The following is a 55,773-nucleotide window of genomic DNA, read 5'->3' on the forward strand; positions in this document are numbered from 1 at the left end:
CCAGCAGCGCGGCCACATCCCCCGGCGCATGCCCCAGGCGGGTGGCGGGGCCCCACGCCTTGGCGTATACGGCGCGGCTGCCCTCCAGCGCCTCCTGCTGATCATGGGTATAGGTGACGCTGCCGCCGGTGGCCTTGGCGTAGGCCTCGGCCTCGGCGCGCACCTGGGGGTGCAGCTCGAAGCCCGGCGGGTGCGCCACCCGCACCTCGCAGCCCGCGGCCGCCGCGGTGAGCAGGAACGAGTTGGGCACCGCCTTGGGCAGCGGCTTGATGTGCGGCGCCCACGTCAGCGTCACCGGCAGCTTCTTCGTGGAGCCGAAGCTCTCCCGGAGCGTGAGCACGTCCGCCAGGCCCTGGCAGGGGTGCTCGCGCGCGGACTCCATGCTCACCAGCGGCACGGTGGTGTGGCGCCGGAAGGCGTTGATGACCGAGTCCTGCTCGTCCTCCTCGTCACCCCCGCCGCCCGAGAACGCGCGCACCCCGAGCATGTCCACGAAGCGCGACAGCACCGGCGCCGCCTCCTTGATGTGCTCGGCCCGGTCGCCGTTCATCACCGCGCCCACGCGGTCCTCGAGCTTCCACACGCCGTTGCCCACATCCAGGACGATGGCGTGCCCGCCCGAGCGCAGCATGACGGCCTCGAACGAGGTGCGCGTGCGCAGCGACGGGTTGAAGAAGACCATGCCGAGCAGCCGGTTCTGGAAGACAGGGCCGGGGGACTGGCGTTTCCAGGCGGCTGCCTGCGCGAGGATCGTCTCCACGCCTTGGGGGCCGAGATCCTGGATGCGGGTGAGATGCCTCATGGGTGTGGGGACCTCGCGGGACGAAAGAGCAGGGCCATCGGGGGAGTGCATATCCATGAATAGATATGCATGGCCCTGCAGAGGCGGCGCATAATATTCATTTCGACACGCAGCGCAAGACCCCAGGTCCGATTGAATTTTGCGGGATTTTCAGCCCACACGGGGAGTGCTATTGCATGCATATGCACGCGTCGTGCATGGTATTCGCATGGGCGTGGAGCAGGAGCTGGACGAGGCCATCCGCCGTCTGTTGGAGGCGAACGAGATCACCGATCAGGCGGTGCTGCAGAAGCTGCTGGCGGCGGAGGGCCATAAGCCCAGCCAGTCCACGCTCTCGCGGCACCTCAAGCGCCTGTCGATCCAGAAGGTGAACGGGCGCTACCAGCGCGTCGAGCCCGGGGCGCCCGAGCCCACGCAGGCCGTGCAGGTGCTGGTGGCGCCTCCGAACATGCTCGTGCTGAAGACGGCGCCGGGCTACGCGCAGGTGGTGGGGGTGATGGTGGATCGCTCGCCGGAGATCTCGGGCGTGGCGGGCACCGTGGCGGGAGATGACACGCTGTTCATCGCGGTGAGGGATCCGTCGCTGCTGGCGCAGGTGCGCAGCCAGGTGGAGCGCGTGCTGCGGATGGTGCCCTGAGAGGCGCTCATCAACCCCCCGGTTCGGCTCGCGGGGCCGCCGTTGCCGGTCAGGCCTCCTCGTCGGGCAGGAGCGTGAGCAGCAACTCGTCGTCGGGCCCGAGCGGGCGCCAGCCGGGCGGTGGCGGACTGGCGAGGAGCACATCGCCGGCCCTCCTGACACGCTCTTTATGGGTTGTTGGGGTGTAGGCAGTCCACGTGCCGAGCGCCATGGCAACTTCTCCACGGTTTGCATCATCCAGCACGGTTGGCCAGCCGTTGGGGAGACTCTCGGATAGCTCGCGCACAAGCACGTCGCGCACAAAGCGCGTGACTTGTTTACGCTGCTCGGCCTCAGCGAGCAACCCGCTCAATACCTGCACGGCGGCAACGTCGTCCTTGCCGAGTTCCTCGGCCAGCAAATACAAGGGGACGGTAGGGCGCGCCTCAGCGAAGGCGGTGAGCGAAGCGTAGCCACGCTCGCGCGCCCGCTCATACAGGCGCGCCTTTATGTTGCCCTGCCAAGCACGCCCGTCGCTCATGTTCCTCTCCACGGGATGAACTTCATCGGGATCTGATAGTCCCTCATACGCTTCGCGACGTTCTTCAGGATCTCGTTCCGCGTCAGCATACGGCCGGCCTTGGACTCGGCGTCCTGCAGCGCCTCCATGATCATCCGGTTCCATTCCCCCGGCCATGTGCGCCCCAGCTTCCAGTCGCCGCCGCCATGAATCGCCTCGTGGCTCGCTCGTTCCATCCGGACGCAGAACTGGTCGATGTCCATGTCGCCCGTGAAGCCGCGCTTCTCGAACCACTCGCGGAACTCGCGCGGCAGGACGTGATGCTGTGGTGGCTCGCTCATGCCCGCTCCCGCTCTACCGGTTTCGTGCATGCCGCGCACCTCGGGCCCATTGCCCAGCGCCTCGCGCACGCCCTTGGGCAGGTCTCCGTTCGCCTGCGCCATCATCACCCCGGCGTGAATTCGGACAGCGGCGCTGACGGCTGAGACGGAGAGGACGCCTGCCTGCACGAGTCGGCGCATCATCTCCACCCACTCAGCCGAAACGACAAGCTGCGAGCCCATCATCACGCCGTTGGAGTTGACGACAAGCCCCACGCCGAGCATGGCGGGAGCGGCCGGAGGCAGTCGTGGCAGCGTCAGCTTCATCGCCGATACCATGGTGAGCATCTCGACGAGCTGCGCTACCGCCATGGCTTGACCGGCGCGCTCCATGGCTACGCGCGCTCCCTCACGAATGGACTGGAACTCGCGGGTGAGCTGGCCCATCAACTCGGGAAGTGCGATGGCCGCTGCCTCCACCCTCTCGGGGTCCGCCGAGGCGAGTGCTTCCATGGAAGGCTCCACCATCCCCTGCACGCGGTGCATGTCCACCATGAGCTTCTCGACGCTATAGGCGGGGCACTGTCGGAGCACGACATCGGAGAGATCGAGGAAGTCGACCCAGACGGCGAGCAGCTGGGCGCCGGACATGGCCGCCTGGAGTCGGGGGCCGCTCATGCGCAGCAGAGCCAGCTCCATGCCGGAGTCATCAACTTCCGAGGCCGCCTCCGTCAGAGTGTTGGTGCTACCAAGCGCGCCGAGAAGCCATGGCAACTGGTTGAAGCCATAGCCAAGGTAACCGGTGAACGCGCCGTTGATGCCGCTCAAGCCCCGATTGCCCAGGCCCGGTGGACGGGTCGCGAGCTTGGAGAGCGCGTCGGCCAGAGCGCCCGTGGAGTTCTTCACGTCTTTCATGGCACCCAGAACCGCTTGACGTGTCCCGGTGGTGCTCTGCCGCTCATCCGCCGAGACGTCACGGGCGACTGTTCCCCCAACATCTTCCACCGTGCGCCCAGGGCTCACCCGCGTCACGGTCTCACGGAGGCGCCTGCGACGGTGCAGCCGCTGCGGCCCTTCGGGCTCTAGCCGCTGCGCCAACGCGGGTGCGTCAGCCACAGGCGGCGTGTAGCTCGGGTTCATCCCCCGACCAGGCGGTGGCGTCAGCGACACGCAGCCCGTCGCCAGCAGGCAGCAGGCCAGCAGCCCCTTCCATCGAGGCAGCGGGGAGTCAGCGCGCATCGTCCACCCCCAGGCCGAAGGAGGCGAACGCCCCCGGGCGCAGCGTCCCGTCCACCTCCGGGTAGAGCAACGTACCGCCTGTGCTCAGCGCGTACAGCCTTCCCGCGAGGAAGTGCCAACGCACCTCGGCGACACCTAGGTACCGCGCCCCAGGCAGCCGCAGGCCCACCGCCAACCCTTTCAAGGCCACCTCGACGTTGCGATGCAGAAGCTGCACCGCCACGCTCCCGTCCACGTCGAAGCGGCCCCAGGTGAAGGCCTCAGCGCTTAGCGAGAGTTGCAGGTGCCGCTGCAGCCCGACGTCCCGCACGGCATCCCAGCCCATCACCACCTCGCCGTAGACGGAGAAGCCATCCGGGAAGGGCGCGTCCGCCAGCGGCACGTCATCAGGTCCCGCCACTCGGAGACGTGCCAGCTCGTAGTCTGGGCCAACGAAGCCCTGGCGGAAGCCCCCGTGCTGCCGCCGCACCTCCAGCCGCAGCATCATATCCAGCGTGGGCGTCACCGCATCGGCGCCCGCGCCCACCACCGCGCCCCAAGCGCCGCTCTCTCCCGGGCGTCCTCCCCCGCCGGCCACCAAGTGCATCTCGAAGTCCGGGCGCACCACCAGCACCGCCGTGGTGTCCAGGTGCGCCAGCGTCAGCATGGGGGCCCTTCCCCCGGCTCGGCCCCAGTCATGCACAGCGGAGAGCGCCAGCGTATAGCTCCCGCGTTGCTGGGGTCGGCCGAAGAGGACGTGCTGCACGTCTAGCGCCACTTCCGCTCCCACGAGGCGCGCACCCAACACGTCCGAGGTGAACATCTCCGTGTAAAGGGGGCCCAGCGTGCCGGTGAGGAAGGCGCCTGCCGGATGGTAGTCCGGGTTGAAGCGGTTGGAGTAGCCCCGCACGAGGTGCCCGGAGAGCAGGCTGTAGCCCTCCAGGGCGCCCAACCACACGCCCACGGGTGAGTCGTCAGAGCCCAACTTGAGCCCGCGCACAAGCTGGCCCCAATCCGAGAGGCTGTCCCAGTCCTCCCGCCGCACGAGTCCCGTTCCGGGCTCTCCACCCCACAGCCGCAGCCGCACCGGCGCGCCCACGTTGAGGCCGAACTCCTCACCGCAATCCACGACGAGCGTAGGCTCCACCTGCACGAAGCCTTCTTGAGTGCCGAGGCCACCTCGGGGCAGCAGGGCCAGCGTGGTAGCTTCTCCGCGCGTCAGGGAGTGACACCTCGCGGCTGAGAAACGAGCGGGCTCAGCCTGGGATGGCACGCCCGAACCTTCGGCCTGTGCCAGCAGCAGCAGCAGCAGCGCGGGCGTCATGGGACCTCCGGAACTAGGAGCCTCCCGTCTATAGCCCTCCACCCTGACAGGCCCTGAAACGCCAGAACACCTGACTGATATTCGTAGCTCGCGAAACGAAAAAGCCCCACCCCTCGGAGGAGGGATGGGGCGCTGTGACTTCTCGATGAGCCGGCGGGCCTACGCCGTCTTCCGAGCCTTGTCGGCGCGGGTGTTGTCCACCACCACCTTGCCGAAGGTGAGCCCATCCGGACCGGCGTCCGCCTGGATGGTGTCGCCCGGCAGGAAGTCGCCGTTGAGCACCTTCAGCGCCAGCGGGTCCATCAGGTACTTCTGGATGGACCGCTTCAGCGGACGAGCGCCGTACGTCGGGTCGTACCCGCGATCCGCCAGGAAGTCCCGGGCCTTGTCCGTGAGCTCCAGCGAGAGCCGCTTGTCGGTGAGCAGCTTCTGGAGCCGTCCCAGCTGGATGTCGACGATCCGGTGGATGTCGCTCTTCTTGAGCGGCTCGAAGATGACGATCTCGTCCACGCGGTTGAGGAACTCCGGCCGGAAGTGGCCGCGCAGCGCGTCCATCACCTCGCTGCGCGTGCGCTCGTCCAGCGTCTCCTTGCCCGCCATGCCCTCCTGAAGCGCCTGAGAGCCGATGTTGGAGGTGAGGATCAGCACCGTGTTCTTGAAGTCCACCGTGCGGCCCTGGCTGTCCGTGAGCCGGCCCTCGTCGAGGATCTGCAGCAGGATGTTGAAGACGTCGTGGTGAGCCTTCTCGATCTCATCGAACAGGATGACCGAGTAGGGCCGCCGCCGGACGGCCTCGGTGAGCTGACCGCCCTCGTCGTAGCCGACGTAGCCCGGAGGCGCGCCGACCAGCCGCGCCACGGAGTGCTTCTCCATGTACTCGGACATGTCGATGCGGATCATCGCGCTGTCGTCATCGAAGAGGAACTCGGCCAGCGCCTTGGCGGTCTCCGTCTTGCCCACGCCGGTGGGGCCCAGGAAGATGAACGAGCCGATGGGCCGGTTCGGATCCTGCAACCCGCTGCGCGCGCGGCGCACGGCGTTGGACACCGCCACGATGGCGTCCCGCTGGCCAATCACCCGCTGAGCCAGCCGGTCCTCCATGTGCACCAGCTTCTGGACCTCGGCCTCCATGAGCCTGGAGACGGGGATGTGGGTCCACTTGGCGACCACCTCGGCGATGTCCTCGGCGTCCACCTCCTCCTTGAGGAACTTCTGGCTCTTCTGCAGCTCGGCCAGCTTCTCGTTCTGCGCCTTGAGCTCCTTCTCCAGCGAGGGGAGGACGCCGAACTTCAGCTCCGCAGCCTTGTTCAGGTCGCCCGTGCGCTCGGCCGCGGCCTGGTCGTTCCTGGCCTTCTCGAGCTTCTCCTTCAGCCCGCGGATGCCAGTGATGGCCGCCTTCTCCGCGTCCCAGTGCGCCTTGAGCGAGGTGAAGCGCTCCTTGAGCTCGGCCAGTTCCTTCTCGATCTGGCCCAGGCGCTCCACCGAGTGCGCATCCGTCTCCTTCTTGAGGCCCTCGCGCTCGATCTCGAGCTGGGTCATCTTCCGCCGCACGTCATCAATCTCCGTGGGCATCGAGTCGATCTCGATGCGCAGGCGGCTGGAGGCCTCGTCCACCAGGTCAATCGCCTTGTCCGGCAGGAACCGGTCGGCGATGTAGCGGTGGGAGAGGGTGGCGGCGGCGACCAGGGCGTTGTCCTGGATGCGTACGCCGTGGTGCACCTCGTAGCGCTCCTTGAGGCCGCGCAGGATGCTGATGGTGTCGTGCACGGAGGGCTCGCCCACCATCACCGGCTGGAAGCGCCGCTCCAGGGCCGCGTCCTTCTCGATGTGCTTGCGGTACTCGTCCAGCGTGGTGGCGCCGATGCAGTGCAGCTCGCCGCGCGCCAGCGCCGGCTTGAGCATGTTGCCCGCGTCCATCGAGCCCTCGGCCTTGCCCGCGCCGACGACGGTGTGCAGCTCGTCGATGAACAGGATCACCTCGCCCGCGGAGTCGGACACCTCCTTGAGGACGGCCTTGAGGCGCTCCTCGAACTCGCCGCGGTACTTGGCGCCGGCCACCATGGCGCCCAGATCCAAGGTGATCAGCCGCTTGTTCTTCAGGCTCTCGGGTACGTCGCCATCGATGATGCGCCGCGCCAGGCCCTCGACGATGGCCGTCTTGCCCACGCCGGGCTCGCCGATGAGCACCGGGTTGTTCTTGGTGCGCCGGCTGAGGACCTGGATGCAGCGGCGGATCTCCTCGTCGCGGCCGATGACCGGATCCAGCTTCCCGGCCCGGGCCGCATCGGTCAGATCCCGCCCATACTTCTCCAGCGCGCGGTAGGTGTTCTCCGCGTCCTGGCTGGTGACGCGGGCCGAGCCGCGCACGTCCTTGATGCCGGACAGCACGCGGTCGCGCGTCACTCCCGAGGCCTTCATGACTTCGCCGACGGCGGCCTTGTCATGGGTGAGCGCCAGCAGCAGGTGCTCGGAGGAGACGAACTCATCCTTGAGCCCCTTGGCCTCGTCCTCGGCCTTGTCGAAGGTCTTCAGCAAGCGCTGGCTGAGCATGGCGCTCTCGCCGCCCTGCATGCGAGGAAGCTTCTGAAGGGCCTCGCCGAGCCGCCCGGCGAACAGCTTCGGATCCGCTCCGATCTTCCGGAGGATCGGCTCCACGATGCCGTCCTTCTGGTTCAGCAGCGCCGAGGCGAGGTGCTCGGGCTCGTAGTTGGGATTGTCCGCCCGACGCGCCAGGGCTTGACCCTCTTGGATCGCTTCCTGCGCCTTCACAGTGAACTTGTCGAGTCTCATACGGCTCAACGTAAGGGCCGAACCCCCCTTGGCAAGAAAGGCCGCTTACAAAATCCACGGAATACTTCGAGCCGCTAGGAATCTCTGGACTTTCTGGGTTCAGCAGTTGCCAGAAGGCAAAGGGCCAGTTATACGCCGCGCGCCTTTTCGGGGGGAAGTCCACTGGAAGCGCATGGCGGTTACCTCATACGGCTCGAGACATTTCGGGGGCTGGAGCTCGTCCGGCTGGCGCGCGAGGCGCTGGCGCAGGACGGAGTGTCCGGTCTCCTGCCGGGCTTGCACGTCTCGGTGATCCGGCGGCGGAAGGTGATCCGGCTGGCCTTCGTGGGCCCGACCCCCGCGGCGCGGCTGGCCGCGGGCTGGTACGCCGAGCACCATGCGCTGCCTCGCCTGCTCTCACGGGCGGCGAACGCCACGGTCCACGCCTACGTCTTCGATCCCGCGGAGGGCGAGCAGGTCATCGCCTACGGCAATGGCCACCGCGTGGGCGGCGACGAGGTGCTGTACGCGGACGTGGAGCTGTCCGGCGAGGAGGAACTGGACGATGCGGCCTTCACGCGGCTGCGAGCGCGCTGGCCCATGGGGCACCTGGCCTACGTGTTCGGGCTGACGCGAGAGGATCTGCTGGGGATGCCGCGAGCGGTGCCGAACATGGTGCTGCCGCTGGACGGGGCGGACGCGGAGGAGCGGCTGGACGTGCTGCTGCCCAGCCCGCAGCTCTCCCGAATCACACCGGACGCGGCCTGAGGCCCTGCAGCGGAGCGTCTTCGGTGGACTCGGCGGACCGCGTCACTCCTGGGCGGGGCCGTCCTGAGCGGTGACGACCTGGCGCACGCGCTCGCTGCGGAAGTACTGGCCGAGCAGCACGAAGGCGCCCGCGACGAACGCGGTCATCCCAATGTAGCCCGCGGCCAGCACGGCGGGGCCGAAGCGCTGGATCAGCTCGACGCTGGTGGGATCCTGCCAGTCAGGGAAGGGGCCTTTCACCAGGGCGGCGCTCATGCGATCGACCACGACCATCCACTGGGCTCCGTCGATGGTGCGCAGGATGGCGGCGAGGATGGCGGCTCCACTGAGCAGCCGGCGCATGCCCTCGCGCGGCATTCCTCCCGGGCGCAGCATCCGGGCGGCGGCCACGAAGACGACGGCGCACACCACGGCCAGCGAGCCCAGCAGCGCGGTGCGAGAGTCGCGCATGGGCTCCAGGGCGGAGAACTGGGCCAGGAGCACGTGCTCGTTGGCGTCCCGGTCTCCGAACCGGCCGGCGTTGGAGAGGACCGCCTCCTTGTACTCGGAGAACTGCGCCAAGCTGGAGGCCTCGGTCACGGAGGACATGCCCGTCAGGCCCGAGAAGATGAGGCACAGCACCGCGGCGATACGGATGCCGCGGGGCAGCCTCTGGGGTTGGGCAGCGGGGACGCTCAACGCTTGCTTGCCTCCACGTAACGCAGGCGCAGGTCCGTGAGGAGCGTGGCGAAGAGCTTCTCTTCCTCGTCGGTGAGGTTGCCGCGCGTCTTCTCGCGCAGCATCGACAGCAGATCGAGGCTCTGGCGGGCCAGCTCCAGGTTGCGCTCGGTGCGGCCCGTCTCGGGGTTGGCGGTGTCGCCCAGGTGGATGAGCGCGGTGGAGGCCAGCCCGATGATGAAGGTGTTGAAGGCGATGGGGCTCTCGCTGGTTGCGGGGCGTGCCTCACCCCGCATCACGAAGGTCTCTCCCCGCTTCTCGTCCGTCATGGGGCCTCGTTTTCCTCGGAACCCTCCTCCGCCTCCTCCTCGTCGCCCTCGGTCTCGTCCTCATCCGACTCGTAGTCTTCGTCGGCCTCCATCGCCGTCTCCACCGTGGTGGCCTTGTCAGCCACGTCCGGCAGGCCCTTGATGTGGCGCTCATACGCCTTCTCGTCGAGCTGGCCGCCGCGCAGGTAACGCTCCGCGGTGCGCTTATCGAGGTGCTTCGGGTCCACGGTATCCGCCATGTTCAAATCCTCGGAATCTCTTGTGAAAAGGGCGCGCCACCTTATAGCAGAGGCGCAGCCTGTCAACGCCGCCGGACCGCAGTCCTGGAGCCGATGAACGCCCCTGCCCGTGCCATGCTTCCCCGAGGCCCCTATCTCCTGTGTGACGATACTGTCCTCCCCTCGCTGTCGCTGGGAGAGAAGGCCCGTCGCCTGCTGGCCGGAGGGGCGCGCATCCTCCAGCTTCGGATGAAGCGCACGCCGCCTCGGGAGGCGCTCGCGGCCGCCCGCGAGGTGGTGGCCGCGTGCCGCCGCGCGGGAGCGCTCTGTCTGCTGAACGATCGGGTGGACCTGGCGCTGCTGGCGGGCGCGGACGGGGTGCATGTAGGAGACGAAGATCTGCCCCCGGAGGCGGCGCGCGAGCTGCTGGGCCCGGCTCGGCTGGTGGGCGTGACGGTGCGCGACACGGTGGGAGCGAGGGCGGCGCAGGAGGCGGGAGCCGACTACGTGGGGGTTGGGCCTGTCTTCGGGACGACGACGAAGCAGGTGCCGGCGCCGGTGCTGGGGCTGGAGGGCTTCGCGGCGGTGGTGCGAGCCAGCCCGCTGCCGGTGGTGGGGATTGGCGGGGTGGGGCTGGCCAATATCGCGAAGGTGGCGGCGGCGGGGGCGCACGGGGCGGCGGTGGTCTCGGATGCGCTGCTCGCCGAGGACATTGCCGAGCGGGTGCGTGCTCTGCTTGCCGCGTTTGACACAGGCATTCGAGGGACTACCCTCGCGGGCGCCCCATGAACTATCCCCCGAGACATCACGGTCTGCCGCCCCGTCGGCCCAACATCGGCATCTCACCGGACTGGACCGGGGTGGGGCCTGAGAACCCCTTCGCACGCTACGAGCTGAAGGTGACATACGCGGAGGCGGTGCTGCGGGCGGGCGGGCTGCCGTTCGTGCTGCCGTACACGGACGATCTCACGTGCGTGGAGGCGTATCTGGATCGCGTCTCCGGGGTGCTGATCACGGGCGGCGCGTTCGACATTCCGCCCGAGGCCTACGGCGAGACGGTGCGAGAGGGCATGGGGCCGCTGAAGGAGGGGAGGACGGCCTTCGAGACGGCGCTGATGCGAGCGGCGCTGAAGCGGAACATGCCGGTGCTGGGGGTGTGCGGAGGCATGCAGCTGTTGAACGTGGTGCTGGGCGGCACGCTGTACCAGGACATTGGCCGCGAGGTGCCGGAGGCGCGCGAGCACGAGCAGAAGCACGATCGCACCCAGCCGCAGCACCCGGTGGAGGTGAAGGACAGCACGCTGTTGGCGGAGGCGGTGGGGAAGGGCCAGTTGATGGTGAACTCCACGCACCACCAGGCGGTGAACAAGCTGGGCGCTCAGGTGGTGGCGAGCGCCACGTCGCCGGATGGAGTGGTCGAGGCGATCGAGTCCTCGGCGCACGTCTTCGCGGTGGGCGTGCAGTGGCACCCGGAGTACATGCTGAACAACCTCCCGGTGCACGGTGGCATCTACAAGGTCTTCATCCACAAGGCGCGCGACTACCGGCGGTGAGCAAGCTCCCTCGAGTCCTGCTGCTGGCGGGCCACGAGCCCACGGGGCGCGCCGGCCTGCTGGCGGACATGACGGCGGTGCGAGCCATGGGCGGTGTCCCCGTGGCCGTGCCCACGGCGCAGACGGCGCAGGGCAGCACGACATTTCTCAGTGAGGCCACGCCAGCACGGGTGCTGCGGGCCCAGGTGGCCGCGGCGCGAGAGTTGGGGCCGCTGCACGCGGTGAAGCTCGGCATGGTGCCTGATCCGGTGCGGTTGAAGGCCATCCGCGAGGCGCTGGAGGGCGTGGACGCGTGGTGGGTGGTGGACCCCGTGGTCCGGACTTCGCGAGGGCAGCCCCTCTCACGCCTCTCGGTTCGGCACTATTTGGCGCTGGCGGGCCCGCGCGTGGTCCTCACGCCCAACCTGGCCGAGGCCGCGTGGCTCCTGGGATTGCCGAGCGTGAGCACGGTAGACGAGGCGGCGGAGGCAGGCCGGGCGCTGGTAGCCCGAGGCTTCGGGGCCGTACTCGTGAAGGGCGGCCACCGGGAGCAAGGCGCCGTGGATGTGCTGTGCATGACGGGGCGGACGAGGCTGCTCACGGGCAAGCGCCTTCGCCGCTCGCCAGAGCGCAGGGGCACGGGCTGTCGGCTGGCCTCGGCACTGGCAGTGGAGCTGGGCCGCGACAGCTCGATGGAGGCTGCCGCGCGCCGGGCAAAGGTCCACGTCGCTCGCTACCTGCGCACAGGCAACGGCTAGGGCGAACCCTACTGTTACTGGAACTCGCCCCGGGCGCGGCTCTCGAAGCGCGTGAACTCCGAGAGGAACACGAGATCAATCGAGCCCACGGGGCCGTTACGCTGCTTGGCGACGATCAGCTCCACGGGGATGGCGGTGCGCGCCCGCGCGGCCTCCTCGCCGTCCGGAGAGCCCTCGTCCTGGTCCTCGCGGTGGATGAACATCACCACGTCGGCGTCCTGCTCGATGGAGCCGGACTCGCGCAAGTCGCTGAGCATCGGCTTGCCGCCCTTGCGCTCCTCCACCTTACGGTTGAGCTGGCTGAGCGCGATCACCGGCACCTCCAGCTCCTTGGCCAGCTGCTTCAGGGCGCGGGAGATCTCGCTCACCTCGAGCTGGCGGCTCTCCACCTTGCCCTTCTGGTGCATCAGCTGGAGGTAGTCGATCACGATCAGCGACAGCCGCGGGTCCTTCTGCTTGAGCCGTCGAGCCTTGGCGCGCAAGTCGAACGGAGACAGGCCGCCCGAGTCATCGATGTAGATGGGAGCGTTGTAGAGCTTGCCCGCCATCTCCTGGAACTTCTCCTCGTCGTTCTGGGTGAGCCGGCCGCCGCGCAGCTTCTTCATGTCCACGCGCGCGCTCGAGGCCAGCAGACGCATCAGCAGCTGGTCCGCGGGCATTTCCAGGCTGAAGATGGCCACGGCCTTGGGCTCCTCCTCCAGCGCCGCGTGCATCGCGATGTTCATCGCCAGCGACGTCTTGCCGATACCGGGGCGCGCCGCGAGGATGATGAGCTCACCGGCATGCAGGCCCGTGAGCTGGTTGTCCAGGTCGATGTAGCCCGTGGACAGGCCCGTCACGCCCGAGGACGAGGCCTTCATCTTGTCGAGCAGATCCAGCGTCTGCTCCATCAGCTCGCTGACGGCCCGGAGATCTCCCTCACGGCGCTTCTCGGCCAGGTTGAAGAGCTTGCGCTCGGACTCATCGAGCACCACCTCGATGTCGCCCGTCTCCTGGCTGGCCATCTCCATGATCTCGCGGCCGACGTTCGCCAGCCGCCGCCGGAGCGCCTGATCCCGGACGATCGTCGCGTACTGGACCGCGTTGTGGGTGAAGGGGACGCCCTGATCCAGCGTCATCAGGTACGAGGGGCCACCCACCGCGGCCAGGTGCCCCAGCACCTTCAGCTCCTCGGCCAGCGTCAGGTGATCCACCTGCCGCTGCGTGCCGTCCAGCTTGAGCATCGCCGCGAAGATCGCCGCGTGCTGGGGGCTGGAGAAGTCGTCCGGGTGGACCACCTCGGCCACGTTGGCGATCAGCGTGTTGTCGGCCAGCACGGCGCCGAGCACGGCGCGCTCCGCGGCAAGATCCTCGAGAACCTTCCGCCCTTCACGACCATCGAGCACGTTGGACATGGATGCACCCCCACTCTACAGGCCGGTCCCGCAAAAGAAGAAGGCCGCCCGGGATGCCCGGACGGCCCTCTGGGGAGCACAGGTGGGACGGCCCGTTACTCGGGGACGACCTCGACCTTGAGCTTGGCCACCACGTCGCGGTGCAGCCGCAGCTCCACCTCGTGGCTGCCCACCGTCTTGATGGGCTCGGGCAGGTGGATGCCGCGGCGATCCACCTGCTGGCCCTGCGCGGCCACGGCCTCGGCGATGTCCAGCGCGGTGACGGAGCCGAACAGCTTGTCCTGCTCGCCCACCTTGCGCTTGATGGTGATCTTGATGGAGCCCACCTTCTTGGCCTGCTCCTCGGCGGCGCCCTTCAGCTTGGCGTTGCGCGCGGAGATGACCGACTTCTCGTGCTCCAGCTGGCGCATGTTCTGCTCGCTGGCCAGCACCGCCTTCTTGCGCGGCAGCAGGTAGTTGCGCCCGAAGCCGTCCTTGACGGTGACGAGCTCCCCGGACTTGCCGAGGCCGTCGATGTCTTCACGAAGAATGACCTTCATGTGCTTTCTCCGAAGTCAGGACGGGCTGACTAGCCCACCATCGCGTTGTAGGGGAGGAGCGCCAGGCCGCGAGCGCGCTTGATGGCCACCGCCACCTCGCGCTGGTGCTTGGCGCAGTTGCCGGAGATGCGGCGGGGGATGATCTTGCCGCGCTCGGTGACGAAGTACTTGAGCGTCGCCTGATCCTTGAAGTCCACCTTGGTGTTCTTCTCGGCGCAGAAGCGGCAGACCTTCTTGCGGCCAAAGCCGCGCCCGCCGCGCTTGTCATCATCCATGCCACCGCCGCGGTCGCGATCGCCACCGCGATCCCGATCACCGCCGCGGTCACCGCGGTCACCGCGGTCACCACCACCAAAGCCACCGCGATCGCCGCCGCCGAAGCTGCGGCCGCCACCGGCCCCGCCGCCAGAGCGCGAGGGGGCCGAGGAAGTCGTCTTGTTATCCGTACCGTTCATGAGCGTTCTCGTTCTCGAAAGGGTCCGTGGAAGACCGAAGGGCGATTAGGCCTCCTCGGTGCCCTCCTCCTCAGACTCGCCGACCTCGTCCGCCACATCGCTACGGAAGGGCACCTCGCGCTCGGGAGCGCCCGGACGGGCCTCCTCCACGTCGCCGGCCATCTTCACGTCCTCGAGCACCGGACGGGACTCGGGATCCACCTCGTCCGCGATCTTCACGGACAGGTAGCGCGTCACCTCGTCGAAGTTGCGCAGGTTGCGCTCCACCTCGGCCACCATCTTGGCGTCACCCAGGTAGTGGGTGTGCACGTAGATGGCGCGCGGCTGCTTGGCGATGGGGTACAGCGTCTTCTTCTTGCCCCACACCGTGAAGCGGAGGACCTTGCCACCCTCGCGGTTGACGATGCCGCGGACGCGCTCCTTGAGGCGGTCCACGTTGTCGTCCGTCAGCTCGGGCTTGATCAGGAAGATGGTCTCGTACTCACGAAGCCGCAGCGCGGCCTGTGTCTCAGCCATGTTTCTCTCCCCTTGGGGTCGAGTGCCCCCCGGCCAATCCGGGGAGCGGGGAAACGGTCAGCCGGCCCGAGAAGGCCGTCCGCCGGGAACGGGAAAAACAGCGCGCCCGTCACCTTCGCGCTTCGTCCCGTGGGAACACGGGAAGATGGAAAAGAACATCCCCACCGCCCGGGTGGGCGGGGGAGGGGTCTTCTACGAGGGGCCTCCCCTCAAGTCAAGACGAGAGCGGGCAGGAGCACCGGTCTCCGGACAGGGGGCCACAGCCGCGGGCGGCCAGGGGCGGCCCTGCTGGCTCGCCCGGGTGGTACTCAAGCCTTGCGGTTGAAGCGGTTCATCGCCGTGGCCAGCCCCTCGCGGACCCACGTCTCCGCCATGTCCGAGGCCTTGCCGATGAACTCCTCGAGCTGGCGCCGCTCCCCGTCATCGAAGTTGGAGAGCACGTAGCCGGCCACCCGCTCCTTGGCGTTGGGCCCCTCCGGCTTGCCAATGCCGAAGCGCAGGCGGATGAAGCCGTCCGCCCCCAGGCTCTGCACGGAGCTCTTCAGCCCGTTGTGCCCGCCCGTGCCGCCTCCGGCCTTGAGCTGCAGCCGCCCGAAGGGCAGATCCAGCTCGTCGTGGATGACCAGGATGTCCTCCACTGAGATCTTGTAGAAGCGCGCGGCCTCGGCCAGCGAGCGGCCCGACAGGTTCATGTACGTCTGCGGCTCGACGAAGAGGATGCGCTCGCTGCCCAGCGTGCCCTGGCCCACCTTCGCCTGGAACTTCTCCTGGTTCAGCTCCGCGCGCGCCCGGGACAGCAGCGCCTCCACCACCATGAACCCGATGTTGTGCCGGTGGCGCTCGTACTCGCGCCCGGGGTTTCCCAGCCCGCAGATGAGCTTCATGGGAGGCTCCGAAAGAAAACGGGGCCAGCCCCGAGAGGCCGGCCCCGCTCAAGAGAAACCGGGTGGGGATTACTTCTTCGCCGGGGCCTTGGCCGCGCCCGCCGCCGCCTTGGCGTCGCCCGCCTTGGCGTCGCCCGCCTTGGCATCGCCCGCCTTCGCACCCGCCGCCGGAGCCGCCGCAGCGCCCGCCGCCGGAGCCGCCGCGGCAACCGCCGCCGCCACAGGAACCTCCTCGCGCTCGGGCGCGGCGACGACGGCGATCGTGTAGTTGACGTTCGTCTTCACCGACACGCCCGCGGGGAGCTTGATGTCGTTGATGTGGAGCGCCATGGCGATCTTCAGGTGGGTGACATCCGCCTCGATCTTCTCCGGGATGGCCTGGGGCAGCGCCCAGACCTCGAGCTCGCGGCGGACCTGGCTGAGCAGACCGCCGTCCGCGGTGCCCACGGCCTTGCCCACGAGCACCAGCGGCACGTTGACCTTCACCTGCTCGGTGTCCGTCACGGCGATGAAGTCCGCGTGGAGGATCTCACGCGTCACCGGATCCATCTGATAGTCCTTCAGCAGCACCTGGTGGGCGCCGCCGTCGAGCTTCAGGCTGATCAGCGTGTTGAACTTGTGCGGGGTGTTGATGGCCTGGCGGATGGCCTTCGGCTCCACCGCGACGTGCACCGGGGCCTTCAGGTGCTTGCCGTAGACGACCGCGGGCACCAGGCCCTGGCCGCGCAGCTTGCGAGCCGCGCCCTTGCCGGCGCCCTCACGGCCCTTCGCTTCGAGAGTGGCCTTATCGACTGACATGGGAATGCCTCTTCAGGAGACTGCGAGTGTCCACCGGGTTCGCCTGGCGCCCTCGGCATCCCGCCCCGATGGCGGGCCCCGAAGACGGCGCCTCTCAAGGCAGCCGGTGGAGTGGAGGTGGCACATGCCAGCCAGCGGGCCCGGAGTCAAGCCGCCCGCCAGCCAGGCGCACGCCTAGACGAACAGCGAGCTGAGCGAGTCGGCCCGGTGGATGCGGGCGATGGCCTCGCCGAACAGCCGCTCGGTGGTGAGCACCCGGATCTTCGGGCACGCCTGCGCCCCGGGCGCCAGCGGCACCGTGTCCGTGAACACCACCTCCTCCAGCACCGAGTCGGTGATGCGCTGGAGGGCCGGGCCGGAGAGGATGGGGTGGACGGCATAGGCCACCACGCGGCGCGCGCCCTTGTCCTTCAGCGCGGCGGCCGCCTGGGCCAGCGTGCCGGCGGTGTCCACCATGTCGTCGATGAGCACCGCGTCCTTGCCCTTCACGTCGCCGATGAGGTTCATCACCTCGGAGGAGTTGGGCTGCGGGCGCCGCTTGTCAATGATGGCCAGCCCCGTGTTCAGCCGCTTGGAGTAGGCCCGGGCGCGCTCCACGCCCCCCGCATCCGGCGAGACGATGATCAGATCATCCGTGTCCGTGAAGCGCTTGCGCAGATCCTCCAGGAACACCGGCGAGCCGTAGAGGTGATCCGAGGGGATGTTGAAGAAGCCCTGGATCTGCCCGGCGTGCATGTCCATGGACACCACGCGCGTGGCGCCGGCCACCTCGAGCATGTCCGCGATCAGCTTGGCGGTGATGGGCGTGCGCGGCGCCACCTTCCGGTCCTGCCGGGCGTAGCCGTAGTAGGGGATGACGGCGTTGATGGAGCCCGCGCTCGCCCGCTTGAGGGCGTCGCAGATGATCAGCAGCTCCATCAGGTGATCATTGGCGGGCGGGCACGTGGACTGGATGATGAACACATCCTGTCCGCGGACGTTCTCGCCGATCTCGACGTGGATCTCCCCGTCCGAGAAGCGGCCGACCGTGGCCTTGCCCAGCGGGCGCTTGAGATAGTCGCAGATCCGGTGAGCCAGCTCCGGATTGGAGCTGCCGGTGAACACCTTGAAGTCATGCGCGGGCGGCATGGGGCGCTACTAACCTGCTGGCGCCCGCAAGGGAAGCGCCTTAGTCGGCTTCCGCCGCTGCCATGACGTTGTGCAGGTGGTTGCCGTTCTGCGTCTGCTTCTCGTACTCGTGGAGGATGATGCGCTCCATCTCACTCCGAGTGTCCGCGTTGAGCGGATGGGCGATGTCCTTATAGGTGCCGTCCTTGCGCTTCTTGGCCGGCATGGCGATGAAGAGCCCGGACGCGCCGTGGATGACCTTGAGGTCGCGGATGACGAAGCAGTGATCCAGGGTGATCGTCACATAGGCCTTGAGCTTGTCCTCTGCGACTGGAAACACCCTGACGTCGGTGATGTTCATGTAGCCCCCCGCACCAGAACCCGAAAGAGCGGTGCTGGCGGGAAGCCTGGGTCAGAGTGCCCCGAAAATGCAAGCCCCTAGCTACTCAGTACGTTGGGCGGTGGTCAGGGGAAGTGGGGCCAGTGGCTGAGCAGGTGCGTCAAAAATGCGAGGTGGTAGACGTTGATGACGGCGTAGATGAGCGCTCCGGCGCGGATGGCCAGGCGGCTGGCGCGCAGGCCTCGGTGCAGGCACAGCAGCGACAGGCCCGCGTTCACGATGATCAGCTTGGCCACCATGAAGAGCAGCGGGGACTGATCGTACGCCACCCGCATCAGCGGGTTGAGCTCCTCGGCCACGTCCATCTGTAAGAACGTCAGGGTGAACAGCCCGTCCAGCAGGTTGAGCACCAGCAGCGCCACCGATGCCGGTGAGAGATAGAAGGACCCCAGCCCCGCCCAGAAACTCCGCGCCTGCTGTTGTGCCGTCGCCGCCACCCGCGCACCTCCCCGTGAGAATCCCGCGGGTAGGCTCATTCAAGAGCCTTGCCAGCGCGGAGGACTCCCGAGGTAGGCCCAGGCAGGGCGGCGTAGGCGGGGCGCCGAGCGGGCCGCGGAAGGGGGCTCGCGGCGTCACGCGATCATTGACTCCGTGGGGAGCGTGACCGAGTATCCGCGCGCCCTCCGCCCCTTCGGTGGGATTCTTCGCGTGCACCAATTCCCCAAAGATATCGGGTGGATAGAGGTCATCTGCGGCTCGATGTTCTCCGGCAAGACGGAGGAGTTGATCCGCCGCGTCAAGCGCGCCATGTACGGCAAGCAGCGCGTCCAGGTCTTCAAGCCGAAGATCGATGATCGCTACGACGAGACCCAGGTGGTGAGCCACTCGCAGCACAAGCTGGTCTCCACGCCGATCGAACGGCCTGAAGAAATTTTTTACCATTTGTCACCTGAGACACAGGTGGTCGGAATCGACGAGGTGCAGTTCTTCGGTCCCGAGGTGGTGCAGGTGTGCGAGGCGCTGGCCAACAAGGGGCTGCGCGTCATCTGCGCCGGACTGGATCAGGACTACCAGGGGCGGCCGTTCGAGCCCATGCCGCAGCTGCTCGCGGTGGCCGAGTACGTGACGAAGGAGCTGGCCATCTGTGTGGTGTGCGGCAATCCGGCCAACCGCTCCCAGCGGCTGGCGGCGCGGGGCGAGCGGGTGGTGGTGGGGGCGGCGGGGGCCTACGAGGCGCGCTGCCGCAAGTGCCACGTGGCGGAGCCCACCGAGGCCACCCCGCCGCAGACGCTGAAGTTGTTCGACTGACTCACGAAGGGGAAGCGTCCGATGCGCGACACGCTCTATGCCAACGTCCCGTTCCGGCTGAACGAGATCACCCACCGGTATGGCTCGCAGGTTCACCTGGTGGGAAATCCTTTTCTCCTCTCACAGCTGGCCACGCTGTGCGCCAAGGGCACGGTGCAGCCGCAGATCAACCGGCTGGTGGAGCTGCTCTACGCGGATCTGGTGAAGACGGTCATCAACGCGGAGTTCCCGCGGAAGATGGTGGCCATCCCCACGCGGATGGTGGACTCGACGCCGCAGGGCATCTTCCAGGGCGAGGTGATCGACTCGCACACGCGGGTGGTGACGGTGAACATCGCCCGCGCGGGCACGCTGCCGTCGCAGGTGACGTACGACTTGCTCAACGTGACGGTGGATCCGACGCTGGTGCGGCAGGACCACATCATCATGAGCCGGATGATCGACGCCGAGCACACGGTGGTGGGCTCGAACATCGGCGGGGCGAAGATCGGCGGGGACGTGGATGATGCGATCGTCCTGTTCCCGGACCCGATGGGGGCGACGGGAGGGAGCCTGTCGACGGCGATCTCGCTCTACAAGACGAAGGTGCCGGGCAAGCCGCGGCGGATCATCACGCTGAACCTGATCGTCACGCCGGAGTACCTGCGGCGGCTCACGACGGATCATCCGGACGTGACGATCTACGCGCTGCGGCTGGATCGGGGGATGTCTCCGCCGGAGGTGTTCGGCACGGAGCCGGGGACGCACTGGGACAAGGAGCGGGGGCTGGACGAGCGGCAGTACATTGTTCCCGGGGGCGGCGGCTTCGGGGAGATCATGAACAACGCGTACGTGTAGGGGACGAGCCGTGGCTTTCTACGAGAACGATGTCGGCGTCTTCATCGACGAGAAGAAGGTCCAGGCGCGGGTGCGCGAGCTGGGAGCGGAGATCACCCGGGACTACCAGGGCAAGGAGCTGACGCTGGTGTGCGTGCTGAAGGGCTCCACGCCGTTCGCGATGGATCTGGCGCAGGCCATCGATCTGCCGCTGACGATGGAGTTTTTGGGCGTGTCCTCGTACCAGGGCGGGACGGAGACGACGGGCGAGGTGCGCATCACCACGGACGTGAGCAAGCCGATGGCGGGCAAGCACCTGCTGATCATCGAGGACATCATCGACACGGGGCTGACGATGAGCTTCCTGTTGGAGAACCTCCAGGCGCGGCACCCGGCGTCACTGAAGGTGGCCGCGCTGCTGGAGAAGCCGTCGCGGGCCCGGGCGAAGGTGCAGATCGACTACAAGGGCTTCGTGATCGACGACGTGTTCGTCGTGGGCTACGGGCTGGACTACGCGGAGAAGTACCGGAACCTGCCGTTCATCGGAGTGATGAAGGGCAAGTAGCGCCAGGGCTTCGGCAGTCACGAGGGCGGGGAGCGCGGGAAGAGCGCGTCGATGCCCAGCATGTCCGTCTCGGGGATGGGCCGAGCGAAGATCTGCGCCGCACCGTCGAGGCTGCGCAGGCGCGGGTCCGAGAGTTCGGCGAAGGAGAGGCTCTCGGACCACTCGACGGTGGGAGCCGCCTGGGCGAGGAGCCGGCGCGTCTGCGAGTGCGTGGCGATTCCCGCATGCGCGCGATAGCCCCGCTGGATGCCGAACTCCACCAGCGCTTGATAGGTGAGCCTGGGGGTGAGGCCCTGGCCGCGAATCTCCGGCGCCAGCGCGGTGATGTTCATGTAGAGGACCTGTCCACGAGCCTGGGGCTGACCGTAGCGCCGCTCGTAGAGTGCCAGCAGGCGCGAGTGCATCTCGGACCAGGCGCGGAGCCGCTCGTCCTCGTTTCGTGCCATCGCGGCGACGGCGGAGAACTGGTCGACGAGATCGTGGCAGAACAAGAAGCCGAGCACTTCGTGGGTGGCCGGGTGGACGGCGAGCAGCCCCATGTCGGCCTCGAGGGCGACACGGCACGCGCGTTCGGCGATGGGCCGGTACTCCTCGGCCGTGAAGCCCAGGGCGCGTGCGATGACGTTGTGCCGCGGGTAGAGCGCGCTGACGCAGTCAATCGTGCGCTCCAAGGAGGTCGCATCGAGGTGGCGAATCTCTACGTCGGCCGGGTGTGGGGGCTGCATGGCCGTCTTATTCCAGCGTTCCATGGAGCGAACAAGCGCGCCGGGTCAGTCGCTCTCACCGGCCCGAGCGTGAGGAGGAGCGGAGCCCACGCCCTCCCCATGACAGCTGGGGCTTCGAGCGGGGTGTTGCCCCCTGGGGGGTGCGTGAGCAGTGTCACCAAGAGTGAACCCTTGTGGCGGGGACGGCCGTGGTCTGGGCGCTCTGCCCGTGAGGCTGCCCATGGCGGACGGCGCTGCGAAGACTGTTCCTCAGGCGGTGAGCGGCGAGTCGATGCGCCGGTACATCGCCGAGTTCGTGGGGACCTTTGTCCTGGTCATCGGAGGCGTAGGGGCTGCCGTCCTGGCGGGGGATCGCATCGGCTTCCTGGGGGTCTCGTTCGCCTTCGGGCTGTCGCTGCTCGCGATGGCCTACACCGTCGGCCCCATCTCGGGTTGCCACATCAACCCCGCGGTGACGATCGGCCTGATGCTGTGCGGGAAGATCGAGCGCAGGTACGTCCCGGGCTACCTCGTCGCCCAGTGCCTGGGCGCCATCGTGGCAGCGGGCATCGTGCTGTTGCTGGCGAAGGGGGCGCCGGAGGGCTACTCAGCCGCGGCGCAGGGGCTGGGAGCCAACGGGTTTGGCGCTCACTCGCCGGGAAACTACGGGGCGGGTACCGCCTTCCTGGCCGAGATCGTCCTCACCTTCCTGTTGGTGCTCACGGTGCTGGGCGCCACGGACGCGCGGGCGCCCGTGGGCTTCGCGGGGCTGGCGATCGGTCTGGTGCTGACGCTGATCCACTTGGTGGGCATTCCCCTCACCAACACCTCGGTGAACCCGGCGCGCAGCCTGGGGCCCGCGGTGTTCGCCGGAGGCTGGGCGCTCCAGCAGCTCTGGCTGTTCATCGTCGCCCCGCTGCTGGGAGGCGGGCTGGCGGCCGCTGTCTACCGCACGGTTCATCGCCCGGCGGTGGAGATCCCCGCCTCGCGGGCGGAGCAGGCCCTGGAGAGCGAGCGCGTCGAGCGAGTGGCTTCCCGGCGTCCGGCGGAGACCTGAGGCCGCGACGAACAGGGGCAAGGAGCGCATCACCATCGATTCGTGATCGGCGACATGTTCGTCGTGGGCTACGGGCTGGACTGCGCAGAGAAGGTATCCGTCCGGCGGACGATGTGATGCCGGAGCTTGAGCGCGGACGAATGCCGTGCTCAGGGGGGATCGCGAGATGAGAGCTGCGGTCTTCAGGGCGAGCAAGGCTCAGGAGGAGTCAGCAGCACGCAGGCGCTTCCACTCATGGGGTAGCAGCTCGCCGATACACGAGTTGGGGTGTGTCTGCACGAGCAGCAGCACGTCTGCCAGGTACTGTTCGGGATTGATGCCGTTGGCCTCGCAGGTGGCGACCAGGGCGTAGAGGCCAGCCAGGTTCTCGCCCGCAGCCTCGTGGCCGACAAATTACTTTTTTGATGAGAGTCCATTGGTCTTCGTTTGCGGCGGGGAAAAGCTCCATCCCTGAAGGGATGCAATCAAGCTCAAGAAGCGCTTGCATGACCTCTTGGCGCTCATCTTGCAGGTCTTGATATGTTGAGCTTACAAAGACTTGGTATCGCTTATCCATGGCGCTTCACCAATTGACTGGTGCTGGTTCGCACAAAGAGCCGACCCCTGTAGGCATTCAGCAACTCCCAACTTGAAGAGCATGTTGCCAGCATCGTCCATTGAAATGGGTTTAGGTCAGAACGCGGCGTCGAGCACCACGTCGGTCGCCGCGCCCACGCCCACGCCCACCTGATAAGCGCTCACGCGACGCTCGAAGAAGTTCGTGAGCTCCTGCACGTCCTGCAGGTCCATGAACGACAGCGAGTTCTTCACCCGGAACATCGGTGCCATGCCCAGCATCATCAGCCGCTGGTCCGCCACGTATTCCAGGTACTGCCGCATCTCCGCCACCGACAGCCCCGCCACGCCTCCGCTCAGCAGGTCCTGCGCGAACAGCGTCTCGCACTCCACCGCCTCGCGCAGCATCTCCATCACGTCCGCCTGCATCCGAGCATCGAACAGCTCCGGCTCCTCCTGCCGCGCCACCTTGATCGCCTCGTAGGCGAACGTCATGTGCGCGCTCTCGTCCCGGAACACCCAGTTCGTCCCCGCCGCCAGCCCGTTCAACAGCCCCTTGCTGCGCAGGAAGTACACGTACGCGAACGCCGCGAAGAAGAAGAGCCCCTCGATGCACCCCGCGAAGCAGATCAGGTTCAGCAGGAACCGCCGCCGGTCCTCCTTCGTCTTCAGCTCCTTCAGGTCGTGGATCGAGTCCATCCACTTCAGGCAGAACCGCGCCTTGCGCTGGATCGACGGGATGTTGTCGATCGCCGCGAACGCCTTCGCCCGATCCGCCGGATCCGGCACATACGTGTCCAGCAGCGTCAGGTAGAACTGCACGTGCAGCGCCTCCTCGAAGAGCTGGCGCGACAGGTACATCCGCGCCTCGGGCGCGTTCACGTGCTTGTAGAGGTTCAACACCAGGTTGTTCCCCACGATCGAGTCGCCCGTCGCGAAGAACGCCACCAGCCGGTGGATCAGGTGCCGCTCCGCGTCCGTCATCTTGCTGCGCAGGTCCACCAGATCCGTGGAGAAGTCCACCTCCTCCACCGTCCACGTGTTCTTGATCGCGTTGCGGTACATCTCGAAGAAGGCCGGATAGGCCATCGGGCGCAGCGTGAGGTTCATCCCGGAGTCCAGCAGCATCGTCGGCATCCTCTGAAAGTCGATCAGGCGTAAGGGAAGGAAAGGGCGCCCCTCTCTCCCGCGAGAGGGACGCCCCAAGTCATGACGTGGAAGCAGGGGAGCGCCGCGGCCTACTGGCAGGCCTCGCACAGCTCCGGGTTCTCCAGCGAGCAGGCCACCGCCTCGGCCTCCGTGTACGCGGGCTTCTCGGGCGCCGCCGTCACCACGGGCGCCGGAGCCTGCGCCGGAGCCGCGCTGGCCACGGGCATGTTCGGCGTGGAGGTGATGCTCGACCCCGCTGGAGTTCCCACCGTGGCCTTGGCGATCCGCGTCGCCGGCCGCGAGCGCAGGTAGTACGTCGTCTTCAGCCCCTTCTGCCACGCGTAGAAGTACATCGAGGACAGCTTCCCGATGTTCGGCGCCTCGACGAAGAGGTTCAGCGACTGGCTCTGGTCGATGAACGCGCCCCGGTCCGCCGCCATGTCGATCAGCGAGCGCATGGGGATCTCCCACGCTGTCCGGTAGACCGCTCGCAGCTCCGCCGGCAGCTCCGTCAGCTCTTGCACGCTGCCCTCGGACAGCTTCAGCCGCGAGCGCATGGACTCGTTCCACAGCCCCAGCGCTTGCAGCTCCCGCACCAGGTACTTGTTCACCTGCAGGAAGTCCCCCGACAGCGTCTCGCGCTTGAAGAGGTTGGACACCTGCGGCTCGATGCACTCGTAGCAGCCCGCGATGGAGGCGATCGTCGCCGTGGGGGCGATCGCGATCAGCAGCGAGTTGCGCAGGCCCCCCTTCTGGATCCGCGCGCGCAGCGCGTCCCAGCGCGCCTTGTCCTCGGGCACCACGCCCCACGCGTCGAACTGGAGCTCGCCCCGCGCCGCCCGCGTGTCCGGGAACGCCTGATGCGGGCCGCTCTGCTCGGCCAGCTCGCACGAGGCGCTCAGCGCCGCGTAGTAGATCTCCTCGGAGATCTTCTTCGACAGCGCGCGGGCCTCGGGCGCGTCGAACGGCAGCCGGAGCTGGAAGATCACGTCCTGCAAGCCCATCAACCCCAGGCCCACCGGCCGCCACTTGCGGTTCGAGTCCGCCGCCGTCGCGATGGGGTAGTAGTTGAGATCAATCACCCGGTCGAGCTGGCGGATGGCCAGCGCCACGTTCGTCCGCAGCCGGTCGAAGTCGAACTTGCCGTCCGTCATCATCCGGCCCAGGTTCAGCGAGCCCAGGTTGCACACCGCCGTCTCCGAGGCGTTCGTCACCTCGAGGATCTCCGTGCACAGGTTGGACAGGTGGATGACGTTGCCGTCCTTCGCCGTCTGGTTGCTCTTGCGGTTGCTGATGTCCTTGAAGGTCATCCAACCGTTACCCGTCTGCGCCAGCGTCTTCACGATGCGCGCATACAAGTCCCTCGCCTTCACCTTGCGGACGGCCTGCCCCTTCGCCTCGGCCTCGGCATACGCCTTCTCGAAGGCCTCGCCGTACAGGTCCGTCAGGTGCGGGGTCGACTTCGGATCAAACAGGGACCAGTCGGCGTCCTGCTCCACCCGCTTCATGAACAGGTCCGGCACCCAGTTGGCCAGGTTCAGGTTGTGCGTGCGGCGGGCCTCGTCGCCCGTGTTGTCCCGCAGCTCGAGGAAGTCCTCGATGTCCGCGTGCCACGTCTCCAGGTACACGCAGCACGCGCCCTTGCGCTTGCCACCCTGGTTCACCGCCGCCACCGACGCGTCCAGCGTCTTCAGCCACGGCACAATCCCGTTCGAGTGCCCGTTCGTCGACTTGATCAGCGAGCCGCGCGCCCGCACCCGGTGGTACGCCACGCCGATGCCTCCCGAGAACTTCGAGAGCATCGCCACGTCCGTGTATTTCTTGTAGATGGCCTCCAGCTCGTCCGCCGGCGAGTCCAGCAGGAAGCAGCTGCTGAGCTGCTCGTGCCGCGTGCCCGCGTTGAACAGCGTGGGCGAGCTGGGCAGGTACTCCAGTGAGCTGAACAGCCGGTACAGCTCGATCGCGTCCTTGGCCGAGTCCGTCAGCGCGCACGCCACGCGCAGGAAGAAGTCCTGCGGCGTCTCGATCACCTCGCGCGTCTGCGGGTTCTTGAGGAGATAGCGGTCATAGACGGTGCGCAGGCCGAAGTACTCGAACAAGTCGTTGCGCGACGGATCGATGGCCGCGTTCAGCTTGCGCGCGTTGGCCTGTACGAACTGCAGCAGCCGGTCGGCGATGAGCCCGTGACGGTGGCCCGCCGCCACCGACTGCGAGAAGGAGTGGATCTCCTGGTTCGACACTTCCTTCTGGATGTAGGTGGCCAGCAGCCGGGCCGACAGGCGCGCGTACTCGGGCTCCTCGACGATGAGCGCCGCCGCCGTCTGGATGGACAGGCTGTCCAGCTCCTTCGTCGTGGCCCCGTCGTACAGCCCGCTGATCGTCTTCGTGGCCACCCGGAGCGCGTCCACCCGCGCCAGGCCCACGCAGCAGCGGCTCACCGCCCGGACGATCTTGTTCAAGTCCACCGGCTCGGGGCTGCCGTTGCGTTTGCGGACCCGCATCATCGTCGGCGCCAACTCGTTGGCGGCGGCCGGGGCGGGCGGGGGCAGGGGGGCAGAAGCGGGCTTCGCGGGGGTCTCGACGGTCACGAGCGGCTCACTCCGAGTGAAGACGCAGCAGGACAAACCTCTCCCGTTCAGCAGACCGAGGGGGCTCGCCGCGTCCTATTAAGGGGGTTTTTTGGATCCCACCGAGGCCTCCCTCCCTGGGGCGGGGGGCTGGCGGGCGGCCCAAGCTATTGGGGGCTCCGGCCAGTGTCAACGCCAGATCTTGGGCCTGACTGGGCTCGCCGCTTGCAATCTATGATCACTAGCCAACGCTTTTTTCCGCGCGCCGGGACCACCCCTCAGGCCCCCAGCAAGAGGTGGGCCTGACCCACCTGCCGGGGCGGTTCCGAGGGCCTTTCCAGAACCACTGAATTCCTTGAAATCTGGGTGAAACCTGGGCTGAGCGGTTACGTTCAGTTCCGACCGGTGCAGACCCCTGAAACCACTGCCCGCGCGGCTCCGTGCGCCAAGCACTGAGGCTCAGGGTGTGCCCTTGCCCCCATCCTGGGTGCTTGGGGTTTCCGCGGGGGGTTGGGCCGGGGGCTGCTGACCGGTGGGGCCTGGAGTGCCGGGGGCTGCGGCAGGGGCGGCGGGGGCGGCGGGGGCGGGCGGCTGCTCGTCCTGCGAGGCTGGCCCGCTGAGGGTGTGGACGGCGTCTAGCAGGTCCTGCTCCAGCTTCGTGGCGGCGGGCTCCACCTTGGAGAGCATCTGGTTGGCGCTGCGCGAGTGCCGGTTGTCGCCCTCGGCGGCCATCCGGAGCTGCGCCATCGCATCCGTGATCAGCTTGCGCGCGTCCTCCAGCTTCTGCCGCGCCTGGTAGTAGGCCACGTCCGCCAGCATGGCCTTGAGGGTGGTGTGCTGCTCCTGGCTGAGGCCCGTGAGGCGCTCGGCGCGTCGCAGGTAGTAGACGCCGCGCTCCACCTTCTGCGGATCCTCCGAGGCGATGCGCGGCCGGGCCAGCGCCTCCAACTGGGAGAAGAGGGCCCGGTCCAGCTCGTCCCGCTCGCTGAAGCGCTCGGTGAGGAGGCTCGAGGGCACGTCGTGTCCCTCCAGCGGGATGGGGGCGTAGGTGTCCGCGAGCCCCACGTCGCTCGGCTGGTAAGGCGCCGCGCCCGACGGCAGCATCCGCCCCTTCATGACGATGAGCTGGCCGTTGTCCACCTCCAGCGTGAAGGTGCGCGCGTTGAGCTGAGAGAGCAGGAACGCCACCGCCCCGCCCATCGCCAGCACCAGCAGTGTCACCACCAGCCGCGTGAAGGCGCGCATCGCTCGGGAGCCAAAGCCCTGCTGCGGGTTACCGTTCATGTCGCCTGCTCTCCTGTGGTCCGATCGTGCGGCCCTGGTTCGCGCCCGGCGCTTTCCTTGGGGCCTGTGTCCCGGAGGCTATACTCCACCGGCCAACCTACCCATGCATCCCACATTCCGCCGCATGGGGCCCAGTGAACTGCTGCCCCGGTACATTTTTGTCGAGAGCCTCATCGCCCGCAGGCGGGTGCTGGAGGTGGACTCGGTGGCCTCCACGGGCGGCGAGAGCGCGCGCTTCCTTTTAGAGCGTGGGGCTCGCGTGGTGGTGGCGTGTGACGCGGACATGGCCGCGGTCGAGGCCGCGCAGAAGGCCCATGGCGGCCCCACGCTGCGCTACCGCGCCAACGTCTATGAGGATCTGGAGCCCGGCAGCTTCGACGCCGTGCTGGTGGCGGACCTGGCGCCCTACGTGCGCGCCCCGGCGCTGCTGGCGGAGCTGGCTCGGCTCGTGTCGAAGCAGGGCTACCTCATTGGAGGGCTGCGCAACATCGGCGGCCTGGCCCTGTGGCAGCTCATGGAGGTGGAGGAGGGCGTGCCGCCCACGTACGGGCAGGCGTTGGATGTGCTCTCCACCCACTTCCCGCATGTGGAGGTGGCCACCCAGAGCCCGCTGCTGGGCTACCAGCTCGCCTTCGAGCGCGGGGAGGGCCTCCAGGTGGATGGCTCGCTCATTCGCGGCGGCGAGGCAGCCTACTTCGTCGTGATGGCGGGGCAGGAGCCGGCGCGGATGGTGGACCCCACGTGGGTGCAGCTGCCGCCCGAGCCGCTCGCCTTCACTCGCGGACGGTTGGAGGAGGTGGCCCAGCGCTCCAAGGCCTGGGAGGAGCGCACCGGGAAGCAGAAGGAGGCCGTCTCCAAGCTGCGCGCGGAGCTGTCGGATCGCGAGGCGGAGGTGGCCGCGCTGCATCCGAAGCTGGAGCTCGCGCGGGATGAGGTGGCGAGGCTGACCGCGCAGCTCGAGCAGGCCCGGGGCTCTCCGGAGCAGGCCCGCGAGCGGGATGAGCTGGCCGCCAAGCTGCGGCGCCGGGAGCTGGAGCTGCAGGTGGCCCAGGAGCGGCTGACGGACGCCGAGCGGCGCCTGACGGCTCAGCGCCTGGAGCTGGAAGGCGTGCAGCGCGTCCAGGCCGAGGCCAGTGTGCAGGTGCTGGCGGCCCACGAGGCGCAGCGGCTGGAGCGGGCTCGCCGAGAGGAGACGGCCGCCGCGCTGGAGGAGACTCGCGAGCGGTTGACCCAGGCGTATGCCGAGGTTCGGGGCCTGCAGGATGAGCTGTCCAACCTGCGCATCGCGCGGGAGAAGGACCGGCTCGCGGCGGATCGGGCCCAGGAGCAGGCCGAGGATCGGCGGAGGCAGGCGGAGGCGGCTCGGGAGCGGGAGCTGCGCATCGCCGAGCAATATTCGCAGGCGCTGGCCGCGGTGGAGCACCTCAAGGCCGAGCTGGCGCAGGTGAAGGAGGCCTCCAAGGGCACCGCGGACACGCTCCTGATGCGAGAGGCCGAGCTGGCGCGGGTGGCGCGTGGGCTCGAAGAAGGCCGGCAGCGGGTGTCCGCCGCGGAGGCCGGGCGCCAGGAGGCCGAGGACCGTCTGGCCGAGCGTGAGGCCGCGCTGCGCGGCCTGGGGACGGAGCTGGAAGGGGCCCGTGTGGCCTCGGCCCGGCTCACGGCGGAGCTGGCGGAGCTGAAGCGCGCCGAGGTGGCTGCGCGGGAGGCGGGAGAGAAGCTTGATGAGGAGCTGAGCGCGGCCCGGATCCGCATGGCGGATCTGGAGGAGGATCGCGAGAAGGCCGCCGCGGCGTTTGCGCAGTCGCTCGAATCGGAGCGGGAGCTGGGGGAGCAGCGGCTCGCCCAGGCGGTGGCGGAGGAGCGGGCGCGGACGGAGGCGCTCGGGGTGCAGCTCGCGCGGGAGACGGCGGCGCGCGAGGCCCTGGAGCAGCAGCTCGAGCAGCTCCGGGCGCTGAGCCAGAGCGAGTCCTCGGCACGGACCGCGACGGCTCTGGCGCTGGCCGAGGCCGAGCAGAAGGTGTTGGAGCTGACGGAAGCGCGCTCGGCGCTCCAGCGGCAGGTGTCCGAGGCCGCCGCTGCGCTCGAAGTCGCGCGTGGTGAGCTCGAGTCGGAGCGGACGCGGAGCGGCGGTCTGGAGCGGGAGTTGACCGCGATTCGTGCCGAGTTCGCATCGGAGCAGCATCGCCGTGGCGAGCTGGAGCAGAAGCTGACCGGACTTCAGGCGGACCTGGAGGCCGGGGAGCGTGGGCGCGATGCGCTGGATCGAGAGCTGACCGGACTCCGGGCCGAGCTGAAGGCTGGGGAGCAGCAGCGCGCCGAGTTGGAGCGGAAGCTGACCGGGCTCCAGGCCGAGCTGGAGGCCGCGGAGCAGCGGCGGGTCGAGCTGGAGCAGAAGCTGTCTGGACTCCGAACGGACCTGGAGGCCGGGGAGCAGCGGCGAGCCGAGCTGGAGCGAGAACTCACCGGGCTGCGTTCGGAGCTCGAGAGCGAGCGGCAGGCGCGAGCCAAGGCCGAAGCGCTGGCGGCGCGGACCCGCGAGGAACTCGAGACGGAGCGGCAGGAGCGCACCCGGTCCGAGGCGACGCTGGCTCAGACCCAGGCGGCGCTCGAAGCGGAGCAGGCGCGGCGCGCGCAGGCCGACACGATGCTGGATCAGCTCCGGACCGCGCTCTCCGAAGAGCAGGGGCAGCGCGCCCGGACGGACGAGGAGTCCACGAGGACTCGGGAGTCCCTGGCCACGGAGCGTCAGGAGCGAGCCCGGCTGGAAGAGGCGCTCGCAGCGGCGCGGGCCCAGCTCGAATCGGAGCAGAGTGGGCACTCGCGGGACGTGGAGGCGCTCTCCGCGGCGCAGGCAGCGCTCAGCGCGGAGCAGGAGCAGCGCTCTCAAGCAGATGTGGCCCTGGCTCAGTCCCGGACCGAGATCGATGCGGGGCTCCAGGAGCAGCGGCGGCTGGCCACCACGCTCGAAGACGTGCGCGCGGAGCTGGCCACGGAGCGCGAGGCCCACACCCAGCTCGCTGCCGCGTTGGCGAACCTCCGCGCCGAGCTCGCCGCCGAGCGGCAAGGCCGATCCGAGGGCGAAGCGGGGCTCACGGAACTCCGTGCTGCGTTCGCGGCCGAGCGGAAGGAGCGCGAAGCCGTCGAAGTCTCTCTCTCTCAGCTCCAAGAGACCCTGGACACCGAGCAGCGCGGGCGCGAGCAGATCGCCGGCCTTCTCACGGAGGCTCGGAGCGGTTGGAGCTCCGAACGTGAGGCAGGCGCCCAACTGCGCGTCGAGCTGGAGGCCCTCAACGAACGGCTCGCGGAGCAGCGGACCGCGAACGAGGAGCTGAAGGCGCTCGTCGAGCGGGAGCGTGGCGCGAGCGCGGAGAGCCTCGCTGCGGCGGAGGCCCGCGAGAAGGAACTCCGCGCGACGCTGGAGCGCTTGGAGACCGAGAGGACCTCGGTGGAGAGCACGGCGCGGGAACAGCGGGCCTCGCTGGCGGAGCAGGGGGCTCGCGTGGCCACGCTGGAGCAGGCGCTCGCGGAGGCCGAGACGCGCGCCCGCCAGCTCACCACCCGCGTGGAGGAGAGCACCGCGGCGCGAGAGCAGGAGCAGGCGCAGGCTCGCGAGCGCGAGGCCGCATGGGAGACCGAGCGCCAGAACCTGCTCGCCGGAGTGGCCCAGTTCGAGGCCGCCCGCGGCGAGATCATGCGCCTGGGCGCGGAGCTGCAGCGCATGAGCCAGGCCCTGCAGCAGCGGGACTTCCACCTCGCGCGGCTCGATGCGGAGCTGAACGAGACGCGGGCCCGCCTGACGGCCGAGCATGAGCAGGCGGAGCTGCTCGGGGTTCAGCTCGAGTCCGCGCGCCGGTTCGCGGGACGGGCCTCTACGGCGGAAGCGTCGCTGGAGGCAGAGCGCGCGGCCCTGGAATCCGCCCGCTCCGAGCTGGAGGCCGCCCGCGCCGAGATCTCCAAGACCCAGGATGGCCTCCGCACGGAGCAGGAGCGCAGCAGCCGCCTCGAAGCGGAGAGCGCTGCCGCCCTGGAGAAGCTCCGCGGCGAGCTGGCCCAGGCCGGCGAGGCCCTTCGAGCAGGCCAGGAGCGCATCAGCCGCCTCGAGGCGGACCTGGCCGCGCTGGAGTCCGCTCGCGATGAGCTCTCCAAGGCCAACGGTTCCGAGCGCGAGCGGCTCCAGTCGGACCTGACTGTGGCAAAGGCGGCTCGCGTGCGGCTGGAAGGCAAGGTCTCCTCGCTGGAGAGCGCGGCCGCGGAGGCGACGCGGCTCCTCGAAGCCGAGCGGGCCGAGCGCGAACGTCTGGCGCAGCTGGCGGAAGGGGCCCAGCAGGCCGCCCAGCAGCGCGAGAAGGAATCCGCCGAGGCGTTGCAGGCCGCCCAGCAGCGCGAGAAGGAATCCACCGAGGCAGCTCAGTTGGCCCGGCAGCGTGAGAAGGAGGCCACCGAGCGTCTGACGGCGATCCAGCGGGAGATGCCGCTGCTCCGCGAGCAGGTGGAGAGCCTGGACGCGGAGAAGAAGATCCTCCTGGAGGATCAGACGCGGCTCGAGACCCGGATTCGGGATCTCACCTCACGGCTGGAGGAGGCCGAGGCCGGGAAGGCGCCCGCCGTTGATCCCGCCATGGCCGAGGAGCTGGAGCGGCTCAAGGGCGAGCGTGAGTCCCTCGAAGCCCAGGTCAAGGAGCTGCGAGAGGGCCTCGCCCGGGCCACGGCTCCCGCGCAACCTGCCTCCACGAAGCCCACTCCCGCGCCCGTGGCCGCCAATCCAGCCCGGCGCCCCGCGACGCTGCCCCCCATTCCGGGCAACCCTGTGAGCCAGCCTCCCGGAACGGGCGCCGCGTCCGCATCTCCTGTCCTCCGGCCGGGACCTGGCGCCGCACCGGGCACCCCCGTCCGTACGCCTGGTCCCGGTACGGGCTCCAGGCCCCCGACCCTCGTGCCCATACCGGGGGCTGCCTCGGGGCCTCCCGTGCTCACTCCCAGCTCGGGAGCAGTGCCGGGTCGTCCTCCTACTTCCGCTCCGGTCCTCCCCAACAGGCCGAGCGGCTCGCTGCCCACCGTGGGCGGCCCCGGGGTTCCCCCGAAGGTAGACGGGCAGGAATGAGCCTCCGCCGCTAGGATGGAGCCGTGGCGGAACGCGAACGCATCTTCAAGTATCACGGGCTCGGCAATGACTTCGTCGTGCTCGATCGGCGCCAGACGGGCATGGACATCGACGCCGAGCTGTCTCGGTGGATGTGCGATCGGCGGCGAGGCATCGGCGCGGATGGAGTCCTCTCGCTCCTGCCCTCGGCGGCCGGCCTGGCGCGGATGGTGGTGCACAACGCGGACGGCAGCATCGCGGAGATGTGCGGCAACGGCTTGCGCTGTGCGGTGAAGTACCTGGTGGACCACTCCGGTAGCCGCCCCGAGCGCATTACCGTGGAGACCGGCGCCGGCGTCCTCTCGTGCGTCCCCGGCTACGGAGCGGACGGAGTCTCCGAGGTGGACATCTCCATGGGCCCCGCGCGGCTGGTGGCTCCGAACCTGCCCTCGGGGGCCACGGGCCAGCCGTTCCTCGAGGCGCCCGTGCCTGGACATTCGGGGCTGCGCGGCTCGGCGGTGAGCATGGGCAACCCGCACCTCGTGCTGCTCGATCGCCCGCTGGACGAGGCCGAGCGCCTGGGCCCCACGCTGGAGCGCCACCCCTCCTTCCCGGACCGGACCAACGTCGAGTTCGTCCGAGTGGACCCGGATGGCCTCACCGTCGTCGTGTGGGAGCGAGGCTGCGGGCTGACGCAGGCGTGCGGAACCGGGGCCTGTGCGTCGGCCGCGGCGGCGGTGCTGGCGAAGCGGCTCCCGGCGGACGCCTGGCTGCGAGTCACCCTGCCGGGTGGGGACCTGCGCATCCGCGTACCCTCCGACTTGTCGGACATCCGCCTCCGAGGCCCCGTCTCGTTCGTCTTCGAGGGCGTTGTCGGGCTCCCCTCGGGCCGGTAACCTTTTCCACTTCCTTCGCACTCCGAGACCTCCCCGCCGTGGCAGGCACCCTCCTCCTGGTCGACGACGATCGCTTCTTCCGAGAGCTTGCCAGCGACATGCTCTCGCGCCGGGGCTACCGCGTCATTGGAGCGGAGGACGGCCCCCGCGCCCTGGAGCAGGCGAGCCTCACGCGGTTCGATCTCGTCATCACCGACGTGATGATGCCGGGCATGGACGGCTTCGCGCTCACGGCGAAGCTGCGCGAGCGCAACCCGGACCAGGAGGTGCTGCTCATCAGCGCCCGGCCGGACGTGAAGGGCTCGGAGATGGCGCTGCGGGCCGGGGCGGCGGACTGCCTCACCAAGCCCGTGGACGAGGCCGACCTGTTCCTCGCGGTGGATCGGGCGCTGCAGCGCGTGGCCCTGCGTCACGAGCGCGCCCAGCTCCGAGACGAGAACCTGGAGTTCGCGCGCTACCAGAACCTGCACCGGCGCTGCCTGGAGTTCCTGGCGTACCCGGATCTGGAGGGGCTCCAGGAGCGAGTCACCGCGGATCTGGCCGCGGTGTGCGACGCGCAGAGCGCCGCGCTGTGGCTGGGGGATGACCGGGGTGAGCTGGTGCTGCGCGCGTACCGGGGGCTGTTGGACAAGCAGTTCCTGGTGGAGCGGATGAAGCCCGAGGGCCCGCTCGCCGCGCGCCTGCGCGAGGCCGCGCCGTGGCTGGCCTGGGAGGAGCGCTCGCCGGTGCTGTACGTGCCGCTGGTGGCGGGCGGGGAGCTGGTGGGGCTGGCGCAGCTCTCGGATCCGATCGGCGGCGAGTTCCAGCCCGAGCACGTGCGGCAGGCGCGAGTGATTGGCGACTTCGCGGCGGTGGGAGTGAAGAACGGCCGGCGGATGCTGGCGCTCCAGCGGCTGGGGCTGAGAGACAGAGACACGGCCGCGTACAACCTCAGCTACTTCACGGACTACGCCTCGAAGGAGATCTACAAGGCGCGGCGCTACGGGCGGACGTTCTCGCTGCTGACGTTCTCGATCGACAACCTGCCGCTGGTGCGGGTGCGGCTGGGGACGGCGGACGCGAAGAAGGCGGTGCGCGGCATCATCCGGGCGCTGTCGCGGATCATCCGGGACTCGGACGTGATCGCCAAGGCGAGCGATCAGGAGTTCTACCTGCTGCTGCCGGAGACGGACTTCTTCGGGGCGCTGATGTTCGTGCGGCGGGCGGTGGCGGCGGTGCGGGACGAGGCGGACGTGCAGGAGGTGGAGGCCAAGCTGCCGCTGGCGCTGGTGGGCGGGGCGAGCACCTTCCCGAAGGACGGCGAGGACTTCGACGAGCTGGTGCACCGCTGCCGGCGGCGCATGGACGAGCGGCGGGCATCGCTGCAGCGGCGGCTGCTCCTGGATGGGCTGCCGTTCTGGGAGGAGGTGGAGCTGCTGTTGGGGACGCCCTCGAGCCCGAAGCTGCCGGCGGACGAGCGGGCCGAGCCCTCGCGGCGGGGCAAGGTCTCGGACGTGCTCTTCGACGAGCTGCAGGCGGAGATCGCCCGCGAGCTGCTGAGGGATCCGGGCGCGCGCGGGCTGTTGTACGTGGGCGGGCCGGAGATCCGGGCGGACCTGCCGATCGCCTCGGGGCTGGAGTCGGCGCCGCCGGAGATGGCCTCGCGCATCTACCTGCTGGGGCGGCGGATGGACCTGGACTCGCACCCGGCGGTGACGCCGGTGTTCCTGGAGGGGGACGATCGGTTCACGCGGCACGAGTTCTTGTTCTGGCTGTCGGAGCACGCCTCCTACGCGCTGATCCAGCGGCGAGGGAAGGGGGCGACGTGGGGCTTTCACTCCTCGGACACCGCGGTGGTGGACGGGCTCATCACCAAGCTGCAGGCCGAGTACGACCTGCAGCCGTACTAGCGAGCGCGCACCGTGGCCCAGGCACGGAAGATCCTGATTGCAGACCCGGACCTCGAGTCGGTGCGGCAGTTGACGCGCGCGCTGAGGCAGAAGGGCTACCAGGTGCACTACGCGCCGGATGGCTCGAGGGCGCTGGAGATCTGCGTGTTGCGGCACCCGGATCTGGTGCTGTTCGACGAGGCGTGCAAGCTGCTGGAAGCGCGGACGTTCATCCAGATCTTGAGGACGAACCCGCGGACGGAAGAAGTGCCGGTGGTGTTGACGACGACGAACCTGGACATGGATCGGTTGAGGGGCCTGCGGCTGGCGGCGCACCTGAAGAAGCCGTTCAACCAGGACGAGGTGCTGAGCCGGATCGAACACATCTTCCGGCGGGCGGAGGCGGCGAAGGACCTCAAGAGCGAGGCGCAGGAGATTGAAGGCTCGCTGAGCCAGCTGGGCATACCGGATCTGATGCAGATCCTGGGGATGAACAAGCGCAGCGGGAAGCTGAGCCTGGAGCGGGGCAACGAGCGGGGAGAGATCCAGGTCGGAGACGGGCGGCCGGTGAACGCGAGGCTGGGGCGAGTGGAGGGAGAGAAGGCGCTGTTCCGGCTGCTGTCGTGGACGGAGGGAACATTCACGTTCGCGCCGGGAACGAACCCGGGAAAGCCGCGCATCACCCGAGCGATGGACGATGCGCTGCTGGAGGGCATGAGGCAGTCGGACGAGGTGAACCGGCTGCTACCGTCCTTGCCGCCGCGGACGACGAGGCTGGTGATCGCGCCGGAGGCGGACCTGCCACAGGACCAGCACCCGGTGACGGCGCAGGTGGTGGACCTGCTGAGGCAGCCGAGGGCGCTGGGCGAGGTGCTGGATCTGGCGCCGGCGACGGACCTGGAGGTGCTGGGAGTCCTCATCACGCTGATGCAGAAGGGCGTGGCGAGGGTGGCGGAGGGAGAGCAGGAGGGGAGCGGCCCGCTGCTGGGTCCGGCGGAGCTGCACGCGCTGCGAAGCCGGGTGTTGCGAGGCAAGTCCCCGCTGAAGGTGGTGACGGCGAAGGTATTCATCTGCGGCAACGGTCCGGCCGCGGCAAGGCGGCTGTTCTCGCAGTTGCCGGGCCTGGCGGCGGTGTCAGCAGAGCCCACGGCGGTGAAGAGCGGCTTCGGGACCCTAGGGCGGCTGGAGCTGAGCGAAGTGCTGCAGCTGGACTTCTGCGTGTTGCCTCCAGCGGAAGCAGCACGGCCTCTGTGGCGCCCCTTCAGCGCGGGAGCGGTGGGGGCACTGCTGATGGACACCTCCGAGGCAGCAGTGCGGCTCGCGAGCTATCTGGCATTGGAGATCCGCGTGCCGATAGCGGTGATGGGAAACACCGTGCCGGAGAAACTCCAGGGAGCCCCAGCAGGAGCAACTGCACTAGGAGACGACCTGACCGAAGCCTTGCGAGGCTTGCTCATCCAGAGCCTCCACCCAGCTCCTGCCGCACCAGGGATGCAGCAGGGACCACGCGCCGTATCCTCAGCGTGAGGGCGCATTGCGCTCAGGCGGCGGGCTCCAGCACTTCCTCCAGCGCGTCCCGGACGCCGGGGAGCTGGGAGAGCAGCTCGAACTCGGCGTCCTGGAGCAGGGACACCCGGCGGCCCTGGATGCGCTCCATCTGCAGCTCTATCCGCGTCTGCCCGTCCGGGCCCACCTGACGGAAGAAGCGCGCCCGGCTGCCCTCCTTGTGACAGGCCATGATGTCCCGCTGCAGGCTCTTGAGCCGGCGGGACATCTTCATCGCTGACCGCCCCTCCGGAGTGTCGAAGGTGTGGAAGTGGCGGTTGCGCGACAGCGGCCGAGCTGGGTCATGGAGCCTCTCCACGAGGCGCCGCACAAAGGGGTCCATCGACGGGAGAGGATAACATCCGGTACCCTGCCGCTCAGCGATGCATTTGCGAATTCTTCGGTTGACTGCGCTCCTTCCATTCCTCCTCTCGGTTGCCTGCAAGGACCCGGAGATGGAGGCCGTCCAGACCCGTGCCGAGACCTATGAGTCCCGGCTCGCCGAGGGCCGCACCCTCATGGCCGCCAACCAGCCGGCCCGGGCCGCCAAGGCCTTCCGGGCCGCCTCCAACCTGGCTCGCGAGAAGGTGGAGCCGCTGCTGCTCATGGCCGAGGCCTACCGCGCCGCCGGCAACGATGCCTCGGCCATCCTCGCGTTCAAGGAGGCCGAGGCCGCCGCTCCCGGGGATGATCCGGCCATCCAGAAGCAGATGGTGGACCTCTACCTCCAGGAGGGCCACACGGACGAGGCCATCTCCACCCTCGTGGCGCTGCGGGACAGCAAGAACCTCGGTGACACGGAGTTGCTCGCCCTGGCCCGGCTCCAGGCGCGCAGCGGAGACCCGGAGGGCGCCTTCAAGTCCCTGGAGCCCATCCAGAGCCAGCGCCCGGATGATCCCGACGCCAAGACGGTGGAGGCGGAGATCCTCCTCAACAAGGGCGATGAGCTGCTCGCCGCCAAGCTGATGGACCGGCTCATCGAGGAGAACCCCGGGCTGATCGACGCCCACTTGCTGCGCGTGCGCTACTTCCTCAACAGCGGCTATCCCGAGGTGGCCGAGCAGGACATCGAGACCATCACCGGCAAGGATGCCAAGCGGGCGGACGTCGTCCTGCTCCACGCGCGCATCCTCACGAAGCTGGAGAAGCACGACAAGGCCGCCGAGGTGCTCACCCAGCTCGTGGAGGAGCAGCCCGACAACGCCGACGCGCTGGGGATGCTCGCCGAGGCCAAGCTGAACCTGGGCAAGAACACCGAGGCGCAGGATCTCGTGGAGAAGGTGCTGCACCTCAAGGCCCGCTCTCCCCGCGCCCTCTATGTCCGGGGCCGGATCCTCGAGGCGCAGGGCGACAAGCGGGGGGCCCAGGAGAACTACAGCTATGCGCTCACCGCCGATCCGCGCTTCGCTCCCGCGCTCTCACGCGTGTGGCGCACCCAGCAGGAGGCGGGCGAGAAGACCGAGGCCCTGGAGACCCTGCAGAAGCTCTACAAGCTCGGCGAGGCCTCGCTCGAGGAGAAGGTGGCGCTCGCGCAGATGTACGCCGATAGCGGGAACCACTCCGAGCGCGGCCTGAAGATCGTCGACGAGCTGCTCAAGCGCGAGCCCGGCAACCCCAAGTACGTCGCCCTCAAGGCCGCGCTCGCTCCGGCGCCGTCGACGGTGAAGAAGAGGTTCACCGGCCCCATCATCATGCGCGGCGGACACCACCGGTGAGGCGCTGCGGGGCTCCCGAGGGCAGCCCCTCGGCGGCCTCCACCACGCGCTCCATCGCCTTGATGCCCTTGCGCTGGCCCACCGCCACCACCGTGAGGTTCTCGCGCGTGAAGTAGCGCCGCGCCACCTCGCGCACGTGCGCCGCCGTCTCCGCGTCCACCATGTCCGCGCGCTGGCTGAAGGACTCGGGCTGGCGGAACAGCTCCGTGCCGCCGAACCAGCCGGCCAGCTCTCCCGGCGAGTCCTCGGAGAACTCCAGCAGCATCCGGTGCCGGCGCTTGGCCCGCGCCAGCTCCTCCGCGGAGATCTCCTCCGAGCACAGCGTGGCCAGCACCCGCAGCACCTCTTCCACCACCCGCGAGGCCTTCTCCGGCGCGCTCGCCGCGTCGATCTCGAACAGGCCCACATCGTGGAACGCGTCCTGCCCGGCGTTGATGGAGTAGGCCAGCCCCCGCTTCTCGACGATCTCGAAGGGCAGCCGCGAGGACAGCCCGTCATCCATCACCCGGCGGAGGATCTGCAGCGCCGAGTAGTCCTCGTGCTGCTCGGGCACGGTGCGGAAGTTGAGGCGGAACTCCGTCTGGGACTCGTCATGCGAGACGAACCGCAGCCGCGGCCCCGGCGCCGTCGGCGGCGGCGGCTTCTCGGTGGTGGCGGGGCCCCGCGGGAGGTGGGCGAAGGCGCGCTCGGCCAGGGCCAGCACCTCGGAGTGCTTCACCCGGCCCGCCGCCGTCACCACCAGGTTGCCCGCCACGTAGTGCCGGGCGAAGTGCTCCACCACCTGCGCGTGGGTGAGGGTGGACACGGACTCGCGCGTGCCGGCGATCTTCAGCGACAGCGGATGGTCCGGGAACAGCAACCGCTTGGACAGGTTGTCCAGGTCAATGTCCCGGCCCTTCTCATCCACCTCGTCCAGCATCTCCTCGAGGATGATCTGCCGCTCCACCTCCATGTCCGTGAGGCGCGGCCGGGTCAGCATGTCCCCGAGGATCTCCATCCCCACCGCCAGGTGATTGGGGTGGATGGGGGTGTAGTAGTAGCCGTGATCCCTCGTGGTGACGCCGTTGAGGTTGCCGCCCACCTCCTCGACGGCGGCGTTCATCTTCACGGTGTCCGGCCAGCCCTCGCTGCCTCGGAAGAAGAGGTGCTCCAGGAAGTGGCTGACGCCGTTGTTGGCGGACACCTCGTGGCGGCTGCCCGTCCGCACGTAGATGGCCAGCAGGGCGGTGTGCAGGTGAGGAGTCTCGACGGTGACGACACGCAGCCCGGAGGGCAGCACGTCCCGGTAGGGTGTGAAGCTCATGCTTGGGGGAGCCTTAACACGAAGGTGGTCCCCTGGCCGGGGATACTCTGGCAGACGAGAGTACCCCCGTGCGCCTGGAGGATCTGCTGGCTGACGGACAGCCCCAGCCCGGTGCCGCCCTCCTTCGTCGAGAAGAACGGCTCGAAGAGGCGCTCGCGCACCGCCTCCGTCATTCCGCGGCCGGTGTCCTGGACGGAGATCTCCACCTCTTTCTCCAGCCCTCGGGTGGAGACGATGAGGCGCCCTCCGTCCGGCATGGCCTCGCGGCTGTTGCGCAGCAGGTTGAGGAAGACCTGGCGCAGCTGGCCCTCGTCCGCGAGCACCGGCGGCGTGTCCGGGGCGAAGGCTCGCACCACCTCCACGCCGGCGCGCTCCAGCTCCTCGCGGGCGAAGTCGAGCACCCCGCCGAGCACCTCCGTCACATCCTCGGACACCAGCGTGGGCTTGGGCGGGCGCGCCATGCGCAGGTACTGCTCGGTGACGTCCGTGAGCCGATCCACCTCGCGCGTCACCGCCGTGAGCAGCTCCTGGGCCTCGCGCTCTTCTTCCTGGGTGCGGAAGGCGGCGCGGGCCACCGCGTCTCCCAGCATCTCCACGTTGAGGCCGATGGAGGACAGCGGGTTGCGCACCTCGTGGGCCACCTGGGCGGAGATGCGGCCCACCGCCGCCAACTGCTCGGCGCGGGCGAGCGTCTCGGCCTGGGCCTTGAGCTGGGACTCGCGCGCCTGGAGCGAGCGGGCCATGGCGTCGAACTCCCGGGCCAACACCGCCACCTCATCCTCGCCCTGCACGCCGAGCTGCGCGCTGTAGTCGCCTCGGCCGATGCGCGACACGCCCTCGATGAGCGTGCGCACGGGCTTCAGCGTCCGCGCGGACAGCAACGTGGCGCCCAGCCCCACGCCCACCGCCAGCAGCGAGAGCGTGATGATGGCCAGCCCCGTGCGCCGCTCGTGCTCCTCGGCGCGGTCCACGCGCTCGCGGATGCGGTTGTCCAGGACGGCTCGCAGCGCGCGCAGCTCGCGGCCGATGGTGACCTCCACCTGGCGCAGCTCGGCCGTGGACGCCGCCACCTGATCCCGATCCATCTTGTCCGCCGCCAGCGCCGTGAAGACCGCCTCCGTCGTGCGCCCGTGGGCGGCGTACTGCTTCTCGAGCTCCTCGAAGCGGGTCTCCAGCTCTCGCACGAACGTCAGCTCGCTCGCCGGGGCGTAGGTGAGGATCTCCCGGGCGGTGGAGCGCGTGGTGGCCAGGCGCTGGGACATCAACGGAATGTAGAGGCGCGCCAGCCGGATGAGGGCGCGCCGCGTCTCCGGGTTCTGCTCGTCCAGGAGCCGCTCGGCGTCGTTGCCCTGGCTGGTGTGGAAGGTCTCCAGCGCCGCCGCGTCCTGGGAGAGCTGGAGGTAGCCCTGGCTGACGAGCCGGATCTCCTGCTGGTTGCGGTGCAGCTCCGCCACGCTGAAGAGCGACACCGCGCCGAAGGTGACGAGCACCACGGCGTAGCCCAGGAAGATGCGCGTGGCGAGTGAGAGCTTCATCACGGAGAGTCCGGCCCTGCGGCCTGGCAGCAATCGCTACGCTCGCGCCGCCCCGAGCGCAAGCTGATACCGTTGGCCTTACATGTGGCCTCGCTATTCCCGTCCAGCCCTCCTTGCGGCCGTTCTGGCCCTTGCTCCCGCGTGTCAGGACCCGGGGTCGGCTCCCCAGCTCCAGCTCGTTACGAGCACCTGCGAGGGCCTCGGTCCGCTGGAGGGCGTCACCCACTTCCGCTTGCGCATCACCGGTGAGGGGCTGGACACCCCCATCGAGCGCATCACCCCCGTCAACATCCGCCCCGAGGACATCCCCGTCATCCCCCCCGGAGCCCGGCGGCTGTTCGAGGTCCGGGCGTACTCCGGAGAGCCCAGCAGCGCGGGCTCGGTGGTCTCCGTGGGCCGCTCGTTTCCCTTCGACATGCCGGAGAAGGGCGCCCCGGCGGATCCCATCCGCGTCACGTTGCGCCGCGTCAACACCTTCCTCCCCGTGGAGAGCTCGCAGGTGCCGGGCACCTGTCTGGACCTGACACAGCCGCGCGCCGGGCACACGGCCACGCTCCTGGAGGATGGCCGGGTGGTCCTCGCCGGAGGGTTCCGGCTGTCCTCGGATGGGCAGGTGGAGACGCTCAGCTCCATCGAGATCCTCGATCCCCAGGCGCGGACCCTCGCCTATGTGGAGGACCCGGGGCCTGGAGCCGCGAAGCGGGCGTTCCACACCGCGTCCCGCATGCTGGATGGGCGCGTGGCCTTGATTGGCGGGGAGTCCCAGCCGCTCAGTGGCACCGCCACCCCGCTGCGCACCGGAGCGGTGTTCGATCCCGTGACGGGCAAGACCCAGCAGTTCGAGCTGGGGATGGCCCGCTCCCACCATGCGGCGGCGATTGATCTCGCGGGCCGCATCCTCGTGGTGGGCGGAGTCGGAGCGGGCGGCGCGGTGGTCTCCTCTCCCGAGGGCGTCGAGCCCGCGGGGGGGCGGACCTTCCCCGTCCCCACCTCCGTGCCTCGGATGGGGGCGAGCGTGGTGACGCTCGCGGACAACCAGCGCCTCGCCGTCGTCGGCGGCTCGGATGGCGTCAACCTCCCCCGGGAGGTGCTCACGTTCGTCTTTAACGGGAGCACGTTCGCGCCCACCAACACCTCGGTGGTGCTGCGCCAGCCTCGCCGGGACGCGGCGGTCGTGGCCTTTGATGACGAGCAGAAGCTGCTCGTGGTGGGCGGCTACTCGACGCCTGAGACTCCCGATGGGGACTCGAGGCCCGTGTCCGCGTCGGAGCTGGTCGGCTTGCAGGAGGGGTCGCCCTTCGTCGCGGTGGGGCCGTCCATCGTGGCCCGGGGAGACCTCTGCGCGGTGAGCCTCCCGGATGGCCGGGCGCTCACGACGGGCGGGCGGCGGGTGGCCTCCGACGATGGTTTTGCGAGCAGCGGCGTGGTGGAGCTGATCACCCCCACCCCTAACGTGACGGGCGGCGTGCTGGGGATGCAGCCGCTGGAGCCCGCGCGCTACCTGCACACCTGCACGCCGCTGCCGGATGGCTCGGTGCTCATCGCGGGCGGGCTGAATGCCAGCGACAGGGGGAGCGCGCGGCTGGCGGCGGGGACGTACATCTTCATGCCCGTGCCGCGGGACTGAGAAACACGAAGGCCCCTCGTCCCGGGTGGGAGGAGGGGCCTCGCGAGAGCGCTGAGGCTCGAATCAGGCGCTGGGCGACGAGGACTTATCGGCCTCGCCCGAGGTGGAGGCGGGGGCCTCGCTCGAAGCGGCCGGAGCCTCGGTGGACTCCGCGGGCTTGGCGGCCGCGGCCTCCGCCTGGGCCTGGGCGGCGGTGCGCTGGGCCTCGGCCGCCGCACGCTCCCGAGCCGCTTCCTCGGTGCGCTGATCGCTGGCGGCGACCTCGTCCGGCGTGAGCTCGGTCCGGTCGGCCATCATGCCCGTCTTCTTCTCCAGGTCCTTGATGGCGCGGCGCAGCAGATCCCGCTCCAGCAGCGTGCGGTTCAGGCGCTTCTCCAGGGCCTTGAACTTGTCCTTCTGGAGATCCAGCTCGCTCTTGGTGGCGTTGAAGATGCGCTGCTGCGTCTCGCGCTGGCCCTTCAGCCGGCGGAGCTCCCGCTCCATCTCGGAGGCGCGGGTGCGCTCCTTGTTGGCGGAGTGCTCCAGCCGCTCCATCTTCTCGCGGTCCGCGTCGTTGAGCTCGCGGTAGCGGCGCGGGCCCTTGTCCTTCTCCGAAGCGGGCTCGGCGGCTGGCGTCACCTGCACCGTCGCCGTCACCACGCGCTCACCCTCGTGCGCCGGAGCCGAGATCTGCCCCGTCGCCGCGGCGCTGGAGGCCTCGGGCTGAGCCGCCGGAGCGCTGGGGGCGCTGGGGGCCGCCGGAGCGCTGGGAGCCGGAGCGCGGCGCGGGCGGGCGCCACCGCCCTGCTCGCTGCGCAGCCGCTCGATCTCGGCGAGCGCCTGGGACAGCTCGCCGCGCACCATCTCGAGCTGCACGGAGGCCTGGCGCTCGGTCTCGGTGCGGGCCTTGACGAGATCGCGGTCACCCTTCTCGGACTCCTTCTGCTCGTACAGCTTGCGCTTGGCCTGCTTGAGCTGCTCCTTCAAGTCCTGGAGCTGGGTGCGCTGCTCGTCGAACTCCTTCTGCTTGCGCTCGAGTTCGGACTCGGCGCGGGCGCGAGCCTTGGAGCCGTCATCCAGCTCCTTCCTCGCGGAGGGGGTCGAGACAGCGGCTTGATTCGAGCCGAAGAGCAGCATGCCGAGCGTGACGGCAAAGCCGATGGATACGAGGATGAGGGCAACCAGCACGAGTACGACCTCCAAAGGGACTGCAAAAAAAGCGCCGCAGCCTAACTGTCGGCACCGGCACGTCAATACCTGTGTAGCCCCTTGTACGCCGTTCCGTCGCCTGAGCCCTCCGAGCGCCGCCCCCCTGGGGACACTCCGGCCAGGGGAGAAAGCCCTGGGCGGGCGGGCCTCCTGCTCAAGCAGGGGCTCGATTTGATAGCACGCGGATCATGGGGTCATGGCGATGCAGTGGTGGCGCGCACGAGTGTGAGGGCACAAGACTACTCAAGCCGTGGTGGTCTCGTTGGGTAGCGCCGCTTCTGGGGGTGTTGCTCGCTGGCTGTGCCACGGTTCCCAGCAAGCCGCCTTCCCTTGGAAACGGGGCCTGGAGAAAGCCTCTCCTGTTGGCTTCAGGCGATGGACTGCCGGGGGCCGGAGAGCCCACCGGCCAGAGAGTGCAGGGCTACAACGTTCCTGGCCGGAGCCTGAACTCTCAGGCACCGTGGGAGTTCTTCCTCGGCAACGCTGCGCACAGGTTGATCGCCTACATGTATGGCGTGAATCATCCCCAGAACGAGGTCTTCTACAACCAGGTGACCATCCTCACCATCGTGTCGAGCACAGGGATCGGCTCGCCCGCGCAGCTTCTTGAAGAGGAGCGCAACCTGCGCCCCGACATCACCGATGTTTCGGCGCTGAGTGTCTTCGAGATCAAGCCCTCGGGTGAGCAAGGCCACCAGGAGGGCCGGCAGGAAGTTCAACTCTACCTGGCTGCCTTGAACCGCGCCGCGGCACCAGGATTGACCTTCGCGCCCGGTACAGGCTGCCATGGCGAGATGCTCATCCGGTTTGCCCAAGGCCAATACATCTGGCGCCTGGAGTGGCAGACCACCGATCCCGGGGTGATTCAGTACCGGTGGACCCGCAGCCAGCAGCGCTTCGAGTCGGCGGCTGCGGCGGCCGATGCTGGGCAGTGGGTGTCTCTCACCGAGCAGGAGATGCGACAGTACGGCGGGTGGGTGGGACAGGCTGTGGAGGGCATGGTCAAGCGTCGCGAGCAACTCGCCAGCTTCAGTGGGGCCGTGGGCTTCGTCATCGACATCATCGGAGAAGGGACAAGGGGAATCCTGGCGGGGGCGATCTTCGGCCGGATGAATTCGAATACGGGGGCCCAGCAGCCGCCCGGCCAGATGGGGGGAAAGGTCATCCCTTTTCCATCGCGGGTTCCTTCTACCGCACCCGGGACGCAGCTTCCTGCCGCCGTGGGCAGGTGACACGGTGGTGTACATGCCGGTGCCTCCACGGCCCATTGCCTGCTTCCTCCTGCTTGCGCCACTTTGGTAGGACGTCCGCTATGCATCCCGGGCAGCCTTCCTCTCTTGAGATGCCGTCCTTTCTGCACGGCAGCTATGCGGAGGTCTCTCGCAAGACACGCCAGGAAGGCCAGCGGTGTGGCGAGCAGTATCGAGACCAGGGTTCTTTCCCTGCTCCTCGTGAGTTGCTGGAGGTGCCTGCTGGCGAGGTGGTGGTGGCGCACGACGTGGTGGACTTTCAGCATGAGCGCCCGGTCTGGCGGCTGCACATGATGGCGAACGTCATGAGTGCTCTGTACGAGACCGTTGAGCCGCAGAAGACGTTCCAGGCGAGGGACGCCTACGAAGATGTCTGTCGCGCGACCGCCTGGGGCGCGCTGTACTTCACCATTGCTCCCACGGGACCGGTCAGCGCGGAGCGCACATCTCGGCGCCTCCAGGCGCTGATGCCATTCTGGGAGCCGCTCCAGTCCGTGCGCTATCTCTTCAAGACCGTCAATGCAGCGCTCACCTTGGATGAACTTCTGAGCACGGCCTGTGACTGGGCGATGGAGGCCTGGAGCCCGGTAGGCGAAGGATCAGTCCGCACACGCCTGGAACTGGCCGCGGAGCGCATGGGGCGCGCAACACACGAGGACAGCATCGAGGCCATTCTCCGGCAGATGCCCCGCGCTCTTCAGCATGCGCAGGGTGTCAAACATCGCGATGTCCTGGCCAACCCCGAGTTTCTGCGCCAGCGCCTTGCCTCACTCTCTCATGAGGCCTTCACGCATCTCTCCGCGGCATGGACAGCCGGGCTCATCAGGCAACTGCACGTCTGGGATCGCCAACTCGGGACGCACTAGCCGTGGAGTCCTCAGGCCGGGCATGGGGCGAGCGAGCCGCCGAGCGCTCCTGCCTTCTGGGGGCTTCCTGTGGGGTGGGAAACTCGGCGATGCTTGGGGACTCGCTCACTCCCACCGAGGGCATCGCGTCATGGCGCACCTGGAGCTCATTCCCAAGACGGACATCTCGAGCTTTCGCAAGCTGGCCATTGGGAGCTGGCAGACGACCTATGATCCCACGGTCTACGGCACCCTCACCGTCCGCATGGACAAGGCGCTCGCGTACATCGAGGCCTTCCGCCAGCGCACCGGCCACCGCCTCACCGTCACCCACCTCGTGACGAAGGCCATGGGCGAGGCCCTGCGCCGCTGCCCCGAGGCCAACGCCATCCTGCGCTTCAACAAGATCTACCTGCGCCAGCGCGTCACCATCTCCGCGCTCGTCGTCCAGACCGATGGCGGCAAGGTGGATCTCACCTCGGCGAAGATCGACCACGCGGACACCAAGAGCCTGCTCGAGATCGCCCGGGAGATGGAGGAGGCCGTGCGCCGCGTGCGCGAGCGCCGCGACGTCGCCATGGAGAAGGGCAAGGGGACCATCCAGAAGATCCCCTACATGTTCCTCAACCTCTTCACCAAGCTCCTCGGCTTCCTCATGTACACGCTGAACCTGGATCTGAGCGGGCTCGGCATGCCGAAGGATGCGTTCGGCTCCGTCATCATCACCAACGTGGGCTCGCTCGGGCTGGACACCGCCTATGTGCCCCTGGTGCCCTATACCCGCGTGCCCATCTTCGTCGCCCCCGGCGCCGTGAAGGAGGCTCCCGTGGTGGAGGATGGGAAGATCGTCGTGGGCAAGGTGATGAACGTGAACGCCTCGTTCGACCACCGCTTCATCGACGGGTTCCACGCCGGCATCCTCGCCAACACCCTGCGCGAGCTGCTGGAGAACCCCTTCGAGAAGTTCGATGCCCTGGACTCGCTGCCCACCGAGGCCTCGGAGGCTCAAGCCGAGCCCATCAAGGCCGCGGGGTAGTCCCCTCGCTCAGGCAGGCTCGAAGCCCTGCCGCCAGGACCGGGAGGCCATCTCCCGCAGGCGCCGCACGCGCTCGGGGATGGGCGGGTGCGTGGAGAACAGCGCCATCACCGCCCGCCCCGACAGCGGGTTCACGATGAACAGGTGCGAGGTGGCTGGCGCTCTGTCGTAAGGCATCAGCTCCGCGCCACGCTCCAGCTTCATCAGGGCGCTGGCCAGCGCCTCGGGATCTCCGCTCAGCTCGGCCCCCGTGGCGTCCGCGCCGTACTCGCGCGAGCGGCTCACCGCCAGCTGCAGCAGCGTGGCCGCGATCGGCGCCACCAGCAACAGGCCCAGGCTCGACAGGGCCCCCGCGATGCCGCCCCGGTCATCGTCATCGCTCCGGCTCAGCAGCGAGCCGCCGAACCAGAAGAGCATCTGCGCCGCGTAGCTGATGATGCCCGCCAGCGTGGCCGCCACCGTGCCGATCAGCGTGTCCCGGTTGCTCACGTGGGACAGCTCGTGCGCCAGTACGCCTCGCAGCTCGCGGCGATCGAGGATCTCCAGGATGCCGGCCGTCACCGCCACCGCCGCGTGCTTCGGGCTGCGGCCCGTGGCGAAGGCGTTGGGCGCCCGGGTGGGCAGCAGGTAGACCCTGGGCTTGGGCATGCCGGCGCGCGAGGCCAGCTCCTCCACCAAGTCGTGCAGCCAGGGCGCCTGCTCGCGCGCCAGCGGCTGCGCCCCGTGCATGGCCAGCGCGATCTTGTCGCTGAACCAGTACGAGACGAAGTTCATCACCACCACGAAGAAGCCCGCGTAGGCCAGCCCCCGCGGGCCGCCCAGCTTCTGGCCGATCAGCAGCACGAGCGCCGTGAGCCCAGCCAGCAGCACCGTCGTCTTGAGCGCATTGCCCAGCCGGTGCCAGCCGCTCCCTCGCAGCGGGGCCCCTCCGCGAGGGGTCGTGTCATAGGTACTGCTGTAGGAAGTCATGATGTATGTGTAACGCTCCCTTCGAATGCTCTCGGGAACGTAAACAGACAGCCCGGTGCGTCAATGCTCCGCGCCTCGTCTCAGAGGTAGAAGCGATCGACAACTCCGGCGGTCCGCTGGAGGATCGCCGTCCAGCCCACCCAGCCATCGATCGTCTGCTTGTCTGCTACCTGCTCGCCTCCCAGCGCCGCCAGCGAGCCCGTGCAGCCCTGCACCGTGCACAGCCCGGACTCGCGCAGGTGCTCCAGCAAGGCCCGGATCGTGGGCAGGCGGCGGGTCTCGAAGCGATCGGCCACGTCCTCGCGAGGCGGCTGGAAGTCCGGCTCGTCCAGCCGATCCTGGAGGAAGCGCTCCAGCGCCCACCAGAAGAGGTACACCTCGGCCCGGCGCCCGGTGGCCACCGCCGCCGCGGCGATGGACAAGCCCTGGTGCACGCGATCGTAGTCTCCGCTGTGCAGGAAGACGGCCACCTTTGAAGGCGGGGTGCTCACCAAGCCTGCTTACCGCTCGGAACCTCCCGCCGTCCATTCGCGTTGTACCGCCGACCGTTCACCCCCCTTTGTCTTGCAGCACCCCGGCTTCACTTGTTAAAAATCTCCACACCATTCAGGCACTTAGCCGCGCTGCTGCCTGGAACGAGGGCTTCCGTTTTCATGGGCGACCAGATCACAGCCAACCGCAAGGACGCCCACCTCGATTTGTGTGCCACCGGAGATGTTGAGCCCCGGCAGAACAGCACCCTGCTCGAGTGCGTGCGCTTGGTGCACTGCGCCATGCCGGAGATGGCGGTGGAGGATGTGGATCTCTCCACGCCGTTCATGGGCAAGCGCCTGCGCTACCCGCTGCTGGTGACGGGCATGACGGGCGGCACCGAGCGTGCTGGCAAGGTGAACCGGGATCTGGCGCAGCTGGCCGAGCGCCACGGCCTGGCCTTCGGCGTCGGCAGCCAGCGCGCCATGGCCGAGTCCACCGGGCGCGCCGCCTCGTACCAGGTGCGGGAGGTGGCTCCCACGGTGGCGCTGGTGGGCAACATCGGCCTGTACCAGGCGGTGCAGATGGGCGTGGACGGGGTGCGCCGGCTCGCGGAGGCCATCGGCGCGGACGGCATGGCGCTGCACCTGAACGCGGGCCAGGAGCTCACCCAGCCGGAGGGCGATCGCGACTTCCGCGGCGGCTATCCCGTGGTGGCGGCGCTGGTGGAGGCCTTCGGGGAGCGGCTGCTGGTGAAGGAGACGGGGTGCGGCATTGGCCCCGAGGTGGCGCGCCGGCTGACGGAGCTGGGCGTGCGCAACATCGACGTCTCCGGCCTGGGAGGCACCTCGTGGGTGCGCGTGGAGCAACTGCGTGCCACGGGCCTGCTCGCAGAGCTGGGGGCCGAGTATTCGAGCTGGGGCATCCCCACCGCCGCGGCCACCGCCTCCGTGCGCCGGGCCGTGGGGCCTGAGCCCCGGTTGGTGGCCTCCGGAGGCGTGCGCACTGGGTTGGAGGTGGCCAAGGTGCTCGCGCTCGGCGCGGACCTGGGAGGCATGGCCCTGCCCCTGTTCCGTGCCCAGCAGGAGGGCGGGCTGGAGGGCGCGGACAAGGCCCTTCAGCTCATACTGGCGGGGCTGCGCCAGGCGTTCGTCCTCACAGGCAGCAGAAGCTGCGCTGAACTCAGGCGCAAGCCGGTGGTCATCACGGGGGAGTTGAAGGATTGGCTCGCGGCACTGTAGAGGGTGCTCGCTCCGCGCTCGCGCTGAAGGTTGGGAAGGGAAACACATGTCTGACATCGTGACGTCCAGGCTCGCAGGGTTCCACAAGCTGCCGATGGAGGAACGCCTCGCGAAGCTGGGCCGGATGTTCCAACTCTCGGAGGAGGAGCTGGAGCAGCTGCGCGGCGTGGGCGCCCTGCGGCCGGTGCTGGCCAACCAGATGATCGAGAACGCGGTGGGCACGTTCTCGCTGCCCCTGGGCCTGGGGCTGAACATGATGGTCAACGGGCGCGACTACATCGTCCCCATGGCCGTCGAGGAGCCCTCGGTGGTGGCCGCGGTGTCCTTCGCCGCGAAGATCGTCCGCGAGGCCGGGGGCTTCACCGCCGAGGCCGACGCCTCGATGATGATCGGCCAGGTGCAGGTGACGCGGTTCGGCGATCCGTCCCAGGCCTCGCAGAAGATCCTCGAGGCCAAGGAGCAGATCCTCGCGCTGGCCAACAGCTTCCACCCGGCCATGGTGAACCGGGGCGGCGGAGCCAAGGACGTGGAGGTCCGCCTGCTGCCGGCCCCCGAGGGCCCGCGCGGCGAGCCGCTGCTCATCGTCCACCTGATCATCGACACCCAGGAGGCCATGGGCGCCAACCTCATCAACACCATGGCCGAGGGCGTGGCGCCGCTCATTGAGCAGCTCACCGGCGGCAAGGTGTACCTGCGGATCCTCTCGAACCTAGCGGACAAGCGGCTGGCGCGGGCCATGTGCCGGATTCCGGTGCCGCTGCTGGCGGACTTCGAGATGTCCGGCGAGGCCATCGCCGAGGGCATTGCCCAGGCCAGCCGCTTCGCCGAGGCGGACCCGTACCGCGCCGCCACGCACAACAAGGGCGTGATGAACGGGATTGACTCGGTGGCCATTGCCACCGGGCAGGACTGGCGGGCCATCGAGGCCGGGGCGCATGCCTTCGCGTGCCGCGAGGGCCAGTACCGGCCGCTGTCCACCTGGTATCTGGAGGAAGGGCACCTGGTGGGGCGCATTGAGTTGCCCCTGGCGCTGGGCACGGTGGGCGGGCCCATCAAGGTGCACCCGGGCGTGCAGGTGGCGCTGAAGATGATGCGGGTGAGCTCGGCGCGCGAGCTGTCCATGGTGATCGCGGCGGTGGGGCTGGCGCAGAACTTCGCGGCGCTGCGAGCGCTGGGCAGCGTGGGCATCCAGAAGGGCCACATGGCGCTGCACGCGCGGTGCGTGGCGGTGACGGCGGGGGCTCGCGGCGACTGGGTGGAGAAGATCGCCAACGAGCTGGTGAAGGCCGGGCACGTGAAGGTGGAGAAGGCCCGGGAGATCATCGCCGCGCTGTCGGCGGACGAGGCCGCGCAGGCCACGGGGACCACGGGCTAGCTGGCGCTCCTTTATGGATCCACAGAGGGAGTCCCTGACGGGCTTCGGTGCGGGCAAGGTCATCCTGCTGGGCGAGCACAGCGTGGTGTATGGGCACCCAGCGCTCGCGGGGCCTTTGAGCTACGGGGTGACGGCCCGGGGCGTGAGCTCCAAGCGCTGCCAACTGGCGCTGCCGGGCACGCTGAGCCGGGCGCAGAAGGCGCTGCTGACGGGGGCCTTCCAGCGCGCGGCGAACCTGTGCGGCACTCCTGGCGTGAAGGTGACGATGGAGTCCGAGCTGCCGCTGTCCATGGGGCTGGGCAGCTCGGCGGCGCTCTCGGTGGCGTGCTCGCGGGTGCTGCTGAAGGCGGCCGGGAGGAAGGACGCTCCGGCCGAGGTGGCGAAGCTGGCGCTGGAGATGGAGCAGGAGTTCCACGGCACACCCTCCGGCGTGGACCACACCACGAGCGCCGAGCAGCAGCTCATCCTCTACAAGCGCCTGCCCAACCAGTCCTCGGGGCGGGCGCGGGCGGTGAAGAGCCCTCGGCCGCTCAAGGTGCTGGTGGCGCTGGTGGGCCAGCGCAGCCCCACGAAGAAGACGGTGGCGGCGCTGCGCGAGCGGCAGGCGCGCTGGCCGGCCCGGTATGGCCGCCTGTTCCAGCAGATCGGCACGGTGGCCACCGAGGGCGCGAAGGCGGTGGAGGCGGGGGATTTAGAGGGCCTGGGAGACGCGATGAACGTCAACCAGGGCTTGCTGGCGGCGCTGGGGCTGTCCTCCCCGCCGCTGGAGCAGATGGTGTACCAGCTGCGTGGCCTGGGAGCCCTGGGCGCGAAGCTGACGGGGGCCGGCGGTGATGGTGGTGCCGTGATTGGCCTCTTTCTCGAGCCCGAGCCAGCGGTGGCGAAGCTGCTGAAGCTCGGGGTGCGGTGCTTCAGCAGTCAGCTCGCGGGACCGCGGGCTCTGTGAGTGCTTCCATGAAAGCGACGGCCCTGGCCCATCCCAACATCGCCCTGGTGAAGTACTGGGGGAAGCGGGATGACGCGCTGATTCTTCCCCATCAATCCAGCCTGTCCCTGACGCTGGCGCCCCTGTCCGTCACCACGACGGTGGAGTTCGGCGCGGGCTCGGAGCAGGTGGAGATCAACGGCCACCACGCCAAGGGCAGCGAGCGCGAACGCGTGCTCCGAGTGCTCGAAGCGGTGCGAGCGGAGACGGGCGGCAAGCTGGGGCCCGCGAGGATGGTGTCTCGCGGAGACTTCCCGGCGGCGGCGGGGCTGGCCAGCAGCGCGGCGGGCTTCGCGGCGCTGGCGGTGGCGGCGAGGGCGGCGGCGGGGCTGCCGGAGGACCCCAAGGCGGCGAGCCTGCTGTCGAGGCTGGGGAGCGGCTCGGCGTGCCGGAGCGTGCAGGGCGGCTTCTGCGAGTGGCTCCGCGGCGAGCGGCCGGATGGGACGGACAGCTACGCGGTGCAGCGCTTCGATGCGGGGCACTGGCCGGAGCTGCGCATGGTGGTGGCCATCCTCAACCGCGACGAGAAGGAGGTGAAGTCGCGGGATGGGATGAAGCACACGGTGGAGACCAGCCCGTACTACGCGGCGTGGGTGAAGGACGCGGAGGCGGAGGTGCCTCGGGCGGTGGAGCTGATCCAGCGCAAGGACTTGCAGGCGCTGGGGGAGCTGGCCGAGCGCAACGCGTGGAGGATGCACTCGACGGCGCTCGCGGCGAATCCACCGCTCTGCTACCTGCACGCCAACACGCTGGAGCTGATCGAGCACCTGCGCGAGCAGCGGAAGAAGGGGATGCCGGTGTGGTTCACGCTGGATGCGGGGCCGAACCCGGTGCTGCTGACGGACGCGGCGCATGAGGTGGTGGCCGAGGCGCTGGCGCTGGCGTGTGGCGCGGCGGACGTGGTGCGCTGCGTGCCGGGCGGGGATGCGGTACTGAAGAGCGAGCACCTCTTCTGATGGAACGGGCCCTGTCGGCGCCGGGGAAGCTGTTCGTCTCGGGCGAGTACGCGGTGCTGTGGGGCGGGGTGGCGAGGGTGGCGGCGGTGGCACCTCGGACGGCGGCCTTCGTGCGCAGGCGGGCGGATGCGCGGGTGCACGTGTGCCTGGAGGAGGGCACGCTCAAGGGGAGCGCGACGCCCAAGGGCGTGCGGTGGGACGGAGCGGTGCCGGCGGGCTTTGCCTTCGTGGCTCGGACGTTGGATGAGGCGCTGCGAGCGCATGGTCGGCAGAGCGTGGGCTTCGAGCTGGCGGTGGCGCCGTCGGCGGTGGGGCCTGGAGGCCTCAAGCTGGGCATGGGCGGGAGCGCGTGCGCCACGGTGCTGGCGGCGGACGCGGTCCGGTTCATCCTGGAGGAGCGCTTCGACACGCTGAAGCTGGCGCTGGTGGCGCATGCGCTGGGGCAGGGTGGGAAAGGGAGCGGTGGGGATGTGGCGGCGAGCTTCGCCGGGGGCGTGTTGCGCTATCGGCGGTATGAAGTGGCGGGGCTTGCGGCCACTTCGAACGCGGGAGGCTTCCGCGCGGCGTTGATGGAGTCTCCTGCGGTGGATGTGTGGCGGCTGCCCTCGCCGAAGGTGGCGCTGGCGTATGCCTTCACGGGCGAGAGCGCCTCCACGCGGGTGCTGATCTCCCAGGTCGAAGCGCGGATGGACGAGGCGGCCCGCCAGGCGTTCGTGGCGCGCTCGGACGCGGTGGGACACGAGCTCGAATCAGGGCTGAGCGGCGGGGACTTCCGAGCGTTCAAGGAAGCGGTGACGGCCCAGCAAGCGCTGTTGCAGGAACTGGGGCCGACCGAGACGGAGGCGATGCGGCGGATCCTGGCGATTGCCGCGTCCTACGGCTGCGCGGGGAAGCAGTCCGGAGCGGGCGGTGGAGACGGCTGCATCCTCTTCGCCCCGAACCCGGAGACTCGCGCCGAGCTGATGAAGGGCCTGGAGGCGCGTGGCTTCCACTCGATGATGCTCGAGGTGGAGCCCGGGCTGCGCGGCGAGGCCCAGGTGGACCTCAGGCTGCGCGCCTGGCTCGACGCGCACGCTTAGCGCGAACCGGTCTGACTGTCAGACTGGTTTCGAGCGGCTGGGCCCGGCAGGGACCCTCGGGGGTTACGGGTAGCGCACAGGGAGGGGCGGGTCATCGCTCTGGCCGAGCTTCAGAACATGTGGCCGTAGTTCATGTAGATGCGGTGCTCGTGTGTCTCCGTGGACAGCGCGTAGTCGAGCCGGATGACCGCCGCGCGTCGCATCACCCGCAGGCCCGCGCCCACCCCCGGGTGCCACGCATACCAGGCTCCGTCCACGGTACCCGGATGCCACACCCGCCCCAGGTCCAGGAACGCCGCCGCGCCCAGGGACATCTGCTGGCCGAGCAGCCTCATGTCGAAGGCACGGAAGCGCAGCTCCGAGTTCGAGAACGCCTTGATGTTCCCCGAGAACCGGTTGCGGTCCACGCCCCGCACGCTGCTCATCCCTCCCACGCCCTCGGTGAAGAGCACCCCGCCTGCCGAGGCCCACTCGAAGAAGGGCACCTCGCCGAAGAGCACGTCCACCATCATGCGCAGCGCGAACGTGAACCGCGACGAGAGCTGGAAGTAGCGCCGCTCGCTCAGCGTCAGCCCCGCGTACTGATAGCGGCTGCCTGTCGCGTGCGACGAGAAGCGCACGTCCAGCTCCTCCACTCCGCCCGTGGCCGGGTCCGACTCGTTGTCTCGGGTGTCCCAGAGCACTCCCGCCAGGAGCTGCCCCGACGAGCCGCCCTCGATGCCCAGCGGGTGAACCTCCTCCAGCATGGAGGCCTCGTACGGGTTGATCTTCATGTACTTCCACGAATAGCCCGCGTACGCCTGGAGCGGATGGTCATCGCCCAGGAGGTGGCCACGCAGACGCAGCCATGCCCCCGACGAGTTCCTGTCGTAGTTGTACCGGGGGTCATCCTCATTCCCGTTGAACTCCGGCGCCGAGCGGTTGCCCGCGCCGTAGAACG

At 68.9% G+C, this 55,773-nt stretch carries 51 protein-coding genes and 2 pseudogenes (2 of these 53 cut by a window edge); 23 read left to right on the top strand and 30 right to left on the bottom strand.

The features are described 5' to 3' along the window. Positions 1–802: the 5' portion of an N-acetylornithine carbamoyltransferase gene (locus tag ACJ8AT_RS36410; protein ID WP_407742573.1), read on the bottom strand. Its footprint begins 203 nt before the window's first position; only the first 802 of its 1,005 coding nucleotides appear in the window; it begins with the start codon at positions 800–802; the stop codon falls past the left edge of the window. 193 nt (positions 803–995) lie between these two features. Between ACJ8AT_RS36410 and ACJ8AT_RS36415 the strand changes: the two genes are divergently transcribed. Next, a complete protein-coding gene (locus ACJ8AT_RS36415) occupies positions 996–1,439 on the top strand; it encodes an arginine repressor (protein WP_407742574.1) in 444 nt (147 codons plus the stop codon). A gap of 49 nt (positions 1,440–1,488) precedes the next feature. On the opposite strand, the gene ACJ8AT_RS36420 is transcribed toward ACJ8AT_RS36415, so the two are convergent. The 4 genes from ACJ8AT_RS36420 to clpB form a co-directional block, all read right to left on the bottom strand. Next, the gene (locus ACJ8AT_RS36420; RefSeq protein WP_407742575.1) at positions 1,489–1,959 is read right to left on the bottom strand and encodes an NUDIX hydrolase; all 471 of its coding nucleotides are present in this window, start codon (positions 1,957–1,959) and stop codon (positions 1,489–1,491) included. Continuing rightward, positions 1,956–3,173 (bottom strand): DUF2380 domain-containing protein, encoded by a 1,218-nt coding sequence (locus tag ACJ8AT_RS36425; protein ID WP_407742576.1) that lies wholly within the window; start codon positions 3,171–3,173, stop codon positions 1,956–1,958. The genes ACJ8AT_RS36420 and ACJ8AT_RS36425 overlap by 4 nt, the downstream gene beginning before the upstream one ends. 313 nt (positions 3,174–3,486) lie before the next feature. Next, a complete protein-coding gene (locus ACJ8AT_RS36430; RefSeq protein WP_407742577.1) occupies positions 3,487–4,800 on the bottom strand; it encodes a hypothetical protein in 1,314 nt (437 codons plus the stop codon). 159 nt (positions 4,801–4,959) lie between these two features. After that, positions 4,960–7,590, bottom strand: a complete 2,631-nt coding sequence (clpB, locus tag ACJ8AT_RS36435; protein WP_407742578.1) for an ATP-dependent chaperone ClpB — start codon at positions 7,588–7,590, stop codon at positions 4,960–4,962. A gap of 255 nt (positions 7,591–7,845) precedes the next feature. On the opposite strand from clpB, the gene ACJ8AT_RS36440 reads away from it, so the two are divergent. After that, positions 7,846–8,337, top strand: a complete 492-nt coding sequence (locus ACJ8AT_RS36440; protein ID WP_407742579.1) for a hypothetical protein — start codon at positions 7,846–7,848, stop codon at positions 8,335–8,337. Positions 8,338–8,379: 42 nt separating this feature from the next. On the opposite strand, the gene ACJ8AT_RS36445 is transcribed toward ACJ8AT_RS36440, so the two are convergent. The 3 genes from ACJ8AT_RS36445 to ACJ8AT_RS36455 are packed head-to-tail and all read right to left on the bottom strand — an operon-like array spanning position 8,380 to position 9,562. Continuing rightward, positions 8,380–9,015, bottom strand: coding sequence for a hypothetical protein (locus ACJ8AT_RS36445; protein ID WP_407742580.1), 636 nt, complete (start codon positions 9,013–9,015; stop codon positions 8,380–8,382). Then, entirely contained in the window at positions 9,012–9,323 is a 312-nt protein-coding gene (locus tag ACJ8AT_RS36450; protein WP_407742581.1) for a DUF1844 domain-containing protein, read from the bottom strand. The genes ACJ8AT_RS36445 and ACJ8AT_RS36450 overlap by 4 nt, the downstream gene beginning before the upstream one ends. Continuing rightward, positions 9,320–9,562 carry a hypothetical protein gene (locus ACJ8AT_RS36455; protein WP_407742582.1) on the bottom strand — a complete coding sequence of 81 codons (243 nt, stop codon included), beginning with the start codon at positions 9,560–9,562 and terminating at the stop codon, positions 9,320–9,322. The genes ACJ8AT_RS36450 and ACJ8AT_RS36455 overlap by 4 nt, the downstream gene beginning before the upstream one ends. 93 nt (positions 9,563–9,655) lie before the next feature. Between ACJ8AT_RS36455 and thiE the strand changes: the two genes are divergently transcribed. From thiE to ACJ8AT_RS36470, 3 genes are read left to right on the top strand one after another with little or no spacing between them, the layout of a single operon-like run. After that, complete coding sequence (thiE, locus tag ACJ8AT_RS36460) at positions 9,656–10,330, top strand: thiamine phosphate synthase (protein WP_407742583.1); 675 nt, start codon at positions 9,656–9,658, stop codon at positions 10,328–10,330. After that, positions 10,327–11,094 carry a gamma-glutamyl-gamma-aminobutyrate hydrolase family protein gene (locus ACJ8AT_RS36465; RefSeq protein ID WP_407742584.1) on the top strand — a complete coding sequence of 256 codons (768 nt, stop codon included), beginning with the start codon at positions 10,327–10,329 and terminating at the stop codon, positions 11,092–11,094. Before thiE ends, ACJ8AT_RS36465 begins: the two co-directional genes overlap by 4 nt. Then, positions 11,091–11,831: a hydroxymethylpyrimidine/phosphomethylpyrimidine kinase gene (locus tag ACJ8AT_RS36470; RefSeq protein ID WP_407742585.1), complete on the top strand. Its 741-nt coding sequence runs from the start codon at positions 11,091–11,093 to the stop codon at positions 11,829–11,831. Before ACJ8AT_RS36465 ends, ACJ8AT_RS36470 begins: the two co-directional genes overlap by 4 nt. 14 nt (positions 11,832–11,845) lie before the next feature. On the opposite strand, the gene dnaB is transcribed toward ACJ8AT_RS36470, so the two are convergent. The 9 genes from dnaB to ACJ8AT_RS36515 form a co-directional block, all read right to left on the bottom strand. Further along, positions 11,846–13,225 (bottom strand): replicative DNA helicase, encoded by a 1,380-nt coding sequence (gene dnaB / locus ACJ8AT_RS36475; RefSeq protein WP_407742586.1) that lies wholly within the window; start codon positions 13,223–13,225, stop codon positions 11,846–11,848. A gap of 95 nt (positions 13,226–13,320) precedes the next feature. Then, complete coding sequence (gene rplI, locus ACJ8AT_RS36480) at positions 13,321–13,764, bottom strand: 50S ribosomal protein L9 (RefSeq protein ID WP_407742587.1); 444 nt, start codon at positions 13,762–13,764, stop codon at positions 13,321–13,323. A 29-nt stretch (positions 13,765–13,793) separates the two neighbouring features. After that, the gene (gene rpsR / locus ACJ8AT_RS36485; protein ID WP_407742588.1) at positions 13,794–14,219 is read right to left on the bottom strand and encodes a 30S ribosomal protein S18; all 426 of its coding nucleotides are present in this window, start codon (positions 14,217–14,219) and stop codon (positions 13,794–13,796) included. 45 nt (positions 14,220–14,264) lie between these two features. Further along, a complete protein-coding gene (gene rpsF / locus ACJ8AT_RS36490; protein WP_407742589.1) occupies positions 14,265–14,735 on the bottom strand; it encodes a 30S ribosomal protein S6 in 471 nt (156 codons plus the stop codon). Between the two features lie 308 nt (positions 14,736–15,043). Further along, the gene (pth, locus tag ACJ8AT_RS36495; RefSeq protein WP_407742590.1) at positions 15,044–15,619 is read right to left on the bottom strand and encodes an aminoacyl-tRNA hydrolase; all 576 of its coding nucleotides are present in this window, start codon (positions 15,617–15,619) and stop codon (positions 15,044–15,046) included. Between the two features lie 69 nt (positions 15,620–15,688). Beyond that, entirely contained in the window at positions 15,689–16,417 is a 729-nt protein-coding gene (locus ACJ8AT_RS36500; protein WP_407742591.1) for a 50S ribosomal protein L25/general stress protein Ctc, read from the bottom strand. Between the two features lie 174 nt (positions 16,418–16,591). Further along, entirely contained in the window at positions 16,592–17,545 is a 954-nt protein-coding gene (locus ACJ8AT_RS36505; RefSeq protein ID WP_407742592.1) for a ribose-phosphate pyrophosphokinase, read from the bottom strand. Positions 17,546–17,585: 40 nt separating this feature from the next. Continuing rightward, positions 17,586–17,885 (bottom strand): septation regulator SpoVG, encoded by a 300-nt coding sequence (gene spoVG, locus ACJ8AT_RS36510; protein ID WP_407742593.1) that lies wholly within the window; start codon positions 17,883–17,885, stop codon positions 17,586–17,588. Positions 17,886–17,989: 104 nt separating this feature from the next. Then, positions 17,990–18,361 carry a DUF5658 family protein gene (locus ACJ8AT_RS36515; RefSeq protein WP_407742594.1) on the bottom strand — a complete coding sequence of 124 codons (372 nt, stop codon included), beginning with the start codon at positions 18,359–18,361 and terminating at the stop codon, positions 17,990–17,992. Between the two features lie 211 nt (positions 18,362–18,572). Between ACJ8AT_RS36515 and ACJ8AT_RS36520 the strand changes: the two genes are divergently transcribed. From ACJ8AT_RS36520 to hpt, 3 genes are read left to right on the top strand one after another with little or no spacing between them, the layout of a single operon-like run. Beyond that, on the top strand, positions 18,573–19,172 hold the full coding sequence (locus tag ACJ8AT_RS36520; protein WP_407742595.1) for a thymidine kinase: 600 nt from the start codon (positions 18,573–18,575) through the stop codon (positions 19,170–19,172). A gap of 21 nt (positions 19,173–19,193) precedes the next feature. Beyond that, a complete protein-coding gene (locus ACJ8AT_RS36525; protein ID WP_407742596.1) occupies positions 19,194–20,009 on the top strand; it encodes a uracil phosphoribosyltransferase in 816 nt (271 codons plus the stop codon). A 10-nt stretch (positions 20,010–20,019) separates the two neighbouring features. Next, positions 20,020–20,553 carry a hypoxanthine phosphoribosyltransferase gene (gene hpt / locus ACJ8AT_RS36530; RefSeq protein ID WP_407742597.1) on the top strand — a complete coding sequence of 178 codons (534 nt, stop codon included), beginning with the start codon at positions 20,020–20,022 and terminating at the stop codon, positions 20,551–20,553. Between the two features lie 17 nt (positions 20,554–20,570). Here the strand turns inward: hpt and ACJ8AT_RS36535 are convergent, their stop codons facing one another. Continuing rightward, a complete protein-coding gene (locus ACJ8AT_RS36535; protein ID WP_407742598.1) occupies positions 20,571–21,302 on the bottom strand; it encodes a hypothetical protein in 732 nt (243 codons plus the stop codon). Between the two features lie 196 nt (positions 21,303–21,498). On the opposite strand from ACJ8AT_RS36535, the gene aqpZ reads away from it, so the two are divergent. Continuing rightward, entirely contained in the window at positions 21,499–22,314 is an 816-nt protein-coding gene (gene aqpZ / locus ACJ8AT_RS36540; protein WP_407742599.1) for an aquaporin Z, read from the top strand. Between the two features lie 198 nt (positions 22,315–22,512). Here the strand turns inward: aqpZ and ACJ8AT_RS36545 are convergent. The 5 genes and pseudogenes from ACJ8AT_RS36545 to ACJ8AT_RS36565 all read right to left on the bottom strand — a co-directional run. Then, positions 22,513–22,707: pseudogene (locus ACJ8AT_RS36545) on the bottom strand (transposase domain-containing protein); the annotation flags it as partial. Positions 22,708–22,765: 58 nt separating this feature from the next. Further along, positions 22,766–22,870: pseudogene (locus tag ACJ8AT_RS36550) on the bottom strand (DUF4062 domain-containing protein); the annotation flags it as partial. A gap of 116 nt (positions 22,871–22,986) precedes the next feature. Continuing rightward, on the bottom strand, positions 22,987–23,997 hold the full coding sequence (locus ACJ8AT_RS36555) for a ribonucleotide-diphosphate reductase subunit beta (RefSeq protein ID WP_407742600.1): 1,011 nt from the start codon (positions 23,995–23,997) through the stop codon (positions 22,987–22,989). A 110-nt stretch (positions 23,998–24,107) separates the two neighbouring features. Further along, positions 24,108–26,522 carry a ribonucleoside-diphosphate reductase subunit alpha gene (locus ACJ8AT_RS36560; protein WP_407742641.1) on the bottom strand — a complete coding sequence of 805 codons (2,415 nt, stop codon included), beginning with the start codon at positions 26,520–26,522 and terminating at the stop codon, positions 24,108–24,110. 522 nt (positions 26,523–27,044) lie between these two features. After that, positions 27,045–27,869, bottom strand: coding sequence for an IF-2 protein (locus tag ACJ8AT_RS36565; protein ID WP_407742601.1), 825 nt, complete (start codon positions 27,867–27,869; stop codon positions 27,045–27,047). Between the two features lie 103 nt (positions 27,870–27,972). Here ACJ8AT_RS36565 and ACJ8AT_RS36570 point away from each other — a divergent pair, with 103 nt between their 5' ends. From ACJ8AT_RS36570 to ACJ8AT_RS36585, 4 genes are read left to right on the top strand one after another with little or no spacing between them, the layout of a single operon-like run. After that, positions 27,973–32,970: a methyltransferase domain-containing protein gene (locus tag ACJ8AT_RS36570; protein ID WP_407742602.1), complete on the top strand. Its 4,998-nt coding sequence runs from the start codon at positions 27,973–27,975 to the stop codon at positions 32,968–32,970. A 23-nt stretch (positions 32,971–32,993) separates the two neighbouring features. Next, the gene (gene dapF, locus ACJ8AT_RS36575; RefSeq protein ID WP_407742603.1) at positions 32,994–33,845 is read left to right on the top strand and encodes a diaminopimelate epimerase; all 852 of its coding nucleotides are present in this window, start codon (positions 32,994–32,996) and stop codon (positions 33,843–33,845) included. A 38-nt stretch (positions 33,846–33,883) separates the two neighbouring features. Continuing rightward, positions 33,884–35,734 (top strand): response regulator, encoded by a 1,851-nt coding sequence (locus ACJ8AT_RS36580; RefSeq protein ID WP_407742604.1) that lies wholly within the window; start codon positions 33,884–33,886, stop codon positions 35,732–35,734. Between the two features lie 12 nt (positions 35,735–35,746). Continuing rightward, positions 35,747–37,240, top strand: coding sequence for a DUF4388 domain-containing protein (locus tag ACJ8AT_RS36585; RefSeq protein WP_407742605.1), 1,494 nt, complete (start codon positions 35,747–35,749; stop codon positions 37,238–37,240). 13 nt (positions 37,241–37,253) lie between these two features. On the opposite strand, the gene ACJ8AT_RS36590 is transcribed toward ACJ8AT_RS36585, so the two are convergent. Continuing rightward, positions 37,254–37,601 (bottom strand): hypothetical protein, encoded by a 348-nt coding sequence (locus tag ACJ8AT_RS36590; RefSeq protein WP_407742606.1) that lies wholly within the window; start codon positions 37,599–37,601, stop codon positions 37,254–37,256. A gap of 112 nt (positions 37,602–37,713) precedes the next feature. Here ACJ8AT_RS36590 and ACJ8AT_RS36595 point away from each other — a divergent pair, with 112 nt between their 5' ends. Then, on the top strand, positions 37,714–38,973 hold the full coding sequence (locus ACJ8AT_RS36595; protein WP_407742607.1) for a tetratricopeptide repeat protein: 1,260 nt from the start codon (positions 37,714–37,716) through the stop codon (positions 38,971–38,973). Here the strand turns inward: ACJ8AT_RS36595 and ACJ8AT_RS36600 are convergent. Then, the gene (locus ACJ8AT_RS36600) at positions 38,948–40,276 is read right to left on the bottom strand and encodes a M16 family metallopeptidase (RefSeq protein WP_407742608.1); all 1,329 of its coding nucleotides are present in this window, start codon (positions 40,274–40,276) and stop codon (positions 38,948–38,950) included. The genes ACJ8AT_RS36595 and ACJ8AT_RS36600 overlap by 26 nt on opposite strands. After that, the gene (locus ACJ8AT_RS36605) at positions 40,273–41,811 is read right to left on the bottom strand and encodes an ATP-binding protein (RefSeq protein ID WP_407742609.1); all 1,539 of its coding nucleotides are present in this window, start codon (positions 41,809–41,811) and stop codon (positions 40,273–40,275) included. The genes ACJ8AT_RS36600 and ACJ8AT_RS36605 overlap by 4 nt, the downstream gene beginning before the upstream one ends. A gap of 232 nt (positions 41,812–42,043) precedes the next feature. On the opposite strand from ACJ8AT_RS36605, the gene ACJ8AT_RS36610 reads away from it, so the two are divergent. Then, positions 42,044–43,438 (top strand): kelch repeat-containing protein, encoded by a 1,395-nt coding sequence (locus tag ACJ8AT_RS36610; RefSeq protein WP_407742610.1) that lies wholly within the window; start codon positions 42,044–42,046, stop codon positions 43,436–43,438. 63 nt (positions 43,439–43,501) lie between these two features. Here ACJ8AT_RS36610 and ACJ8AT_RS36615 read toward each other — a convergent pair whose 3' ends face one another. Beyond that, positions 43,502–44,605 (bottom strand): cell envelope biogenesis protein TolA, encoded by a 1,104-nt coding sequence (locus ACJ8AT_RS36615; RefSeq protein ID WP_407742611.1) that lies wholly within the window; start codon positions 44,603–44,605, stop codon positions 43,502–43,504. Between the two features lie 434 nt (positions 44,606–45,039). On the opposite strand from ACJ8AT_RS36615, the gene ACJ8AT_RS36620 reads away from it, so the two are divergent. The 3 genes from ACJ8AT_RS36620 (at position 45,040) to ACJ8AT_RS36630 (ending at position 47,757) form a co-directional block, all read left to right on the top strand. Beyond that, on the top strand, positions 45,040–45,858 hold the full coding sequence (locus ACJ8AT_RS36620; protein WP_407742612.1) for a hypothetical protein: 819 nt from the start codon (positions 45,040–45,042) through the stop codon (positions 45,856–45,858). 110 nt (positions 45,859–45,968) lie between these two features. Beyond that, complete coding sequence (locus ACJ8AT_RS36625) at positions 45,969–46,742, top strand: hypothetical protein (RefSeq protein ID WP_407742613.1); 774 nt, start codon at positions 45,969–45,971, stop codon at positions 46,740–46,742. 130 nt (positions 46,743–46,872) lie between these two features. Further along, positions 46,873–47,757, top strand: coding sequence for a 2-oxo acid dehydrogenase subunit E2 (locus tag ACJ8AT_RS36630; RefSeq protein WP_407742614.1), 885 nt, complete (start codon positions 46,873–46,875; stop codon positions 47,755–47,757). A gap of 9 nt (positions 47,758–47,766) precedes the next feature. On the opposite strand, the gene ACJ8AT_RS36635 is transcribed toward ACJ8AT_RS36630, so the two are convergent. Both ACJ8AT_RS36635 and ACJ8AT_RS36640 read right to left on the bottom strand, forming a co-directional pair. Next, a complete protein-coding gene (locus ACJ8AT_RS36635) occupies positions 47,767–48,726 on the bottom strand; it encodes a zinc metalloprotease HtpX (RefSeq protein WP_407742615.1) in 960 nt (319 codons plus the stop codon). 80 nt (positions 48,727–48,806) lie between these two features. Next, positions 48,807–49,217 (bottom strand): hypothetical protein, encoded by a 411-nt coding sequence (locus ACJ8AT_RS36640; RefSeq protein ID WP_407742616.1) that lies wholly within the window; start codon positions 49,215–49,217, stop codon positions 48,807–48,809. 162 nt (positions 49,218–49,379) lie between these two features. Here ACJ8AT_RS36640 and fni point away from each other — a divergent pair, with 162 nt between their 5' ends. The 5 genes from fni to ACJ8AT_RS36665 are packed head-to-tail and all read left to right on the top strand — an operon-like array spanning position 49,380 to position 54,833. Next, on the top strand, positions 49,380–50,438 hold the full coding sequence (gene fni / locus ACJ8AT_RS36645; RefSeq protein ID WP_407742617.1) for a type 2 isopentenyl-diphosphate Delta-isomerase: 1,059 nt from the start codon (positions 49,380–49,382) through the stop codon (positions 50,436–50,438). 46 nt (positions 50,439–50,484) lie between these two features. Continuing rightward, a complete protein-coding gene (locus ACJ8AT_RS36650) occupies positions 50,485–51,813 on the top strand; it encodes a hydroxymethylglutaryl-CoA reductase, degradative (protein ID WP_407742618.1) in 1,329 nt (442 codons plus the stop codon). Positions 51,814–51,826: 13 nt separating this feature from the next. Then, entirely contained in the window at positions 51,827–52,759 is a 933-nt protein-coding gene (gene mvk, locus ACJ8AT_RS36655) for a mevalonate kinase (RefSeq protein ID WP_407742619.1), read from the top strand. A gap of 8 nt (positions 52,760–52,767) precedes the next feature. Continuing rightward, on the top strand, positions 52,768–53,754 hold the full coding sequence (gene mvaD, locus ACJ8AT_RS36660; RefSeq protein WP_407742620.1) for a diphosphomevalonate decarboxylase: 987 nt from the start codon (positions 52,768–52,770) through the stop codon (positions 53,752–53,754). Further along, on the top strand, positions 53,754–54,833 hold the full coding sequence (locus ACJ8AT_RS36665) for a mevalonate kinase (RefSeq protein WP_407742621.1): 1,080 nt from the start codon (positions 53,754–53,756) through the stop codon (positions 54,831–54,833). The genes mvaD and ACJ8AT_RS36665 overlap by 1 nt, the downstream gene beginning before the upstream one ends. Before the next feature lie 110 nt (positions 54,834–54,943). Here ACJ8AT_RS36665 and omp85 read toward each other — a convergent pair whose 3' ends face one another. Next, on the bottom strand, positions 54,944–55,773 hold the 3' portion of the coding sequence (gene omp85 / locus ACJ8AT_RS36670) for an Omp85 family outer membrane protein (protein WP_407742622.1). Its footprint extends 433 nt past the window's final position; only the last 830 of its 1,263 coding nucleotides appear in the window; the start codon falls outside the window, past its right edge — the gene reads right to left on this strand; the stop codon is at positions 54,944–54,946.

The sequence above is a fragment of the Hyalangium sp. genome, from assembly GCF_045802625.1.
GTDB lineage: Bacteria > Myxococcota > Myxococcia > Myxococcales > Myxococcaceae > Hyalangium.

Bases quoted from the DNA above. Each gene is read 5' to 3' on its own strand.
- ACJ8AT_RS36455 (WP_407742582.1), bottom strand. From the start codon at position 9,562: ATGGCGGATACCGTGGACCCGAAGCACCTCGATAAGCGCACCGCGGAG.
- ACJ8AT_RS36500 (WP_407742591.1), bottom strand. From the start codon at position 16,417: ATGTCAGTCGATAAGGCCACTCTCGAAGCGAAGGGCCGTGAGGGCGCC.
- aqpZ (WP_407742599.1), top strand. From the start codon at position 21,499: ATGGCGGACGGCGCTGCGAAGACTGTTCCTCAGGCGGTGAGCGGCGAG.
- dnaB (WP_407742586.1), bottom strand. From the start codon at position 13,225: ATGTCCAACGTGCTCGATGGTCGTGAAGGGCGGAAGGTTCTCGAGGAT.
- ACJ8AT_RS36535 (WP_407742598.1), bottom strand. From the start codon at position 21,302: ATGGAACGCTGGAATAAGACGGCCATGCAGCCCCCACACCCGGCCGAC.
- thiE (WP_407742583.1), top strand. From the start codon at position 9,656: ATGAACGCCCCTGCCCGTGCCATGCTTCCCCGAGGCCCCTATCTCCTG.
- ACJ8AT_RS36625 (WP_407742613.1), top strand. From the start codon at position 45,969: ATGCCGTCCTTTCTGCACGGCAGCTATGCGGAGGTCTCTCGCAAGACA.
- pth (WP_407742590.1), bottom strand. From the start codon at position 15,619: ATGAAGCTCATCTGCGGGCTGGGAAACCCCGGGCGCGAGTACGAGCGC.
- ACJ8AT_RS36465 (WP_407742584.1), top strand. From the start codon at position 10,327: ATGAACTATCCCCCGAGACATCACGGTCTGCCGCCCCGTCGGCCCAAC.
- mvaD (WP_407742620.1), top strand. From the start codon at position 52,768: ATGAAAGCGACGGCCCTGGCCCATCCCAACATCGCCCTGGTGAAGTAC.
- ACJ8AT_RS36560 (WP_407742641.1), bottom strand. From the start codon at position 26,522: ATGATGCGGGTCCGCAAACGCAACGGCAGCCCCGAGCCGGTGGACTTG.
- ACJ8AT_RS36555 (WP_407742600.1), bottom strand. From the start codon at position 23,997: ATGCTGCTGGACTCCGGGATGAACCTCACGCTGCGCCCGATGGCCTAT.
- ACJ8AT_RS36505 (WP_407742592.1), bottom strand. From the start codon at position 17,545: ATGCCGCCCGCGCATGACTTCAAGGTGTTCACCGGCAGCTCCAATCCG.
- clpB (WP_407742578.1), bottom strand. From the start codon at position 7,590: ATGAGACTCGACAAGTTCACTGTGAAGGCGCAGGAAGCGATCCAAGAG.
- rpsR (WP_407742588.1), bottom strand. From the start codon at position 14,219: ATGAACGGTACGGATAACAAGACGACTTCCTCGGCCCCCTCGCGCTCT.
- rpsF (WP_407742589.1), bottom strand. From the start codon at position 14,735: ATGGCTGAGACACAGGCCGCGCTGCGGCTTCGTGAGTACGAGACCATC.
- mvk (WP_407742619.1), top strand. From the start codon at position 51,827: ATGGATCCACAGAGGGAGTCCCTGACGGGCTTCGGTGCGGGCAAGGTC.
- ACJ8AT_RS36600 (WP_407742608.1), bottom strand. From the start codon at position 40,276: ATGAGCTTCACACCCTACCGGGACGTGCTGCCCTCCGGGCTGCGTGTC.
- ACJ8AT_RS36665 (WP_407742621.1), top strand. From the start codon at position 53,754: ATGGAACGGGCCCTGTCGGCGCCGGGGAAGCTGTTCGTCTCGGGCGAG.
- rplI (WP_407742587.1), bottom strand. From the start codon at position 13,764: ATGAAGGTCATTCTTCGTGAAGACATCGACGGCCTCGGCAAGTCCGGG.
- ACJ8AT_RS36570 (WP_407742602.1), top strand. From the start codon at position 27,973: ATGCATCCCACATTCCGCCGCATGGGGCCCAGTGAACTGCTGCCCCGG.
- ACJ8AT_RS36630 (WP_407742614.1), top strand. From the start codon at position 46,873: ATGGCGCACCTGGAGCTCATTCCCAAGACGGACATCTCGAGCTTTCGC.
- ACJ8AT_RS36450 (WP_407742581.1), bottom strand. From the start codon at position 9,323: ATGACGGACGAGAAGCGGGGAGAGACCTTCGTGATGCGGGGTGAGGCA.
- ACJ8AT_RS36565 (WP_407742601.1), bottom strand. From the start codon at position 27,869: ATGAACGGTAACCCGCAGCAGGGCTTTGGCTCCCGAGCGATGCGCGCC.
- ACJ8AT_RS36420 (WP_407742575.1), bottom strand. From the start codon at position 1,959: ATGAGCGACGGGCGTGCTTGGCAGGGCAACATAAAGGCGCGCCTGTAT.
- ACJ8AT_RS36595 (WP_407742607.1), top strand. From the start codon at position 37,714: ATGGAGGCCGTCCAGACCCGTGCCGAGACCTATGAGTCCCGGCTCGCC.
- ACJ8AT_RS36605 (WP_407742609.1), bottom strand. From the start codon at position 41,811: ATGAAGCTCTCACTCGCCACGCGCATCTTCCTGGGCTACGCCGTGGTG.
- ACJ8AT_RS36590 (WP_407742606.1), bottom strand. From the start codon at position 37,601: ATGGACCCCTTTGTGCGGCGCCTCGTGGAGAGGCTCCATGACCCAGCT.
- spoVG (WP_407742593.1), bottom strand. From the start codon at position 17,885: ATGAACATCACCGACGTCAGGGTGTTTCCAGTCGCAGAGGACAAGCTC.
- ACJ8AT_RS36430 (WP_407742577.1), bottom strand. From the start codon at position 4,800: ATGACGCCCGCGCTGCTGCTGCTGCTGCTGGCACAGGCCGAAGGTTCG.
- ACJ8AT_RS36650 (WP_407742618.1), top strand. From the start codon at position 50,485: ATGTCTGACATCGTGACGTCCAGGCTCGCAGGGTTCCACAAGCTGCCG.
- ACJ8AT_RS36635 (WP_407742615.1), bottom strand. From the start codon at position 48,726: ATGACTTCCTACAGCAGTACCTATGACACGACCCCTCGCGGAGGGGCC.
- ACJ8AT_RS36525 (WP_407742596.1), top strand. From the start codon at position 19,194: ATGCGCGACACGCTCTATGCCAACGTCCCGTTCCGGCTGAACGAGATC.
- ACJ8AT_RS36425 (WP_407742576.1), bottom strand. From the start codon at position 3,173: ATGAAAGACGTGAAGAACTCCACGGGCGCTCTGGCCGACGCGCTCTCC.
- fni (WP_407742617.1), top strand. From the start codon at position 49,380: ATGGGCGACCAGATCACAGCCAACCGCAAGGACGCCCACCTCGATTTG.